General features: G+C 73.2%; 36 protein-coding genes, 1 tRNA gene and 1 pseudogene (1 of these 38 running past the window's edge). 22 read left to right on the top strand and 16 right to left on the bottom strand.

Annotated features, from left to right (window positions below):
- Positions 1-8 carry the 3' portion of an ABC transporter ATP-binding protein gene (locus ACSIH6_RS09895; protein WP_435108001.1) on the top strand. Its footprint begins 781 nt before the window's first position, so 8 of the gene's 789 nt are visible here — the last part of the coding sequence; its start codon lies off the left edge, out of view; the stop codon is at positions 6-8.
- Positions 5-1,024 carry an ABC transporter substrate-binding protein gene (locus tag ACSIH6_RS09890; RefSeq protein ID WP_435107933.1) on the top strand — a complete coding sequence of 340 codons (1,020 nt, stop codon included), beginning with the start codon at positions 5-7 and terminating at the stop codon, positions 1,022-1,024. Before ACSIH6_RS09895 ends, ACSIH6_RS09890 begins: the two co-directional genes overlap by 4 nt.
- A gap of 59 nt (positions 1,025-1,083) precedes the next feature.
- On the opposite strand, the gene ACSIH6_RS09885 is transcribed toward ACSIH6_RS09890, so the two are convergent.
- Both ACSIH6_RS09885 and betT read right to left on the bottom strand, forming a co-directional pair.
- The gene (locus tag ACSIH6_RS09885) at positions 1,084-3,297 is read right to left on the bottom strand and encodes an SMI1/KNR4 family protein (RefSeq protein ID WP_435107932.1); all 2,214 of its coding nucleotides are present in this window, start codon (positions 3,295-3,297) and stop codon (positions 1,084-1,086) included.
- 275 nt (positions 3,298-3,572) lie between these two features.
- On the bottom strand, positions 3,573-5,717 hold the full coding sequence (betT, locus tag ACSIH6_RS09880; protein WP_435107931.1) for a choline BCCT transporter BetT: 2,145 nt from the start codon (positions 5,715-5,717) through the stop codon (positions 3,573-3,575).
- A 771-nt stretch (positions 5,718-6,488) separates the two neighbouring features.
- Here betT and ACSIH6_RS09875 point away from each other — a divergent pair.
- Complete coding sequence (locus ACSIH6_RS09875) at positions 6,489-7,040, top strand: lytic polysaccharide monooxygenase auxiliary activity family 9 protein (protein WP_435107930.1); 552 nt, start codon at positions 6,489-6,491, stop codon at positions 7,038-7,040.
- A gap of 279 nt (positions 7,041-7,319) precedes the next feature.
- Here the strand turns inward: ACSIH6_RS09875 and ACSIH6_RS09870 are convergent, their stop codons facing one another.
- The gene (locus ACSIH6_RS09870) at positions 7,320-8,003 is read right to left on the bottom strand and encodes a TetR/AcrR family transcriptional regulator C-terminal domain-containing protein (RefSeq protein WP_435108000.1); all 684 of its coding nucleotides are present in this window, start codon (positions 8,001-8,003) and stop codon (positions 7,320-7,322) included.
- Between the two features lie 39 nt (positions 8,004-8,042).
- Here ACSIH6_RS09870 and ACSIH6_RS09865 point away from each other — a divergent pair, with 39 nt between their 5' ends.
- Both ACSIH6_RS09865 and ACSIH6_RS09860 read left to right on the top strand, forming a co-directional pair.
- Positions 8,043-8,924 carry a CPBP family intramembrane glutamic endopeptidase gene (locus ACSIH6_RS09865; protein WP_435107929.1) on the top strand — a complete coding sequence of 294 codons (882 nt, stop codon included), beginning with the start codon at positions 8,043-8,045 and terminating at the stop codon, positions 8,922-8,924.
- A 144-nt stretch (positions 8,925-9,068) separates the two neighbouring features.
- Positions 9,069-9,959, top strand: a complete 891-nt coding sequence (locus ACSIH6_RS09860) for an aminoglycoside phosphotransferase family protein (RefSeq protein ID WP_435107928.1) — start codon at positions 9,069-9,071, stop codon at positions 9,957-9,959.
- A gap of 227 nt (positions 9,960-10,186) precedes the next feature.
- Here the strand turns inward: ACSIH6_RS09860 and ACSIH6_RS09855 are convergent, their stop codons facing one another.
- Positions 10,187-10,819 carry an NAD(P)H-dependent oxidoreductase gene (locus ACSIH6_RS09855; protein WP_435107927.1) on the bottom strand — a complete coding sequence of 211 codons (633 nt, stop codon included), beginning with the start codon at positions 10,817-10,819 and terminating at the stop codon, positions 10,187-10,189.
- A 140-nt stretch (positions 10,820-10,959) separates the two neighbouring features.
- Between ACSIH6_RS09855 and ACSIH6_RS09850 the strand changes: the two genes are divergently transcribed.
- Positions 10,960-11,574 carry a TetR/AcrR family transcriptional regulator gene (locus ACSIH6_RS09850; protein WP_435107926.1) on the top strand — a complete coding sequence of 205 codons (615 nt, stop codon included), beginning with the start codon at positions 10,960-10,962 and terminating at the stop codon, positions 11,572-11,574.
- Between the two features lie 60 nt (positions 11,575-11,634).
- Here ACSIH6_RS09850 and ACSIH6_RS09845 read toward each other — a convergent pair whose 3' ends face one another.
- From ACSIH6_RS09845 to ACSIH6_RS09830, 4 genes are all read right to left on the bottom strand, one after another.
- Positions 11,635-12,618, bottom strand: coding sequence for a CPBP family intramembrane glutamic endopeptidase (locus tag ACSIH6_RS09845; RefSeq protein ID WP_435107925.1), 984 nt, complete (start codon positions 12,616-12,618; stop codon positions 11,635-11,637).
- 91 nt (positions 12,619-12,709) lie between these two features.
- The gene (locus ACSIH6_RS09840) at positions 12,710-13,243 is read right to left on the bottom strand and encodes an oxidoreductase (RefSeq protein WP_435107924.1); all 534 of its coding nucleotides are present in this window, start codon (positions 13,241-13,243) and stop codon (positions 12,710-12,712) included.
- Positions 13,244-13,274: 31 nt separating this feature from the next.
- Positions 13,275-13,697, bottom strand: coding sequence for a MarR family winged helix-turn-helix transcriptional regulator (locus ACSIH6_RS09835; RefSeq protein WP_435107923.1), 423 nt, complete (start codon positions 13,695-13,697; stop codon positions 13,275-13,277).
- A gap of 228 nt (positions 13,698-13,925) precedes the next feature.
- Complete coding sequence (locus ACSIH6_RS09830; protein WP_435107922.1) at positions 13,926-15,098, bottom strand: DUF418 domain-containing protein; 1,173 nt, start codon at positions 15,096-15,098, stop codon at positions 13,926-13,928.
- Between the two features lie 302 nt (positions 15,099-15,400).
- On the opposite strand from ACSIH6_RS09830, the gene ACSIH6_RS09825 reads away from it, so the two are divergent.
- The 5 genes and pseudogenes from ACSIH6_RS09825 (at position 15,401) to ACSIH6_RS09805 (ending at position 18,673) form a co-directional block, all read left to right on the top strand.
- A complete protein-coding gene (locus tag ACSIH6_RS09825; RefSeq protein WP_435107921.1) occupies positions 15,401-16,375 on the top strand; it encodes a GntR family transcriptional regulator in 975 nt (324 codons plus the stop codon).
- A 97-nt stretch (positions 16,376-16,472) separates the two neighbouring features.
- A pseudogene (locus tag ACSIH6_RS09820) lies at positions 16,473-16,684 on the top strand (IS481 family transposase); the annotation flags it as partial.
- 195 nt (positions 16,685-16,879) lie between these two features.
- A complete protein-coding gene (locus ACSIH6_RS09815) occupies positions 16,880-17,584 on the top strand; it encodes an AAA family ATPase (RefSeq protein WP_435107920.1) in 705 nt (234 codons plus the stop codon).
- A 222-nt stretch (positions 17,585-17,806) separates the two neighbouring features.
- Positions 17,807-18,154: a VOC family protein gene (locus tag ACSIH6_RS09810; RefSeq protein WP_435107919.1), complete on the top strand. Its 348-nt coding sequence runs from the start codon at positions 17,807-17,809 to the stop codon at positions 18,152-18,154.
- Positions 18,155-18,253: 99 nt separating this feature from the next.
- Positions 18,254-18,673 (top strand): hypothetical protein, encoded by a 420-nt coding sequence (locus ACSIH6_RS09805; RefSeq protein WP_435107918.1) that lies wholly within the window; start codon positions 18,254-18,256, stop codon positions 18,671-18,673.
- A gap of 326 nt (positions 18,674-18,999) precedes the next feature.
- On the opposite strand, the gene ACSIH6_RS09800 is transcribed toward ACSIH6_RS09805, so the two are convergent.
- On the bottom strand, positions 19,000-21,282 hold the full coding sequence (locus tag ACSIH6_RS09800) for a S9 family peptidase (RefSeq protein WP_435107917.1): 2,283 nt from the start codon (positions 21,280-21,282) through the stop codon (positions 19,000-19,002).
- Between the two features lie 1,045 nt (positions 21,283-22,327).
- Positions 22,328-22,400, bottom strand: a tRNA-Thr gene (locus ACSIH6_RS09795).
- Positions 22,401-22,676: 276 nt separating this feature from the next.
- Here ACSIH6_RS09795 and fdhA point away from each other — a divergent pair.
- On the top strand, positions 22,677-23,897 hold the full coding sequence (gene fdhA / locus ACSIH6_RS09790; RefSeq protein WP_435107916.1) for a formaldehyde dehydrogenase, glutathione-independent: 1,221 nt from the start codon (positions 22,677-22,679) through the stop codon (positions 23,895-23,897).
- A 50-nt stretch (positions 23,898-23,947) separates the two neighbouring features.
- On the opposite strand, the gene ACSIH6_RS09785 is transcribed toward fdhA, so the two are convergent.
- Positions 23,948-25,189 (bottom strand): MFS transporter, encoded by a 1,242-nt coding sequence (locus ACSIH6_RS09785; protein WP_435107915.1) that lies wholly within the window; start codon positions 25,187-25,189, stop codon positions 23,948-23,950.
- A gap of 487 nt (positions 25,190-25,676) precedes the next feature.
- Here ACSIH6_RS09785 and ACSIH6_RS09780 point away from each other — a divergent pair, with 487 nt between their 5' ends.
- The 6 genes from ACSIH6_RS09780 to ACSIH6_RS09755 all read left to right on the top strand — a co-directional run bounded on the left by ACSIH6_RS09780 (position 25,677) and on the right by ACSIH6_RS09755 (position 32,313).
- Complete coding sequence (locus ACSIH6_RS09780) at positions 25,677-27,263, top strand: hypothetical protein (RefSeq protein ID WP_435107914.1); 1,587 nt, start codon at positions 25,677-25,679, stop codon at positions 27,261-27,263.
- A 242-nt stretch (positions 27,264-27,505) separates the two neighbouring features.
- The gene (locus tag ACSIH6_RS09775; RefSeq protein WP_435107913.1) at positions 27,506-28,000 is read left to right on the top strand and encodes a peptidylprolyl isomerase; all 495 of its coding nucleotides are present in this window, start codon (positions 27,506-27,508) and stop codon (positions 27,998-28,000) included.
- 301 nt (positions 28,001-28,301) lie between these two features.
- Entirely contained in the window at positions 28,302-29,378 is a 1,077-nt protein-coding gene (locus ACSIH6_RS09770; protein ID WP_435107912.1) for a tyrosine-type recombinase/integrase, read from the top strand.
- Complete coding sequence (locus tag ACSIH6_RS09765) at positions 29,375-29,701, top strand: helix-turn-helix domain-containing protein (protein WP_435107911.1); 327 nt, start codon at positions 29,375-29,377, stop codon at positions 29,699-29,701. Before ACSIH6_RS09770 ends, ACSIH6_RS09765 begins: the two co-directional genes overlap by 4 nt.
- Positions 29,701-31,302, top strand: coding sequence for a hypothetical protein (locus ACSIH6_RS09760; RefSeq protein ID WP_435107910.1), 1,602 nt, complete (start codon positions 29,701-29,703; stop codon positions 31,300-31,302). The genes ACSIH6_RS09765 and ACSIH6_RS09760 overlap by 1 nt, the downstream gene beginning before the upstream one ends.
- A 447-nt stretch (positions 31,303-31,749) precedes the next feature.
- Entirely contained in the window at positions 31,750-32,313 is a 564-nt protein-coding gene (locus tag ACSIH6_RS09755) for a TetR/AcrR family transcriptional regulator (RefSeq protein ID WP_435107909.1), read from the top strand.
- Between the two features lie 117 nt (positions 32,314-32,430).
- Here the strand turns inward: ACSIH6_RS09755 and ACSIH6_RS09750 are convergent, their stop codons facing one another.
- Positions 32,431-42,177, bottom strand: a complete 9,747-nt coding sequence (locus ACSIH6_RS09750; RefSeq protein WP_435107908.1) for an amino acid adenylation domain-containing protein — start codon at positions 42,175-42,177, stop codon at positions 32,431-32,433.
- 1,151 nt (positions 42,178-43,328) lie between these two features.
- Here ACSIH6_RS09750 and ACSIH6_RS09745 point away from each other — a divergent pair.
- The 3 genes from ACSIH6_RS09745 to ACSIH6_RS09735 are packed head-to-tail and all read left to right on the top strand — an operon-like array spanning position 43,329 to position 52,775.
- A complete protein-coding gene (locus tag ACSIH6_RS09745; RefSeq protein ID WP_435107907.1) occupies positions 43,329-44,708 on the top strand; it encodes a serine hydrolase domain-containing protein in 1,380 nt (459 codons plus the stop codon).
- A 37-nt stretch (positions 44,709-44,745) separates the two neighbouring features.
- Entirely contained in the window at positions 44,746-52,512 is a 7,767-nt protein-coding gene (locus ACSIH6_RS09740) for an amino acid adenylation domain-containing protein (RefSeq protein ID WP_435107906.1), read from the top strand.
- Positions 52,513-52,565: 53 nt separating this feature from the next.
- Entirely contained in the window at positions 52,566-52,775 is a 210-nt protein-coding gene (locus ACSIH6_RS09735) for an MbtH family protein (RefSeq protein ID WP_017563712.1), read from the top strand.
- Between the two features lie 41 nt (positions 52,776-52,816).
- Here ACSIH6_RS09735 and ACSIH6_RS09730 read toward each other — a convergent pair whose 3' ends face one another.
- The 4 genes from ACSIH6_RS09730 to cysS all read right to left on the bottom strand — a co-directional run bounded on the left by ACSIH6_RS09730 (position 52,817) and on the right by cysS (position 56,863).
- Positions 52,817-53,839, bottom strand: a complete 1,023-nt coding sequence (locus ACSIH6_RS09730) for a DNA topoisomerase IB (protein WP_435107905.1) — start codon at positions 53,837-53,839, stop codon at positions 52,817-52,819.
- A gap of 52 nt (positions 53,840-53,891) precedes the next feature.
- Positions 53,892-54,188: a DUF8129 domain-containing protein gene (locus tag ACSIH6_RS09725; protein ID WP_435107904.1), complete on the bottom strand. Its 297-nt coding sequence runs from the start codon at positions 54,186-54,188 to the stop codon at positions 53,892-53,894.
- Positions 54,189-54,366: 178 nt separating this feature from the next.
- Positions 54,367-55,326, bottom strand: a complete 960-nt coding sequence (rlmB, locus tag ACSIH6_RS09720) for a 23S rRNA (guanosine(2251)-2'-O)-methyltransferase RlmB (protein ID WP_435107903.1) — start codon at positions 55,324-55,326, stop codon at positions 54,367-54,369.
- Positions 55,327-55,459: 133 nt separating this feature from the next.
- A complete protein-coding gene (gene cysS, locus ACSIH6_RS09715) occupies positions 55,460-56,863 on the bottom strand; it encodes a cysteine--tRNA ligase (RefSeq protein WP_435107902.1) in 1,404 nt (467 codons plus the stop codon).
- A gap of 292 nt (positions 56,864-57,155) precedes the next feature.
- On the opposite strand from cysS, the gene ACSIH6_RS09710 reads away from it, so the two are divergent.
- Positions 57,156-57,671: DUF2637 domain-containing protein (locus ACSIH6_RS09710; protein WP_435107901.1), on the top strand; the 516-nt coding region annotated here is incomplete at its 3' end.

The following is a 57,671-nucleotide window of genomic DNA, read 5'->3' as shown; positions in this document are numbered from 1 at the left end:
TCCAGTGAAACACCGGACATCCCTCGGGACCCGCGCGTCCCACCGTTCCCTGCTCCCCCTGACCGCCGTGGCCGTCCTGGTCACCGGGTGCGGAGCCCAGGTCGAGGAAGGGCAGGAGGCCTCGGCCGCGGGCACGGTCACCGTGCGGCGCTGCGGCGAGGAGGTGGAGTACACCACCCCGCAGCGCACCGTGGCCTACGAGGCCGGGAGCGCCGACAAGCTGTTCGCCCTCGGCCTCGCCGACCACGTGCACGGGTACGTCATGCCCCCCGCCAACCCGCCGGTGGAGGAGTCCCCCTGGGCCGAGGAGTACGCACAGGTGGAGTTCCTGAGCGACGACCTGCTCAACCGGGAGCTCGTCGTGGACGCCGGGGCCGACCTCGTCGTCGCCGGGTGGAACTCCGGGTTCAGCGAGGAGCGGGGGATCACCCCCGAGATCCTGGACGGGCTCGGGATCCAGAGCTTCATGCACACCGAGTCCTGCTTCAACTACCCGGGGCACCCCGAGGAGGCCACCCCGTTCGAGGGCCTGTACACCGACCTGGAGCGGCTGGGGCGGATCTTCGGGGTGCCGGAGCGCGCCGAGGAACTCGTCACCGACTACCGGGCGCGGGTGACCGCCGTGGAGGAACAGGTCCCCGAGGGCGACCCGGTCCCCGTGTTCCTCTACGACTCGGGCACCGACCAGCCCTTCACCGCGGGCAGCCAGGTCCCGCCCAACGACATCATCAGCCACGCGGGCGGGGAGAACATCTTCGCCGGCCTCGACGAGCGCTGGACCCAGGTCGGCTGGGAGGCGGTGGTGGAGGCCGAGCCGGAGGTCGTCATCATCCTCGACTACGGCGACCAGCCCGCCGAGGAGAAGATCGACTTCCTGAGCTCCTTCCCCGCGATGTCCGAGGTTCCGGCGGTGGTCGAGGAGAACTTCTTCGTCATGGACTACAACGAGGGCATCTCCGGTCCGCGCAACATCGACGGCCTGGAGAAGTTCGCCGACTACCTCCGGGACCTGGAGCGGGGCTGATCCACGTCCGCCCGCGCCGGCCCCCCTGACCCGGGACGGCGCGGGCGGGCACGGGTCGGTCAACGGGGGTCGCGGCGGGCCGAAGCCCGACCGGAGGCCCCGGGCCCCGCGGAGTCGTCCGCGCTCCCGGTCCGACGCGTCGCCTCCCCGGGAGCGGACGGGCGGCCCCGCCGCGGGGTGAACGCCGCCTCACGGGCACGGGCGGGGGTGACCACCTGGCGGAGCGCGGGATCGGTGAGCAGCACCACCGGGGCGATCCGGTTCGGCTCCAGGGGGTACCACTCGGGCAGGGCCCCCTCGATGGCGGCCCAGGCCTCGTCGGTGGCGCCGCGGGCGGCCAGCCCGCGGGCCGTGCCGAGGGCGCGCTCGAAGGCGGGCGGCTCCGGCAACCGGTGGGCGGCCAGCCACTCCCGCCGCTCGGCGTCGGACGAGGGCACGGTGAGACCGGGCACGGCCCCGGCCAGGGCCCGGTCCGCGTAGGCCGCTCCGCTGGGCGTGGCCAGACCGGCGCTGTGCAGGTAGAGCGGCACCGCCTCGGCCTCGATCTGCCCGGTGCCGACCTCGGCGACCACGTGGGGGCGGTGCAGCAGGCCGCGCAGCCTGTGGTGCGCCCCCCGGACGTCGAGGAAGGCCGCGAGGACCACCTCCAGGTAGGCGGCGGCGCCCGACCCCTTCTCCTTGGCCCGCCGGAGGGCGTTCAGCGCCTCCTCCACCCGGCCGTCCAGGGCGGCCCGGCGCCCCTGCGCCAGGAGTTCGCGCACGCCCTCCGGGCGCACCGGACGCCCCTCCGATCCGAGCAGGTCCTCGAACGAGGCGCGTTCGGCGGCCACGAGGTCGGCGAAGGAGCGGTGGCGCTCACCCAGGCCGGGGTACCAGCTCGCCCAGGCGTAGGCGGCCCACTCGCCGTCGGGGGAGACGTCGCCCGCGTCCAGCACCCAGTCCTGGGCGTCCCCCTCGACCGAGACCAGCAGCAGTGGTCCGACGAGCCCGCCCTCCCGCGTCACGAGGAACTCGTCCACACCGCACTCGTCCTCCAGGTCGGCCGCCCAGCCGACGGTCGCGGTGGAGCGCAGGCCGTACACGAACGTGCTCGCGGGTCCCCAGCCGTCGGACGCCTGGAGGAAGGCGCGGTAGCCGGGCGGAAGCCGTCTGCCGAGCCGCTCCTCCAGCTCCGCGACCTGCTCCTCGGAGGCGCCGTCGTGGCCCAGCCAGGAGGCGGCGCGCTGCTCCGCGGTGGTCCCGGGGAGTTCGTCCTCGGTCAGGACCCGCAGCATGTCCGCGCTGTACTCGGCCAGGTAGGCCCGCCACTGCTCGGCGGTGGCCGGGACCCGGGCCAGCAGGTCCCGCACGATCCCCCCGTACGGGGCGGGCGCGCCGCCCGCCGTGTAGCGGTGTCCGTCGAACGCCTCGTAGGTGCGGTCCTCGGAGAAGAAGCGCACCCGGTTGAGCTGGATCTCGGAGCCGCCGCAGTTGCGGGTGATCTCCAGCCGCAGGTGCCGGTAGGGGGTGTCCGCCGCCGGATCGGTGACGTGGAAGTCCCGGGCGTGGTGGCGGCCGGGGAAGAACTCGTCGGAGCGGGTGTCCAGCGTGACCCAGGTCCGCCCGTCCGCCGACCCCTTGAGCGTCCAGTCCCGGGGATCGCGGTCGGCGAAGTCCTCGGCGGAGACCAGGACGTAGTGCCGGACGCTGACGGGCTCGGCCATGGTGAACTCCAACCAGTCGGCGACGCGCCAGCTCAGCCACTTGGAGGAGGTGTCGTCGAGGAGGTTGACGGCGACCTGGCCCACCTTCGTGTACTCGTTGCCCGCCCGCACCTCGCGCACCCCGCCGGTGACCTCGTCCCCGCTCCCGGCCTCCTCCAGGGCGATGGTGCGCAGGGCGACCGCGCCGCCGCCGCCCTCACGGTCGGCCCAGGTGATCCGCGCGGCCGGGGAGCCGCCGTCCTCGATGAGCAGCCGCAGTTCCTCCCCGTCCTCCACGCCCTCGACCCCGAACCTGTGGACGGGGCGGTCGGTGAGCCGCTCCACCAACCGCCCCCGCCAGGCGTGGGACGTGCCGTCCGCGGTGCTCCGCGTGCCGGTGAACGTGGTCATGCCGGGGTCGAACCCGACCACCGCCTCCGCCCCGTCGAGGTCGCGCCAGCCGAGCTGGGCCAGCGGCACGGCCCCGCCGGGTTCGAACCCGACCACCAGCCGGTGGTCGGTCAGCCACTCCCCCGCCTCGGCCCGCTGCCGCTCGGTGCGGAAGACGAGGACGGTCGGGTGCTCTTGCATGGAAGCTCCTACGGTGAGGGGGTTCGGGGAGGGCGGCCGGGGGGGAGCCGCCCGCGGGTCCGCGAAGAGGCTACGCGCGCGGCCCGACATTTCCGGACGCCTCCCGGCACCGCCTCCAGCCGTGTGGCCCGCCCCATCCGCCGTGATCTTGTACCTACAGCGAGTTTCGACGCCCAGACTCGCTACAAGTACAAGATCACCGCAGGTCAGAACCCATGATTCACACCAGCAACGCTTCCGGCCAGACCAGATTCGGTACCTGCTGGCGGACGCTCTCAGCGCTCCTCGGTGTCCTGGACGTCGGCGGTGCCCGGCCCGTGGTCGGGCATGGCGGAGCGCGAGGTCGCCTCCCGGTGCAGCCGCAGGAACTCCAGGTGCCGCTCGTACTCGTCGAGGATGTTGCCGATGAGCTGCTCCTTGGTGTAGCCCATCACGTCGTAGCCCTGGCTGCCCTCGGTGAGGTAGACCTCGAAGCGCACGTAGGTGTCGTGCTCGGCGAGCGAGCGCATGGCGAACGCGGGGGTGGGCACCACCATCGGCCACACCCGGTAGCTGAACTCCTCCTCCTCGCCCATCGGCGCCCGCAGCTCCAGGTACGGGATCCGGGCCTCCTCGTCGATCCCCTCGGTCACCGTCGCCTCCGCGCCCTGTTCGCGCAGCTCCTCGGCGACGTCCCGGAACGCGGGGCGGCACACCTCGCGGACGAACCTGTCGGCCGCCCGCCTGCCGGGGAAGCTCACCGCCCGCGTGATCCGCTGCCGCCAGTTGCGTTCCGGGCCCCTGCGGTCGGCCGTGGTCCGGTCCGACAGCGACGAGGACAGGGTGGTCCGGAAGGCGTCCGCCCGGAACTTCTCGACCCGCAGCGCCTTGAACAGGCCCCACATGATCACGAACATCACGAACGAGAACGGCAGACCCATGATGATGGTCGCGCTGGTCAGCGTGTCCACCCCGCCGACCAGGAGCATGGCGAGGGTGAGCAGGCCGGTCGCCGCCGACCAGAAGACGCGCAGCCACGGGGCGGAGTCGGTGAGCGGCGTCGGCAGGTGGGAGCTGAGGTTGCCCATCACCAGCGCGCCGGAGTCGGCGGAGGTGACGTAGAAGAGCAGGCCGACGACGGTCGCGAGCCCGGCGCTGAACAGGACGCCCGGGTACTGCGCGAGCAGCCCGTAGAAGCCCTGTTCGGGCTGGTTCATGGTGGCCTCGCCGAACGCGGCGCCGCCCTCGCGCACGACGCTCAGCGCGCTGTTGCCGAAGAAGGACAGGAAGGTCAGCGTGAACAGGAGCGGCACCACCAGGGTCGCCGCCACGAACTGCCGGATGGTGCGGCCGCGCGAGATCCGGGCGAGGAACATCCCGACGAACGGCGCCCAGGCGATCCACCAGGCCCAGAAGAACAGCGTCCAGGCGTTGAGCCAGTCGGTCGGCGGGTCGTAGGCGAAGGTGTTCAGCGTCATGGAGGGGAAGCGGCTGAGGTAGTCGCCGATGTTGAGGACGAGGGCGTTGAGCAGGTAGACGGGGTCCTCGAAGACCAGCACGTACAGCATCAGGACGACGGCGAGCACGACGTTGATCTCGGACAGCCGTCGGATGCCCCGGTCGACGCCCGCCACGGCCGACATCGTGGCCACGAACACGGCGACGACGATCAGGCCGATCTGCGCCGCCATCCCCTCGGGGATGCCGAAGAGGAAGTTCAGCCCGTAGTTGAGCTGCACGACGCCGATGCCGAGCGACACCGAGACGCCGAAGATCGTGCCGATGACGGCCGCCAGGTCGACCGCGTCGCCGACCGGGCCGTGGACGCGCCTGCCGATCAGCGGGTACAGGGCCGAGCGGATGGCCAGGGGGAGGTGGTAGCGGAACGAGAAGTAGCCCAGGGCCATGCCCATCAGCGCGTACATCGCCCACCCGGTCACGCCGTAGTGGAAGAGCGTCCACACCACGGCCTGCCGGGCCGCCTCGACGGTCTGCGCGTCGCCCTCGGGCGGCGCCAGGTAGTGGCTGACCGGCCCGGAGACGGAGAAGAACAGCAGGTCGATGCCGATGCCCGCCGCGAACAGCATGGCCGCCCACGCGAACACCCCGTAGTCCGGCTTGGAGTGCTGGGGTCCGAGTTTGACCCTGCCGTAGCGGGAGAGCGCGACGAACACCACGAACCCCAGGTACAGGGTGGTGGCGAGGAAGTAGTACCAGCCGAACACCTCGGAGATCCACCCCACGACGGCGCCGATGGTGTTCCCTGCGCCCGTGGGCGCGACGATCGCCCAGACCGAGAGCGCGACGATCAGCGCGGACGATCCGAAGAACACGATCGGTTTGAGCCGGCTCCGCCCGCGCTCCGCCTCCTCGGGGGTCTCCGGTTCCGTTCCCGGCCGCGGCTCGCTGTCCGCGCGGTGCTGCCCTCCGTCGGTGGCCACCGATCTCACCTCTCGTTCGTGCGGTGCCGGAAACGGCTCCCCGGGGACGACGCCGACGGGGGGCGGTTCACCGGGTCACCGGATTCGGACAGTCCACGGCGCCATCTTCACGGAACGCCCGTCCACGGTCCGGTACCCCACGAACGGCGGCGTGGCGCGGCGGCGTTCGCGGGCGCGGCGGCGGGTGGACGGCTGACGGAAGGCTCCGGTGGCGGTCGGACGGCAGGCGGACGGCGGATGGCGGGCCCCGGCACCAGGTCGAACGCGGTGCCGGGATCTGTGGGAGGACTCGGCGCCGGGGGGAGGGAAAGGGAAGGAAACAGTGGCTTCCAGGTGAGGTCTAATACCGTCTCCCGGCCGCACCGGGATTGGTCCACCCGCGGCCGGTGCGGACCACACGCGACAGGGGGTCGGATCCTCCCAGTTCCCGTCCCCTCGCGTTCCGCGGCCCCTCCCGTACCGCCCGGCGGATGACCCCCACCGGTCCTGTGGGCGGTCCGGTCGGCCCCGCGCCTCGTCCCGGCCAGCGGATCCGACTCCTCGTCACGGCCCGCTTACCGGCCTCCCCGAACGGGAAACCCTCCTTCCAGAGGGACTCCGGGCACCGCGCCCTCACCGGCTCCGTGCCCGCGACCCCTCCGGATCCTCCGCAGTTCCGAGCGCTCGCCTTCGCCCCGGGCCGGTACCGGTCCGGGACTCCCCCGACGGATTCCCGCTACCGTCCCGGCCTCCACCGCGCCGGGGCGCGATCCATGACCGAAGGACCCGCACATGTCGATCCGCAAGTCCGACACCCCCCGACCCCGTAACAGGCACCGGCTCCGCACCGCGGCGGCGCTGGCCGCAGCCACCACCCTGTTCCTCGGCCTCATGCCCGCGGGCACGGCCAACGCCCACGGCTACATCTCCAACCCGATGAGCCGCCAGGCCCAGTGCGCCGCGGGCATCGTCCAGTGCGGCGGCATCCAGTGGGAGCCGCAGAGCGTCGAGGGCCCCAAGGGGCTCATGCGCTGCGACGGCGGCGTCGGCCGCTTCTCCGAGCTGAACGACGACAGCCGGGGCTGGCGGGTGACCGACGTCGGCCGCGTCCAGACGTTCGAGTGGACCATCACGGCCGCGCACTCCACCTCCACCTGGGAGTACTTCATCGGAAACCAGCGGGTGGCCGTGTTCGACGACCACGGCGCCCGTCCGCCGTGGTCGTTCAGCCACACCGTGGACCTGTCGGGGTACAGCGGACGGCACACGCTGCTGGCCCGGTGGAACGTCGCCGACACGGCCAACGCCTTCTACGCCTGCGTGGACATCAACATCCGCGCCTAGGAGCCGGACGCCCGAGAGCCCGTGCGCCCGCCCGGACCGGCGGCGGCGTCGCGAACGCCGTGGAACCGCCGGGCCCGGGCGGGCCGCGCCCGTACCGGTGGCCCCGCTCCGGGGCCGTCCCCGGGATCCCGCCGCACCGACGAGCGTGTCCGGTGCCGTGAACCGGAGTCGCCCCCTCCGCCGTGATCTCGTACTTAGAGTGCGTCTCGACCGTCCAGCCTCGCTAAGACGCAGGTCAGAACCCCTCACGTCACACCGGCAATGTTTCTGGCCGGTCCGCTACGCGTCGCGCCGCGCCCTGATACCGGCGAGGACCAGGTCCAGCGCCTGGTCGAAGTAGGTGTTCTCCACGGCCAGGGCGTCCACTTCCGACACCGTGACGGCGACGGCCTCCTCGTGCCCCTGCTCGCGGTCGGACTTCATCACGCTCATCGCGACGGCGGACGTGGCCGCGCCGAGGATCTGGTTCGACACCGCCCGGATCGCGACCGCCTGCGCCTCCCTGTCCCCGCCGTGCTCCCCCAGCGCCTCGATGATCCGCCTCGACAGGGCGACGGCGTTCGGGCCGATCAGCGGCCGGGAGCCCGCGAACTCGGCCGCCCAGGTGTGCGCGGTCAGGGCCGCGTAGAACCGGAGGGCGGTCTCCTTGAGCGCCTCGTCCCAGGGGGTGCCCGGAGGCGGCAGAGCCGAGGCGGCCTCGGCCAGGATCCCGTCCACGGCCAGGTCCACGAGGTCCTCCCGGCGTTCCACGTACCAGTACAGGCTGGTGGCGTGCACCCCGAGTTCGGCGGCGACCTTGCGCATGGTCAGCGCGGACGTCCCCTCGCGGTCGAGCAGGCCGATCGTCGCGGCGACGATGCGTTCGAGGCTGAGGGCGGGCTGGGACCGGCGTCGGCGCTGAGGGCGGTGGAAGACGCTGTCGAACTGCTGGTCGGATCCTGAAGTGGCCATGCCCGACAGCATACTAGGAATCATACGTTGTAGGTTTTCATCAAACAGTGTATGTTCCTCGGCATGGTTACCGACAGCTCCCTCACGAGCCCCCCGACCTTCGCCCCCTCCGAGGCCCCCGACCAGTCCCGCACGACGGCCACCGACCCCGGCGGCCTCACCGCCTTCCTCGTGATCGCCTTCGCCTTCTCCTGGACCGCCTGGTGGGTCGGCTCCCGGCTGCTCGCCGGGGGCGACCCGATGCCCGCCGTGATCGTCGGCAGTTTCGGGCCGATGGTGGCCGCGGCCGTCGTCACCGCGGCCACCCAGGGCCGCCGGGGCGTGGGCGCGCTCTTCCGGCGGCACTCGCTCCGGCGCAGGGGCGGCGTCAGGCCCTACGCGATCACCGTGCTGATGGTCCTGGCCCTCGCGGGCTCCGCAGCAATCCAGGTGTACCTGGGCCAGTCGACCCTGGACGAGGCCCAGCTGTGGGCGGCGCTGCCGACCCTGCCCGTCCAGTTCCTGGTCATCGCGCTGGTCGGCGGCGGCAACGAGGAACTGGGGTGGCGGGGGTTCGCGCTGCCCCGGCTCCAGGGCGTGCTCTCCCCGCTGGCCGCGAACGTGGTGCTCGGCGCGGTCTGGGCGATGTGGCACGCTCCCCTGTTCGCCATGGCTGGCACGCTCCAGTCGCAGATGTACTTCCCCGCCTACGCCCTGCTCTGCGTCGGGTTCACGGTGGTCCTCGGCCACGTCTTCAACTCCGCCCGCGGCGGCGTGCTCGCCGCGATCATCACCCACGCCGCGATCAACGTCGTCTCGGGCGTCAAGGCCGTGGCCGTGGGCGACCCGGCGAGCGCGCCCGAGGTCGCCATGGTCGCCCTGCTCGCGGTGATCCTCGCGGTCTGCACCCGTGGCCGCCTGGGACTGCGCCGTCCCGACGGAACCCGGGGCTAGCGCCGAGGGACGGGCGGTCGCCCACCGTGCGCCGCCGTCGCGGCCCCACCCGTCGCCGCGCCACCGGGGCTCTCCCCCGGCGGAGAGCGCAGACCGGCCGGAAAATCCCGGCGCACCGCCGTCGCCCTCTGCGAACATGACCGGATGAGCCGAACCAGGATGCACGCCGACGAGGTCCAGACAAGTCCGGACCTCGTGCGGCGGCTCCTGCGTTCGCGGTTCCCACAGTGGGCGGGCCTGCCGCTGACGCTGGTCCCCTCCTACGGCACGGACCACGACGTCTACCGGCTCGGCGAACGGCTCTGCGTCCGGATGCCGCGGATCGGATGGGCTTCCGGGCAGGCCGAGCGCGAGTCGACCTGGCTGCCCCGGCTGGCGCCCCACCTGCCGCTGGCCCTGCCCGTGCAGGTGGCGACGGGGCCGCCCGCCGAGGAGTACCCCTTCACGTGGTCCGTCTACGAGTGGCTGCCCGGCGACAACGCCAACGGCACCATCGACGACCACGAACAGGCCGCCGTCGACCTCGCGGGCTTCGTCGCCGCGATGCGACGCGTCGACACCGGCGACGCGCCGCCCCGGGCCAGGGGCGCACGGGGCGGCGCGTTGGCGGAGAACGACGAGCACGTCCGCCGCGCGGTCCACGGGCTCGGCGACCGGGTGGACGGCGCCGCCCTCATCCGCTCCTGGGAGGAGTCGCTCGCGGCGCCGCCGTGGGGTCGCGACGCGTGGGTGCACGGCGACCTGCTCCCCGGCAACCTGCTGGTCGACGCGGGCCGACTGTCCGCGGTCATCGACTGGGGCGGGCTCAACGTCGGTGACCCGGCCTGTGACCTGCAACCGGCGTGGAACGTCTTCACCGGCCGCAGCCGCGCGTTGTTCCTGTCCGAGCTCGGCACCGACGACGGCGCCTACCTGCGCGGACGGGGCTGGACCCTCTACCAGGCGGTCACCGGCCTGGACTACTACCGGGAGACCAACCCGGGAATGGTCAGGCAGGTCTCCCACGCGCTCGCGCAGGTCCTCGCCGGGAGCTGACCCCGACCGGTACCGGGTGACCGTGGCGGTGGGCGTCCCCGGTCTCCCCGCCGGGGCGCGGAGGCGTTCACCAGACGGCCCCGGGATCGGTGCCGGGCAGGTCGCCCGAACCCCCAGGACCCGTACGAACACCGCCCGGACCCACCGGGAACACGGATCACGTGGTCGACGGCGGCCCCGGGCGGGTTCGGCGTTCGGGCCGTTGACGGCGGCCGGGGGCGGTGCCGTCAGCGCGCGGCGAGCACCCGGCCGACCTCGCTGGCACTGGCCAGGGCCTGGTCGTGCTCCTGCTGGGCGAGGTCCTTGAGGGCCTCCATGCCCGGCGTGGTCGCGGCCAGGGTGAGCTCGCGCTTGATGAGGGTCAGGTCGGCCTGCCAGACGTCGCCGACGACGCGCTCCAGGTAGGGGGTGGAGTGGTCCCAGCCCTCGCGGGGGGTTCCGGGGCCGTAGCCGCCACCGAGGGTGGTGGCCAGCACGGTGGGGGTGCCCTTCAGCAGCGGGGTACCGGGGCCCGCACCCGCGATGACCAGGTCGGCCCAGGTCTTGAAGTGCTGGGAGACGCCGTAGTTGTACAGCGGCACGGCCAGAACCACCGCGTCGGCCTCCTGGAGCTCGGCGGCCAGTTCGGCCGCCAGGGCCAGGGCCCGGTCCTGTTCCGGGGTGCGGTCGGCCTCGTCCGTGGCCGCGCCGGTCGTGGCCAGGGCCCAGGCGTCGGCGGGCAGCGGGTCGGTGCCCAGGTGGCGGCGGGTGACGGCGCCCTGCGGGCGGGCGGCGGTCCATTCGGCCTCGACCCGGTCGGCGATCTCGGCGCTGCCGGAGACGGTCGGCAGGATGCTGGCGTCCAGACGGAACAGGTTCATCGGGCTCTTCCCCCAAGGGTGTTCGGGTCCGCGGCATGCGGAGCACGGCCACACAGCCGGACGGTTCCTCTGTCCGGGTGACCGCACACCACTATAAACGGACTTCCCCCCGCTTAGTGTTCCCGGGGTAGATTGGCCGTGTGACCTCCCCCCTGGTGCCCTTCGGGAAAGCGCGCGGCGAGCGCGCGGACGCCGCGCGCAACCGCGAACGCCTGCTGGAGACGGCCCGCGCGATGATCGCCGAACACGGAACACAGCAGGTGACCATGGACGGCCTCGCCGAGAGGGCGGGACTGGGCAAGGGCACCGTCTTCCGCCGCTTCGGCAGTCGCGCCGGCATCTTCGTGGCCCTGCTCGAAGACGACGAGCGCCGCTTCCAGGAGCGGGTGCTGTCCGGACCGCCGCCGCTGGGACCGGGCGCCGACCCCGTGCGACGCCTGGTCGCCTACGGGTGCGCCCGCATCCCCTTCCTGCTGGAACACCACACGCTCGCCCGGGCCGCCGTGGACCGCTCACTGCCGGTACCGGCGGGCGCGGCCGGCATGACCCAGCCCCACATCCGCATGCTCCTGGGCCTGGCCGGTGTGCCCCCGGCCCAGCTGGACGGCCTCGCCGTGCAGCTGACCGCCGCTCTGGAGGGGCCCCTGATGCTGTACCTGTCAGCGGAGGAGGTCCCCGGCCCCCCGGAGCGGTGCGCCCCCCACCCCCTGGTCGACGGCTGGCGGTTCCTCGTCGAACGCCTCCTCGGGGACTGACCGCTCCTCGGAGACCGGCGGCCCCGCGCCGCGCACCCCGGCCGGGTCAGCCGCTCCTCATCACACGGTCGGAACCCCTACGGGCCGTGCGTCCGGGTGGTCCTGGACTGCCGCGGGAGTCAGGGCCGGCCCTGTCCCACGCGTGCGCACCCACACCACGACCGCGACCACGGCGACGGTGACGCTGGGCACGAGCAGGACGGGTGACCCGGTGCCCGCCGACCGGTCCGCGATGGAGGCGCCGATGTCGGTGTGCAGAGCGGTGACGAGGAGGAAGGTGAGCGTGTTGAGCAGCCCATGGATGACGACCGCGCTCTCGACGCCGCCGGTGCGCCAGGTGATGACGGCCAGGCTGACGGCGAGCGTGAAGTACCAGAGGTTGATCCACGGATCTCCCGCGCCGTGGATGGTCGTGAACACCAGGCTGGAGACGAGGACGCCGACGACCAGCCCTGCCCGCGGCCCCCGGCTCCAGCTTCCGGCGACCCGGAAGACCAGTCCGCGCAGGCCGTACTCCTCGCCCGCCGTCTGGAGGGGCACCAGCAGGAGGGTGAGGACGAACATGCCGACCAGGTCGGCGACCGGCCAGTGGGTCTGCTCGGAGGGCGTCGAGACGTTCATGACGGTTACGGCGATCAGCCAGAGGGGGCCGATGAACAGGAGCGCCCGGCCGAACACGTCGAACCGGAAACCCGACACCACCGAGTGCAGCGAGGCGCCGCGCACGCCGTAGAGCCACCGCTGGATGAGCATGCTCCACGGGATGAGCAGCGCGAGCGAGAACATGGTCGCGCCGTGGTAGAGCGGCGTGTAGTCGGTGCCGCCCGCCGCCGGATTGGTCCTGTCCATCCGCGTGTCGACGAGGGCGGCGGCCTGGGAGAAGACGATGCTGAAGGCGAACATCCCCACCAGCAGGAGCACGATCGCGAGGACGCCGCGCCCGATGCAGCGCTTGTCCCCGGCGAGCACGCGGTGGTACTCCACGCCCGGCGGGACGGGCCGCGGGGCCGACGCGGCGGGGTGACGCTTGTCGTTGGGGTCCATGCTCCCGAACCTAGGCCGGAGCAGAGCCGTGACAGAGTGCCACCGGTCACGGGTTTCCTCCACGCCCCGCACGGGATGGGCATGACAGACGTCATGCGCCGACGGAGACCGTGGCACGGCCAGGTGGCCGGTGACGAACACGCGGGCCCGGCGGGCCGCCGTCGGCGGGAACCGCCCCGGCGGGCAGCACCGGGTTGCCGATCAGGGTGCGCGACCAGCGGCAGCGGATCCGCTTCCACACGGGGCCGTCGGGGTCGGCGAAGGCCACGTGCAGGTACACGGGCCCCAGGGCGTCCAGGCGGGTGGCCGGCTCCGGGTAGAGGGCGGCGAGGTCGTCGGCGGTCTCGGTGATGCCGTTGACGGTGTTGCCCGGGGAGACGCGCACGCCGACGCGGTCGGGGCCGATCTCGGCGATGACGGCCCCGGCCACCTCCAGGACGAAGCGCATCCGGTTCCCGAGGGTGCCGCCGTAGGCGTCCTGGCGCCGGTTGGTGTTGGGAGCGAGGAACTGGTGGAGGAGGTGGCCGTTGGCGGCGTGCACCTCCACGCCCAGGAACCCGGCGTCCACGGCCCGGCGGGCGGCGGCGTAGGGGCGCAGCGCTGTGGCGGCGCAGCGTCGTAGCACCGCAGCGAGCGGCCAGCCCTGCACGAAGCCCCTACGCGGACGGTTGGAGGGCCTTGCCCAACAGCGCCACGAGCTGGCGCAACTCGGCCTCGTCGAGCTGGGCCAGCGGGGTCGTGGCCACGGCCGCCTCGATGACCGCGGCGCGCACGCGACGGCCTTCGGCGGTCAGGATGAGCACACGCGAGCGGCGGTCGGCGGGGTCCACCTGCCGCTCCACCAGCCCCCTCTCGGCGAGCTGGTTGACCACGAAGCTCAGGTTGGGCGCCTGGCAGAACAGCCGCCTGGCCATCGTCTTCATCGACGGGGGCGTCTCGTCGGGGTCGATCTCCCACAGGGCCTGCGCGGTGGCGCGCGTGAGACGGTGCTCGGCCAGTGCCGTCTCCAGCTGGTCGTTCGCCTGCATCACGACGTTCTGGGTCGCCACCACCGCCAGCTCAAGCTCACTGTGCCCCATGCTCCGAGCATAGCGAATTTACTTCTCGCCTCGAAGCAAACATGTTCGAGGCCCGACGTGGACCGTGCGTGTCACCGGCGCCCCCAACCGCGCCGGGGACCCGGGGGCCGCGGCCGTCCGGCGCGGGTACACAGGCGGTCGCCCCCGCCCCCGGCGGGGCCACGGGCTCTGCCGTAGCCGCTCAGCAGCTGCCCGGCCCCCGCCACGGCTTCGGAAGGACCGGCCGGTTCAGCGAGGCGGCCCGTAGGTCAGGCGGCGTAGCGCCACCTCGGCTGGTCCGCGCACACCCCGGCGGCGCATGAGGTCGGCGAGCAGCACGGTGGTCAGCCACACGGCCACCGCGACGCCCACACCAACGGCCGGTGACGTCATGTGCAGGTCGAGCGTGTAGGAGGAGAACAGCACCGCCCACACGATCGACTGGGCCAGGTAGAAGGTCATGGAACGCTGTCCGAGCGCGGCCAGGGCGTCGGTCACCGGCCCCTCCCTGCCCGTGAGGCGAACGGCGACCAGGGCGATGAGCGCAGCGTAACCCAGAGCGCCCGCGTAGCCGCTCACCTGGTGCAGGGCGGTGGTGACCACGACGTCCCCGGGGGTGGCGTCAGTCCACACCCCCGCCTTGTCCAGGGCCAGGGGGAGACCGCCCAACGCGGCCAGGGGAATGCCCGCGAACGCGGTCGCGCGCAACAGCCGCAGGTGCTCGTGGGGCCGTTCCAGGAGTCGGTGCCGGGCCGCCAGGACGCCGATCAGGAACGGCACGAGGGTGCTGGCGAACATCACCACCGCAAGGACCGAGAACAGGGTCACACGGAAGAGGAGTTCGTCCACGAACCCGTCGGGCATCAGCGGCATGCCCTGACCCGTCACGGTGTCCTCGGCGGCGATCAGGGCGTGGACGGCCGTGGCCACGGGAAGCCAGGCCACCGCCAGGAGCACCAGGGTCCGGTCGCGCAGCCGCAGAACGCCCGCCAGGAGCAGCGTCACCAGGCCGTAGACGGCCAGGATGTCCGCGGGGAAGAGCAGCACCGTGTGCGCCAGCCCGAAGACGATCAGCCACAGGCCGCGTCGGCGCAGCAGGTCGCGGGTCCAGGGCCAGGCGTGTCCCTGCTCGCTGCGGCGGCGGTGGATCTGGGCCAGGCCGTAACCGAACAGGGCCGCGAACATGGGGTAGCTGCGCAGGTCGACGAACATGACCGTGCCCGCGGTGGTGATCTGATCCGCGGTGGTGGGAACGCCCTCGAGGCCGCCGATGAACACGGTGAACAGGTGCGTGTGGGCGAGCGCGATGAACAGCAGCATGACGCCGCGGGCCAGGTCCGGGGCCAGGGAGCGGCGGTCGAGCGGGAGCGGGTGGTCCGAGGCCGGGGCGGTGCGGGCCTCGGGTGTGGGCGTGTGGGACATGGTGGCCTCCGAAAGGGCCGTGGGCTCAGATGGACGGCGTACGCACCGAGGCACGCACCGGGGCGCACGTCGGAGCGACGCACTGCGCGTACATCGTACACACAGCACTCCCCCCGCTGTAAACCCTTGCCAGATAGCCCAGAAGCTCACTGTCGCCAGCGAACCGAACTAGTGCACTGATCTAGTGCACCAGGCATCGAAAGAGGCTCTTCGGGACGCCCCGGCGCCTTCGACGAGCCAACCCAAGCCTCCATCGTGCACTAGTACACTCGGGGGCAGCGAAACAGGGCCGAAGGGGGTCAGTGGTGTCCACGAGCGGGAAACGGGAGCTGCCGCCCTACGCGCGGGTCGTCGCCGACATCCGCGCGCGCATCGACGCCGGGGAGCTGCGGCCGGGAGAGCGGGTGCCCTCGACGAGGGAGATCATGCGCGAGTGGGGGGTGGCCATGGCCACCGCCACCAAGGCGCTCGTGGCCCTGCGCCAGGAGGGTCTGGTCGAAGCGGTGCGCGGGGTGGGGACCCTCGTGCGGAACGCGCCCGCCCCCGCGCCGGAGCCGCGAGGACCACAGCGGCAGCGGGAACGCCCGCGCCCGGCGGAGGCGGGAGAGCGCCACCCGGCCGCAGAGCCCGGTCTCACCAAAGAGGCCATCGTCCGGGCCGCGATCACCATCGCCGACGCGGAGGGCACCGACGGTCTGTCCATGCGCAGGGTCGCCACCCATCTGGGGGTGAGCACCATGGCCCTGTACCGCCACGTCACGAACAAGGACGCGTTGGTGACCGCGATGATCGACCAGGTCTACACGGAGCACGCCCTGCCCGAACCGCCGCCCGCCGACTGGCGCGGAGCACTCGAACTGGCGCTCCGGACAGAGTGGGGCATCTACCGGATGCACCCCTGGACCATCCGGTTGACCCCGATCGCCGGGGCGGTCCAGTCCCCCGGGCTGGTGCAGAACGCCGAGTGGATGATGAAGGTGATCACCGCTCAGGGGCGCTCACCGGACGAGGCCATGGCGATCCTCACCTTCCTGTCCGCCTACACCTCCGGCATGGCCCTCCAGGGCACACGGGCGGTGGTGGAGGGGTACGAGTTCGGGATGGACGCCGAGCACTGGTGGAGGTCCAGGGGCGAGGAGTTCCTGCGGATCGCCGAGCAGGGCCGGTTTCCCCTGACGTTCAGCATCTCGGGGCTACCCGACGTGCACGCGATCTTCGACCTCGGCATGCGACACCTGCTCGACGGGCTCGCGCCCCTGATCGAATCGGGAGGCTGATCTGCGAACGGGCGGCCTCCAGGCCCGACAGGCACACCTCGGCGAGCCCGCGAAGGGGTCTCGACGAGCGTCCCGCGAGCGCGCGGTGCGTGGCGGTGAGCGTGAGCGCCCCGGCGAGCTGGCGCACGTGGACATCAGGAAACTCGGCGACATCCCCGACGGCGGCGGCCACAAGGGGCTCGGACGCGTCCAGGGGCGCGAGAACCCCTCCGGTACGGGGTACACCTGAACACGGGGGACGCCTACCCGCACGACGCCGTGGACGACCACTCCCGCCTGGCCTACGGCGGGATCCCGGCCGACGAGAGGAACGGGAGGCGTTCCGAGGCGGCGGCATCACTACAATCACCACCGGTTCCACACCGCGATCGGCGGCCCTCCCGCCTTCCGCGGCACCAACCTCTCAGGTCAGTACACACCCAGTAGCGCCATGACGTTGGTGACGCGGCCGCTGTAGAGCCGCACCCCACCGGCGCGAAGGTCGGCTTTGAGGAGCTACCGAAGATGTCCCAGGGTCTGGTGCGGTACGCACCCGCGGTGAAAGACGCGAGGGTGCGCGGGGCGGTCTACCCTCGGCGGTCCCTGGTTCTGGTCGCCGGGGTACCCGGGGCCGGGAAGAGCACCCTGCTGCGGCGGCTGTTCGGTCTGCGCGGGGACGAGGACCGGACCGTGCTCACCGCGGACGGTGTGCGGGTGATCGACTCGCTACAGTCGCGGTACCGGCTGGGACCGCTGCTCGGCCGAATCCCCTACCCGCTGTGGCGCTGGGTGGTGCACGTACTGCACCTGGCCCGGGTGGCCGAGGCGTTACGCGGCGGCCCGGTGGTGGTGCACGAGTGCGGGACCCGGCGCTCGGTCCGCGTGCTGCTCGCCCTGCTCTGCCGACTCCGCCGGTACGAGGTGCACGTGCTGATGATCGACGCCACCCCGCAGGAGGCCCGGAGCGGGCAGGACGCCCGGGGGCGGCGGGTGACCGAGCGCAGCCACCGGGTGCATTCGCGGCGCTGGCGGCGGCTGCGCACGGCCACCCGGCACAGGCCGACGGCGTTCGCGCCGGGCGCGCGCAGTCTGCTCGCACTCGACCGGCGCCGGGCCCGGGAGCTGGCCTGGATCCGGTTCGGATCCCGCCCGGACGCCCGCGGTCCCCTGCACACTGCGGCGGAGCCGCCCCCTGCTCAGCTCGGACTCGTGATGTCCAGTACCTCGTGACACCGGCCGGTCGGCGCCGTCCGCCTGTACGCACGCCCGGCCGGACACCCTCAACGAAGAACAGCCGGTCCTCATACGGACGGTCCCGCCTCCGTGTGCGCGGAGTGCGGACGAGCGTTTCCCTCGACCCGGCTGTCGCGGAAAAGTGTTTGCGGCGGTGGTTGTGCCGTAGTACCTGTGAGAGCGTTCCGGAGGCAGGTTCGTTCCCACCTGGAGTCGTCGATGGCCGTTCGCCGCGTGGTGCCCAATATTCGGTCGGAGGCCGCGCGGGAGAGCCGGGAGTTCTACGGCCTACTGGGCTTCGAGGAGGTCATGAACCACGGTTGGCTCATGACGCTCGCCTCCCCCTCTGCTCCGGCCGCACAGGTCAGCTTCATGACCGCTGACAAGACCGGCCCCGTCATCCCCGACATGAGTGTCGAGGTGGACGACGTGGACGCGGCCTACGCGGCCGTGCGGGACAGCGGCGCGGAGATCGTCCACCCTTTGCAGGACGAGGAGTGGGGCGTGCGGCGGTTCTTCGTCCGCGACCCCAACGGCCGGGTGGTCAACGTACTGGGCCATCGCTGACAGCACCCCACACGCCCGACCAGGCCGGGGCCTCCTGTCCCTGACCGCTTTCACAGCCTCACGTGACCGTTCGGCCTTCTCTTCCGTGGAGGGGCGGGGATGACCCAGCAGCCTGTGTACGCATCCATCGAATACCCGGCCGTGTGTCAGGGGTGCGGCGGACGACTGGAGTGCCAGGGCGTCCAGGCCCTGGTGGACGGTTCCCTGCGATGGGATGTCGAATGCGTGTGCCGGACCTGTGGGTCCTCGATGGCGTCCTGTGGCAGTGCTCTCCCCGACGAGCTGCGGGACCGGATTCTCGACGAGCACGGCCCGGTGACGCTTCTCGTGGACGCGCCCGCCAGGAACGTCGCGATCATGCGTGTGCTGCGGGCCGAGCTCGGCATCGACCTCACCGACGCCAGAGCCGTGCTCGACCGGGTAGTGGCCGGTGACTACTCGGGAACCCTTCCGGAGGTGGAGCTCCTGGTCCGGAGGTTACGTGCGGCGGGGATCGAGGCCACGTCCGCCCAGTGCTAGAGATGTCGCGTGCGCGGAGTCCGGAGCCGGACGGGCGACGGTCAGCAGGTGTTCTGTGGTGCACCGGCGCAGGGAGTTGGTGTACGACTCCGCCGTCGGATCCGCGCATCCCGTAGACGCTTCCCCGGACACGACGCGGCGCGGGTCTTCGTTCCGGTGTTCCGCAACCCCGGGCCTCAGGTCCTCCACCTCGGGACCGGTCAGCCCGGAGAGGGTGTCGACGCGGTGGTCGGCATCGCCGTCCAGCCCGCCCCCGAGCAACAGTCCGTTGCCCGGGGGCGGTTCTGAATCCGCTGTGAGCCGAGGTGGACCCTACCGCCGCATCCTCAGGACGGGATGAGGGCCCATTCGGGCATCGGCGGGAGCGGAGCGATGCGGTAGCGCGGGGGTTCGGTGCCGTGCAGGTGGCGCACCAGGTAGTCCCAGGTCCGCCGCGTGATGTAGTGGTAGCGGCCCATGAGACTGTGGTCGACGCCTGGCACGAGGAGCATGTCGACATCGGCGTCGGCGTCGATGAGCGCGTCGACGAGGCGCATGCTCTGGTAGTGCAGCACGTTGTCGTCGAGCTCCCCGTCGATCAACAGGAGCTTGCCGCGCAGGTTGTCGGCAAGGTGCGTGTTGACCATGGCCCGGCGGTTCTCGGCGCTCGGCTCGCCGCAGAACTGTTCGGTCCAGAACGGCAGGTAGATCGAGAAGTCGTGGGCGCCGGTCCGCGCGACACCCACGGTGTAGAACTCCGGGTGGGTGAGCAGGGCACGGGCCGTGGCGAAACCGCCCCCTGAATCGCCGGTCATGGCCACTCGATCGGTATCCAACCAGGAGTGGCGGCGCCCCAGCTCGCGGATCGCGGCGACGTGGTCGGCCAACGCCGCCGACATGCCCAGGTCCCCCGTGTAGGAGTGATCCAGGAAGGCCTTGCTGCGCAGCGGGGTGCCTCGGCCGTCGATCGCGACCACGGCGAACCCGAGCGCGGCCAGTGCCTCGGGCTCGCCGGTGAACAGGTTCCCGAACGCCGGCGACGCCCGGTGCGTGTTGGGTCCGGGGTAGCAGTGGTCGATGACGGGGTAGCGCCTGGCCGGGTCGAAGCCGTGCGGTCGCCACAGCACTCCGTGGATCGGAGTGCTCCCGTCGGCGGCGAGGGTGTGGAACCGCTCGGGCGGACTCCAGCCCGCCGCTTCGAGCGAAGTGGTGTCCGGGGCCTCGAGTTCGACCAGGAGCAGCCCGTCGCCGTCGAGCACCCGAGCCTGCGGCGGCGTGGCCACGTCCGAGGCCCGGTCGAGGAGATAGCCGCCCTGCGGAGGACTGACCGCGTCGTGGTCGAGGTCGTCGTCGGTGAGCCGCACGAACCCGCTGCCGTCGAGGCCCACCCGGCAGATCTGTCGCACGTAGGGGTCGTCGGCGTGGAGTCCACATGCGACGAACCACACCTGGCGGCGGTCCTCATCGACCCACAGCACCTGGTGGACCAGCCACGGCCCCTCGGTGACCCGCTCGACCCGACCACCGTCGGCGGAGTAAAGGTAGAGGTGGCCCCAACCGTCGCGCTGGGACCACCACAGGATCTCCCCGGAGTCCAGTACACGCGTCACCGGAGAAAGGTGGAGGTAGGGCGAGGGGTCGACCCGGGTGCGGTCGGTCTCGGTGACCAGCGTCGTCCGCTCCCCGGTGAGCGGGTCGAGACGGCGCAGTTCCACGGTGCGCCCGTCCCTCGCCTGGTGCAGGACGTGGATCGCGCTGCCCCGCTGCCCCGTCCACCACCGCCGCGACAGGTTGTGGACCGAGAGGACCTCCGGGTCGCCCTGTTCGCTGACGACCTCTCGGGTACCGACGTCGAGCACGCGCCACGACACCGTCGCCTGGGCCTCGTCGTCGGGCATGGGGTAGCGGACGCGGTGTGCCACCGGCCGCCCTCCCCCGGGCGGAGCCGACTCCACCAGCACCTGTTCGGGCAGTCCCCGCTGGTCGATCCGGTGGGTGAGCAACCGGGTGGAGTCCGGTGACCACTCGGCCACGAGCGGCGAACCCAGGCCCTGCAAGGGCAGCGATACCTTCGAGGCGGCGTCGGGCAGGCCACCGTAGTCCCAGTCCGGCTCCGCGTCCTCGGTGAGCGCGAACTCCTGCTGACCGTCGCGGCTGCGCACCCACACGTCGCCCCCACGGCGGAACGCCACCCACGCCTTGTCCGGTGAGGCGAGCTCGCCCGGCCCTGCGGGGTGGTCGTCGTCGATCCGGGTACAGGACGAGGCGCGGTCCGACCACTCCCACCGGGTGTCGAACGCCGAGAAGCGGATCACGTCGGCGTCGCTGCCCGGGGGCTCGAAGTCAAGGGACGCCAGCGGCAGAGCGTCGGCCTCGACCGCGTGTCCGGAGCCCTGTGACAGCGCTGCCGCCAGACGTTCGTGGTCGAACGCGTCGCGTCTGGTGCCCGCCGCCGGATCGACCAGGACGTGTCGTGTCCCTGAGCGGTACCAGAACCGGGTGCCGTCGCTGGACCACTGCGGTGCGACGGCGGCCTGTGGTATGAGGCGGGCTCTGTACGGCGCGAGCATCTGCTCCGCGCGGGCGTAGTCGGCGGCGTCGAGGCGTGTTCGTTCAGCCGGATCGTTCACGGGGAAGCCTTCCGCTCGTGGTGCTTGGCGCCGCCCATGCAACAGGGTGACGTCGCGTCGGAGTCAAGGGACCGGTGAACGACATCACATGGAGGCCCGATTCTCCCGGGCCATGGCGAGGGACCGAGTAATCCGTGAGTAGCTTCGTGGGCGTTCCGAGGTCACGGATCAGGCGGACCCCGAGACACGTCGAACGGCCCCGGAACGCACCAGGGCCGCCCTGAGACCGGGTCAGCTCACACCCTCCGCCTGGATCCGCCCAACGGGACCGCCGCGGCCAGTTCGCCCTTCCTCGCGTGCGCGGGGCTCACTCGGCGTAGCCCTCCAGGGCCCGCGTGCCGCGCGGTCCATCCCCGCGTGCGCGGGGCTCACCTTAACGACCTGCGGAAACGCAGCCCGTTATCTCGCCGCAATCTAAGTTAAGGCGCGCCAACCACTCGGTTTCTGCTCAGCCGAGGTTCATCCTCACACAACGGACACACGGAATCCGCACTGGCATCTGACTCCTCAAGAGCTTCAAAGAGCGCTAACGGAAGCGTTGACAGCGGCACCAGCCCACCACTGTCAGCGCCCCGCTCACTGACCTCAGGCACAGCGCTCCATGACCTGGTCGTAGTGGCGCAGCATCTGCCGCGAGTCCCACCCGTTCAGCTCCATCAGGTCGCTCTCGGCCCCGCCGTTGTCCAATTAGCGGTGCGAGAAGTCGTGCCGGAAGCGATCCGGGCGCACGTGCGTCACGCCCGCCCTCGCAGCCCTGCGCTCGAAGAACTGCTGTAAGCACCGGTAGTGGTTGTTGACCCTTGTGCTGGCGATGGCGCAGCCGCACCAGCCAGGACCGCAGGTGCACCCGTCCGACGAGCTCCCAACCGCACAGGCTCGAAGCGCGGAATGTCAGCACTCTTGTCAGCGCCGGTGTACGACGCGGCGGCACCGTCGCGCCCGTCCTCGGGCGGACGGAGGTCAGCGTAGGCGATTGCTCTCGGGGCGGTCCGGCCGCCCCGGCGACGCGACTAGCCGAGCATCTTCCCAGGTCAGACCACATGAGAGCCAGCGAGGGGACTTGAACCCCTAACCTATCGCTTACAAGGCGATTGCTCTGCCAATTGAGCTACGCTGGCGGGCTGCCGCGACCGTGGTCCCGGCTGCGTCCCTCGGAAATGGTACCGGTTCAGATACCGCCCGGCCTACTCGGATACGCCGGGGCGGACGATTCGCCGCCCCGGCCGCCGCCTCCTCGGCTGACAGGCCCCTCCTCCCGCGTCGGCCGCACCACCCCCGCGCACCCGGATCCGGCAAAGAATCCGGAGAGACCCGCGGTGTCCGGTTGCCCCTCGCCCCCACCGGAAACCACAGGGGAAAGTGCCCCCACCCGGGGGCGGAGAGGTGGGAAGGACATGGCTGGCAACAGGGGTGTGGTGTACAAGGGCGCGGGCCGGGTCGAGGTCGAGGACGTCGACTACCCCGAGTTCGTCATCAAGGACGGTCCCGGGGTCAACCCCGCGAACGTCGGACGCAAGGTTCCGCACGGGGCGATCCTGAAGGTGGTCGCCACCAACATCTGCGGCAGCGACCAGCACATGGTGCGGGGGCGCACCACCGCGCCGGAAGGGTTGGTCCTGGGCCACGAGATCACCGGCGAGGTCATCGAGACCGGCCCCGACGTGGAGTTCGTCCAGGTCGGCGACCTCGTCTCGGTCCCGTTCAACATCTCCTGCGGGCGCTGCCGCAACTGCAAGGCGCGGCACACGGAGATCTGCCTGAACGTCAACCCCGACCGGCCGGGCTCGGCCTACGGCTACGTCGACATGGGCGGCTGGGTCGGCGGACAGGCCAGGTACGCGCTCGTGCCCTACGCGGACTGGAACCTCCTCGCCTTCCCCGACCGCGACCAGGCGATGGAGAAGATCCTGGACCTGACGATGCTCTCGGACATCTTCCCGACCGGCTACCACGGCTGCGTCACCGCGGGTGTGGGCGTGGGTTCGAGCGTCTACGTCGCGGGAGCCGGACCCGTCGGGCTGGCCGCCGCCGCGTCGGCCCGCCTGCTCGGCGCGGCGGTGGTGATCGTCGCGGACATGAAGGAGGAGCGGCTGGCCCAGGCCCGCAGCTTCGGGTGCGAGACGGTCAACGTGGCCGAGGGGGACCTGGCCGGGCAGATCGAGCGGATCCTGGGCGTCACCGAGGTGGACTGCGCGGTGGACGCGGTCGGCTTCGAGGCGCACGGGACGGGTGAGGGCGCCTCGCGGGAGGCTCCCGCCAGCGTGCTCAACACCGCGATGGACGTGACCAGGGCCGGAGGGTCCATCGGGATCCCGGGCCTGTACGTGACCGGCGACCCCGGAGCGTCCGACGAGGCCGCCAAGAAGGGTTCCCTGTCGGTCCGGTTCGGGCTGGGGTGGTCGAAGTCGCACGCCTTCTTCACCGGCCAGTGCCCGGTCATGAAGTACCACCGCGAGCTGATGGAGGCGATCCTCAACGACCGGGTGCGGATCGCCGAGGCCGTCAACGCCGTGGCGATCCCGCTGGAGGAGGCACCCGAGGGGTACCGGGCCTTCGACGAGGGCGCGGCCAGCAAGTACGTGCTCGACCCGAACAACTACCTCGGCACGCGCTGACGCTCGGGGAGGTCCAGGGCGCGCGGGCGACGACCAGGGCGTGGACGGACTCAGGTGCGTTCGGCGTCCGCACCGTCCCGGCTGGAGTCAGCACCGTCCCGCCCGGCGGCCCTCGCGTCCGCCGCCTGGCGCGGACGGGCGGCCGGGCTGAGGCACCCGGCGAGCACGACGAAGACCAGGGGCACGACCAGTGCCCCGCGCAGCCCGTACGCCTCGCCCAGCAGACCCAGCACGGGCGGCCCGACCAGGAAGGCGACGTAGCCGAGCGTCGCCACCAGGGAGACCCGGGCCGCGGAGTCGGGCCCGGAGTCCCCGGCCGCGGACAGGACCACGGGAAAGCCCAGGGAGGCGCCCAGCCCCCACAGGACCACGGCCGCCGTCGCCAGGACCGGGCTGTCGGCGGCCGCCACCAGCCCCATTCCCGCCGCCCCGGCCAGCGCGCTCGCCGCGAGCACGCGGGACCTGCCGAAGCGCGCCAGGAAGTATCCCCCGGCGAAGCGCCCGACCGTCATCGACACGGCGAAGACGGCGTAGACCATCGACCCCATGGCCTGGTCGAAGCCGTGGCCGTCGACCATGATCAGCGGAAGCCAGTCGTTGGCGGTGCCCTCGGCCAGGGCCATCGCGAGCACGATGACGCCGATCAGCATCAGGCGCGTGTCCTTCCACAACGCGCGTCCACCCTGTGTGGCCTGCTGGTCGGAGGCGCGCGGGAGCGCCCGGCCGGTGTCGGGGGGCAGGGCGCCGAGGGTCGCCGTCGCGGCTACCAGTGCCAGGACCCCGATCGCCACCAGGTGCCACGCCACGGGGAACCCGATCGCGGTGAACGCCATGCCGGTGAGGGCGCCGATCACGGTTCCCAGGCTGAAGAAGCCGTGCAGGCGCGGCAGCAGCGGTTCGGAGAGGGTCTGTTCGATGTCGGCACCCTCGACGTTCATGGCGACCTCGCCGCCGCCCATGCCCAGCCCGAAGAGGAACAGGCCCAGCGCGACGATGAGGGGGACCGACAGGGCCGCGCCCAGGCCGATGACGGGCATGCTCGCGATCACGGCGACGGTGCCGGCGACGATGACCGGTCGGGCGCCCAGGCGGGAGACGAGTGCGCCCGAACTGAGGATGCCGAGCATGGACCCGGCCGAGAGGCCGAACAGGACGAGTCCCATCTCGGCGGTGGAGGCCCCCAGCGCGTCGCGGATGGCGGGGGTGCGCGTGACCCAGGAGGAGATCCCCAACCCGGGCAGGAGGAAGAGGACGCACAGCGCGAGGCGCCGACGACCCATGGCGGTTCCCATGAGGAGCTCCCAGCGGGGCGAAGGTCAACAATGTGTACAAAAGTACACACTTTTGGGCGCGGACACCATGTCCCCGGTCGGGGGAGGCCGCGTACCAGAACGGAAGGCGGAGCGGCCGAGGCATCGGTGGGCGGGTCGACGCCGACCGGGGCGGCATCCTCCAGCCAGACCAGGAAGGACCGTACCCGCGAGGTGTGGGCACGGTGGGTGCGGGCATCCATCGGCGGGTGCGGGCATCCAGCAGCGCCCACTGGAGGACGGCGGCGCAGCCGTCGAACACCTCCGGGCAGACGGCCAGGGCTTCCTGGTGCGGTGGCGGCTGCGGTCCGCCCCCGGCACTCACCGAATTCCAGGTCCGGTGACGTGGAGCGACCGCGCACCGGGGGAGGGGACGTCCGGTACGGCCGGGTGAAAGGTGTCCGGATCGGCTCCCGATCTGTTTGTCTGGTAACCCGCGATCACCCCCTCGTCACGGCCGGAGACCCCCATGACGGAATCCGAACACCGCCCTCCCACGCCTCACACCGCTTCCGAACCCGAACCCGAAATCGAACCCGAGATCGAACCCGAGATCGGACCACACCCGCGCCAGGGACCCGACCCGCTCTCCACGGTCCTCGGCAACGCCACCCTGCTCGGTCTCGGCTACCTCCTGGCGCGCCGCCCCCGCCTGATGCTGGCCGCCTCGTCCACGGCCCTGGCTCTGGTCACGCTCTCCGTCCTGTTCCCGCATGTCACGGCATGGAGGGTCCTCCTCGCGCTCGCGTGGGCGGGTCCGGTCCTCCACGCGTGGCGGCTCACGCGCCACCCCGGCGGTGCCCCGGTCCCGCGCGGCGAAGCCGACCCTCCGCCGTGGCGCGCACGGGTGTTCATGGCCGTCTGCGTGCTCCTGGTCGTGATCGTGTGGCTGCGGCTGGACACCTGGGCGATCACCCGCGACGCCGAGGCCGCGCACGCCGAGGGCGACTGTGACCGCGCTCTGGCCTCCCTGCGATGGCTTGTCCCGGCGCACGAGCTCGCCTACAACTCGGTCGCCTCCCGCGGCGTCGAGCAGCGGCAGGCCTGCGAGCTGCTCTCCGTCGCCCTGACCGAACAGGACCCGTCGGCCGCGGCCGAGATGTTGGAGAAGTACCTGGCCGGACCCGGCGCGCTCTGGGACGGCGCCGGACCCGAACACGCCGAACGCCTGCTCGACGGGGTCGTGACGCACGCCCGGGAGCAGGAGGGAAGCGACGAGGCGCTGGACGGCCACGTGGCCTCAATGGCCGCGGTGGAGGACGCCTTCGCGCAACTGTCGACGACACTGCGCTCCACTCCCGGCCAGAGCGAACGCGCGAGCGCCGTCACGGAGTCGTTCCTCACTTCCCTCGACAGCGTTCCCCCCTGCCGGGCCAAGGAGATCGACGACTGGCTGCTCGCACAGACCTGGGAGGAACCCGAGCTGGCCCGGGCGACAGCGTCCCAGGCCGAGCAGGCGCCGGCCCGGATGTTCCACTGCGCGGACGCCCTCGGCGCGGCCCGGCCCGAAGCGGGGGCGTCGGCCCACCAGGAGTTCCTGACGGCCCACCCCGAGCATCCGCTGGCGGTGCGCTCGGCCGAGAGTCTGCTCGCCAGCGAGGAGTACTGTGCGCATCCGGCCGCCTTCCCGGGCGCGCCCGCGTACGAGGGGCGGGGACCACACGCGATGCGCCTGTCGGGGTTGGACCCCGACGAGTACGACTTTCCCGACTCCTGGCGCGCCGACACCGCCGAGGAGACGGTCCTGGCGGTCTGTGTGGAGGGCCCCGAACGGGGCGGATACCAGCAGACCTGCACCTACGAGCCGGGCGCGGACCAACTGCTGCTTCCGTTCACGGATGTGGCCAGCGTCGACTTCTACGCCACCGCGTTCACCATCCAGGCTTACGAGCTGCACAGCGGCGAGCTGGTGGAGGAGTACACCGAGGAGATCGGCGACCCCTGCCCCGACGAACTGGAGTACGAGACCTCCTTCCTCGACATCGTGCCCGGGGAGTACGACTCGGACTACTCCGCGGCGGACGTGCGGGGGATCTTCGATCGCCTCATGGACTGACTGCGCCGACGTCCGTCCCGCTCGTCCCATGGTGAGCGGGACCGACGTCGTCCGAGGCTGAAGGAAGAACCCGGATCCGACCACGGGGATCGGGTTCTACTGGCGCGTCACGGTGCCCAGGTGCGCGCCGTTGAGGTGGCTGACCCGGTCGCGGAGCCGCCGATCTTCTGACCGTCCCCCTCCGTGTCAGGCTCAGGACCGCACCGGACAAACACCACACCTCAAGTGCCAAAATGGTTCCCATGAGTAACGTCTACTTCGACATCACCATCGACGGCGCGCCCGCAGGCCGCATCGTCTTCACCCTCTTCGACAAGGTCGTCCCGAAGACCGCCCAGAACTTCCGCGAGCTGGCCACCGGACAGAACGGCTTCGGCTACGCGGGCTCCGGCTTCCACCGCGTCATCCCGCAGTTCATGCTGCAGGGCGGCGACTTCACCAACCACGACGGCACGGGTGGCAAGAGCATCTACGGCGCGAAGTTCGCCGACGAGAACTTCGACCTGAGGCATGACCGTCCGTACCTGCTGTCGATGGCCAACTCCGGCCGCAACACCAACGGCTCTCAGTTCTTCGTCACCACCGTCGTCACCCCGTGGCTCGACGGCAAGCACGTCGTCTTCGGCGAGGTGGTGGAGGGCCAGGAGCTCGTTGACAGGATCGAGTCCCTGGGCTCACCGTCGGGTGCCACCAAGGCCAAGATCGAGATCACCGCCTCCGGCACCGTCGAGGGTTGAACCGGACCCGTCATGCTGATGGGCCCCGGGCCGGCCGTGGACAGCCTTCGGCAAACAACCAGCGGGCTCGCCCGCAGATGACGACGAGCTGCCGCGATCCGCTACCGCACCTGGTGAGAGATAACCCTGGAGTTCGTCCGGCTGTCCGCTGCTTGTGACGATCGCCTGCTCACCTGCGGACCTGCCCTGATCCCCTCCCGACAGGGCCTGCGGTAACAATCTGACCGAACTTCAGGAATCCCGAAGCCTCCTCGTCTAGAGTGATCAACCTCTTGATCCAGTGAAGGCGAGGAGGCGCGGGTTGGCCCTGGGAGTCGTCCGAGACCTGCGCGAGGCACGAGCCCCGGTCGGCCCCGAGGAGATCGCGGAGTTCGAGACCGACGTGCTGGCCGGGTTCGTTCTCGCCCGTGCCGCAGCCGGACTGGCCGACTCCACGATCAGCTCCGATGTGGTCCATCTCGAACAGGCCCGCACCTGGCTCGGGCGCCCGCTCTGGGAGATGGAGCCCCGCGAGGCCGACGTCTACTTCGGCAAGGTGCTGCGTGATGCGGCCAAGGGCACCCGCCTGGCCAGAGCCCAGGCGTTGAAGACGTTCTTCGCGTTCCTGGAGCTGCGCCACAAGGTCGAGATCCATCAGATGACCGGCCGCATCGTCGAATGCCCGATCGACGAGATGAACCGCCCTCGCGGCCAGCGCGAGGCCCGGCTGCGCATCCCGCCCTCGGCCGAGCAGGTGGAGCAGCTGTTCGCCGGATGGCGGGGTGAGCTCGCGATCTGTCGCAAGTTCGCACCTACGGCCCGCAACTACGCGGCCTGCCGCCTGATGGCCGAGGTCGGTCTGCGGGTGAACGAGGCCCGCAGCCTGGACCTGGACGACGTGAAGTGGGAGCTGGGCCGGTTCGGCAAGCTCCACGTCCGCCAGGGCAAAGGCGCCCGCGGATCAGGGCCGCGCGAGCGCATGGTCCCGCTGATCAACGACGCAGGGCGCACCCTGCGCTGGTTCATCGAGGACGTGTGGGGACACTTCGACGACGACCACACCCGTCCCGGTGCCCCGCTGTTCCCCTCCGAGCGCACCAACGCCGACGGCACCAGCAGGAGGATCGGCGACGAGGCCCTGCGCTCATCACTGGTCGAGGCGGCCGAACGCCACCTGCCCGACTGGGGCGGAAGGATGACGCCGCACGTCCTGCGGCACTTCTGCGCCTCCCAGCTCTACCTCGGCGGCATGGACCTCATCGCGATCCAGCAGGTCCTGGGCCATTCCTGGATCGCCACGACGATGAAGTACGTCCACGTCCACCGCACCCACGTCGAAGACGCCTGGATCGCTGCCCAACAGCGAGCCGCCGAACGTTTGAAGGGACTCATGCCGTGAAGTGGAACCTGCGGCTGGCCGCCGCCAACCGCGGCATCTGGAAGGCCAGCCAGATGCAGCGCCTGCTCGCCGAGCACGGCCTGGTGATCAGCGCCGGAAAGATGTCGGGCCTGTGGTCCGGAGATCCGGCCAGCATCAAGCTCGACGACCTCGACGTCATCTGCGCGGTGCTCGACTGCGGACCCCAGGACCTGCTCATTCCGGAACCGGAGAAGGTCCGGCGCCCCCAGGAAGAATCCCCGCAGAAGGCGGCCGCCGCCACCGGATCGCCGCCGGCGGTGGTCCCCAAACGCAAGGACGGACGCTCTCTTCCGCCGCTCTGATGGGCCGCATCTCCCCGAACAAACCGGCCGCGAGCTGCGCGGGCTGCTTCGCCTGGGGGCAGCTTCCGGGACGCTACTGCCGGGCCTGCTACACCTTCGGTCAACTCCACGGACTCGGACGCTGCACCGCCTGCGACCGTCAGGTTCCGGTGCACGACGGCCACTGCCGCCTATGCCGCCTTCAGGCGAGCTGGGAAGCCAAGACCGAGGACACCGTGTTCCGGGCACGGCTACCGCAAGTCGCCCACCAGCAACTGTTCCTCGCGGGCATGCACCGCATCCGCCAACCCGGCCCCCTCCTGGGTAAACGGGGCCGCCGAAAGCCCAGCCCGCCGCCAGCCCTCGCTCCGTCCCATGAGCGGGAGGAGTGGCAGCAGCTCCGCCTGGAAGTAACGGTGCCACGCGACTACTCCGCCTTCGACCGACAACAGCACGCGGACCTGACCAACCCGACGCTGGCCCATGCCCGCCAGATCGCCCAGGTGTTCGGCGAAACCCGCGGCTGGAGCCGGTGGGTGGCCAAGGACGTGGACCGGGCACTGGTCATCCTGCTCTCACTCCACCGGCCAGGGGATCGGATCTGCTTCTCCGAACTCTCACCGGTCCTGCTCGCTCACGGTCTCAGCGCCGAGCGCACCATCGAGGTCCTGGAACACCAGGGCCTGTTCGAGGATGACCGAACCCCCGCCCTGGACGCGTGGTTGCAGCGACGTCTTGCCGACCTCACCCCCGGGATCCGCACCGACGTGGAGAACTGGCTGCGCACCCTCCACGACGGCGGACCGCGCACCCAGGCACGCTCCCTCTCCACGGTTCACGGCTACCTGAACTACATCGACGGCACACTGCGGGAATGGTCGCAGCGGTTCGACCACCTTCGCGAGATCACACGGGACGACGTTCTCGCCGTGGCCGAGGGCCTGCACGGCAACGACCGCCACCACACCCTCGGAGCACTGCGCTCTCTGTTCCGGCACTGCAAGAGGACCCGCAGCATCTTCCGCGACCCCACCGCCCGCATCCGAGCCGGTCGCCAGGACTACCAGGTTCTCCAGCCGCTCCAGCCCAACGAGATCAAGGACGCGGTCGCCAGGGCGACAAAGCCCGATGCCCGCCTCGCACTCGCCCTGGCAGCGATCCACGCCGCCCGACCCACGACCATCCGCCACATGCTCCTCGACGACGTGGACCTCGGCAACCGCCGCCTGACCATCGCGGGCCGCACCGACCCTCTCGATGACCTCACCCACCGGGCACTGCTGGAGTGGCTCGACTACCGGCGCACCCGCTGGCCCCACACAGCCAACCCGCACCTGATCATTAGCCAGCAGACGGCCGTGGAGGCCGGCCCGGTCGGCAAGGTCTGGATGACCAGGGCGTTTCGCGGGCTCACCGCGACACTCGAACGCCTGCGGATGGACCGGCAGCTCGATGAGGCGCTGGCTCACGGCCCGGATCCGCTGCACCTGGCGACTGTGTTCGGCCTCGACGACAAGACCGCCATCCGCTACGCCACCGCTGCTCAACAGCTCCTGGAAGGGCCCGCCGAACAGCGCATCTCGCAGGTTGGCCCCAAACCCAAGGGTCGGAATCGTTCATAAATCCCGAAGGTTCTCGGGTTCAGGATGATGATCCTTCAGTTCCCACGAACTCTGGGGAATCTCGGCCCGCTTCCCCCGAAGCCACGTCGAGGGGCGAAGTAGCTCTCGGTTCAGGGCGAGCACTCCGTGCCGGCCCCTCGCAAGCAGCGGTTGCACGGGGCCGGTTCGTTGTGCCCTGGTGGCGAGACGATACGTCCCGCTTCCGGGAAGTCCATTTGTCGGAGGCCGGATTCAGGAGAAACGCGCCCCCGACGACGGGTGTCAGAGGCGCGGAAGCCCGCACCGGGTCCCGAACCGCCTCGACGGCACCTCCAGAAACCTCCGTCCGGTTCCCTGTCGGGCGAAGGTCCGCGTCGTACTACCGGGCTCCGGAAGCACGGACCTGTCCGTTGGCCCTTTCCGGCTTACCTTGTCCGTACCCAGAATGGACGTGGACGGAAGGGGAACATGGCCGGAACCAGGCGGGTGGCCAACGACCCGCGACGCAAGGAGCGCATCCTCGCCGCGGCCCTGGAGGTGATCGCCGAGCGCGGTGTGCACAAGACCACGCACCGCGCGATCGCCGATCGCGCCTCGGTGCCCCTGGGCTCGCTCACCTACCACTTCGACGGCCTGCCCGCGATCCTGGAGCAGGCGTTCGCGCAGTTGGCGCGGACCATGTCGGCGTACTACGCGGACCGGCTCTCGGCCGCGCGGGACCGGACCGAGGCGTGCGAGGCCGTGGCCGACCTCATCTGCGGACCGGAGTACGCCACCCCGCGCCAGTTCGTGCTGCTCTTCGAGATGTACTCCTACGCCAACCACAACGAGGCGACCCGAAGGGCCGCGCGCGCGTGGATGGACGTCAGCCGCGCCTCCCTGTCCGCGCACTTTCCCTCCGAGACGTGCCGCGCTCTGGACGCCCTGATCGAGGGGTGGTCGATGCACCGCCACTTCGAGCGCGACGAGGGCGGCCCGGACCGCGCGGTGGTCCTGGCGGCGGTGACCGCCGTCGCCGACCGGCTCGGCTGACCGGCGCTGACCACACCGCCGGGATACCGCCGCCCCGGATCGTCTTCCACGCACTGAGGCCCCCGCGCACCGAGGCCCCACGCGGACACCGCCGACCGGCGGCGCCCGCGACCCGCGTCACATCTGTTCCAGCAGCACGTCCTCCACCGCCTCGGCGTAGGCGCGCACCGTCTGGTGGTCGAACAGCAGCCGGGTGGGCACCGTGACGTCCAGCAGCCGTTCGACCTCGCGCACCACCTGGAGGCTGCGCACCGAGTCCCCGCCGATGTCGAAGAAGTTGTCGTCGCGCCCGATGCGCTCCAGCCCCAGGGTGCGCCCCCACACCTCGGCCACGGCCTCCTCGGTGGGGGTGCTCGGCTCGACGTGTACGGGCACGGCGGCGCGCGCCCAGGCGGGTTCGGGCAGGCGGGCGCGGTCCACCTTGCCGTTGGCGTTGAGCGGCAGCGCCTCCAGCACGGTGACGGCCGCGGGCACCATGTAGGCGGGCAGCTCGCGGGACAGGCGCTCGCGCACCGAGTCGGCGTCCACCTCCCGTCCGGTGACGTAGGCGACGAGCTGGCGGCCTCCGGTGGGTGCCTCGGCCACCAGCACCGCGGCCTGGGCCACCTCGGGCCCGCGCAGCAGGGCGGCCCCCACCTCGCCCGTCTCGATGCGGAATCCGCGCAGCTTCACCTGGCCGTCCGCGCGGCCCACGAAGACCAGGCGCCCCTCGGCGGACCAGCGCACCAGGTCGCCGGTGCGGTAGAGCCGTCCGCCGTCGCCGAAGGGGTCGGCCACGAAGCGCTCGGCGGTCAGGCCGGGCTGGCCGTCGTAGCCGCGCGCCGTCCCCGGCCCGGACAGGTACAGCTCGCCCACCGCGCCGGGCGGAACCGGGCGCAGGGCGTTGTCCAGGACGTGGGCGCCGGTGGCGTCCATGGGACGGCCGATCGGGCAGTGCCCGGCGCGGGCCTCCTCCTCGCTCAGCGGGGTGCACGTGGCGAAGGTGGTGGCCTCGGTGGGCCCGTACACGTGCACCAGGGCGGTGTCGGGGCACGCCCGGCGCACGCGGGCGAGGGAGGCCGGGTCGGCGGCCTCCCCACCGGTCCACAGCTCGCGCAGTCCCGCGAAGCACTCCGGGTCCTGCTGGGCGAAGATGTTGAACAGGGCGGTGGTGAGGAAGACCGCGCTGACCCCGTGCCGGGCGGTGTGCCCGCGCAGGGCGTCGGCGGAGACCGGCCCGTCGGCCACCACCGCGGTCCCGCCGTTGAGCAGCGGCACCCAGACCTCGTAGGTGGCGGCGTCGAAGGCGTGCGGGGAGTGGAACAGCACCCTGTCGTGGCCCTCGCGCCAGCGGGAGTCGGCGCTGAGGGCGACCACGGCCCGGTGGTCGACCACCACACCCTTGGGCGTGCCCGTGGAGCCGGAGGTGAACATGACGTAGGCGGCGGTGTTCCCGTGCACCGGCCCCCGCCGGGCCGTGGCCTCCGCACGCGCGCCCGTGTCCCCGGTCCCGGTCCCGGTCCCGGCGGTCGTACTCGCCCCGGTGACAGCACCGATCCCGGCATCAACACCTTGATCCGAGCCCACACCGACATCCGCAGCCGCACCGATTCCAGCACCAGCACCAGCACCAGCACCAGCACCAGCACCAGCACCAGCACCAGCACCAGAGAGTGTGCCGTCCACGGCGTAGCCGACCACCGCCGCCACGTCCGCGCAGCGGTCGGCCATGTCGGGACCGGCCACGGCCACGCGCGCGCCCAGGGCGCGCGCCAGGGAGGCGACCCGCTCCGCCGGAACCGTCTCGTGCAGCGGCGCGTAGGCGGCCCCCGTGCGCAGGACGCCGAGCATGGCGGCCACCACCCGCGGCGAACGCGGCATGAGCAACAGCACCCGGGACTCCGTGCCCACGCCCAGCGCGGCCAGGCGGTCGGCGACCCGGTCGGCCTCGGCGTCCAGCTCGGCGTAGGTCCACTCGCCGTCCGCGCCGACCAGGGCGGTCGCCTCGGGGTGGCGGGCGACGCGCTCGGCGAACAGGGCGGTGACGGTGGCGGCGGGCGGCTCCTCGCCGCCGCCGTCGGCCAGGGCCAGCGACCGGGCCGGGTCGGCCCCGGCCACCCGCCCCAGGGGGCGTTCGGGGTCCTCGGTGAGCGAGACCAGGATGCGCTCCAGGTCGCCCAGGAGGCGGTCCGCGGTCGCGGCGTCGAAGCACGCCGGATCGTGCCCCAAGATCAGGCGCAGCCCGTCGGAGGCGTAGGCGCTCAGCGCGAGCGGGTAGTTGGTGGCCTCCACCGCGTTGACGAACCGGACCCGCAGCCCGTGCTCGGCGGCGGCCGCCTCGTCCACGGGGTAGTTCTCGAACACCACGACGCTGTCGAAGAGCGGGGTGTCGCCGGGCAGGCCCGCCTCGGCCTGCACGCGCGCCAGCGACAGGTGGTCCTGGGCCCGCGAGCGCGCCTGGTCCTCCTGGAGGCGGCGCAGCCACCGCGCCACGGGCTCGGCGGGGTCGACGGCCACGCGCACCGGCAGGGTGTTGATGAACAGGCCCACCGCGGCCTCCACCCCGGGCATGTCGTCGGGGCGCCCGGAGGTGGTGGCGCCGAAGACCACGTCGGCCCGCCCCGAGTACGCGGACAGGAGCAGCGCCCACGCGCCCTGGACCACGGCGTTGACGGTCAGGCCGTGGGCGCGCGCGAAGGCGTGCACGGCCTCGGCCCGCGCCGGTGCGAGGACGGCCTGGCTCCGGGCGCTGGAGCGCGCGGAACGCAGGGAGGCGGGCGGCCGGTCGTAGGGCAGCGGCGTGGGCTCGGCCACGCCCTCCAGCACGCCCCGCCAGAAGGCGAGCCCCTCCCCGGCGTCGCGTCCGGCCAGGCGGCGCAGGTACTCCCGGAAGTCGGGACGCGCGGCCGGGACGCCGCCCCGGTAGGCGGCCAGGACGTCCTCCAGCACCAGGGGCAGGCTCCACCCGTCCAGGACCAGGTGGTGGAAGGTCCACACCAGGCGCACGGAGGCGTCGCCGGTGCGCAGCAGGGCCACGCGCAGGAGCGGGTCGCGGACGGGGTCCACGCCGCGGGCGGCGTCCTCGGCCAGGTGGTCGGCCAGGGCCCGCCCGCGCTCCTCCTCCGTCGCGCCGCGCAGGTCGAGGTGGCGCACCTCGACGGGGACGGCGCGGTGCACGAGCAGGACCGGTTCGGACAGTCCCTCCCAGGCCACGCGGGCGCGCAGGACGGGGGTGGCCGCGACCACCCGCCGCCAGGCGCGGCCCAGGGCCCCGGGGTCGCCCACGCCGTCCAGGTCGACGACGACCTGCTCCAGGTAGGAGCCGGAGTCGGGTTCCAGGGCGGAGTGGAAGAACATGCCCTGCTGCATGGGGGTGAGCGGCCACACGTCCTGGACGTCGCGGCCGTCGCCGACGAGGCGGTCGACCTCGGCCTGCTCCAGGCACACGAGCGGGAAGTCGGAGGGGGTGGCCCCGCCGTGGGCGGGGTCCAGGCAGTGGTCGACCAGGGCGGCGAGTTCGGCGGACATCGCCTCGGCGAGGCGGCGCACGGTGGACGTGTCGTGGACGGTGGCGGCGTGGTACCAGTCGAAGACCAGGCGCTCGCCCTCGAAGCGGCCCACCACCTCGACCAGGTGGGCGCGCTCCTCGTCCGGGGAGTGCTCGCCGCCGGGGTTGAGCCGCAGCGCGGTGTGCAGGGCGCCCCGGCCGGGGTCGGTGTCGAAGCGGCCCAGGTAGTTGAAGCTCACGCCGGGCGCGGGGTCGCGGTCCAGGCGAGCCCGCTGCTCCGGGGTGCCCAGGTGGCGCAGGGCGCCGTAGCCCAGGCCGTTGCCGGGGACCGCGCGCAGCATCTCCTTGGTGGCGCGGATCCGGTCGGACCGGTCGGGTTCGCCGGTGAGCACGACGGGGAACACGGTGGTGAACCAGCCCACGGTGCGCGAGGTGTCCAGATCCTCGAACAGGTCCTCGCGGCCGTGGCCCTCCAGGTCCACGGGCACGCGCGCGGAGCCGGTCCACTCGCACAGCACCCGGCCCAGGGCGGACAGCAGCAGGTCGTTGACGCGGGTGCGGAAGGCCGCGGGCGCCTCGCCCAGCAGGCGGCGGGTGTCCTCCTCGGACAGCCCGGCGGTGACCACCCGCTGGTCGCGCACCAGACCGTTGCCCCGGCCCGGAAGGTCGCGGGGCAGCTCGGTGCGGGTGGCGGCGACGTCGGCCCAGGTGTCGAGTTCGGCGTCGAAGGCCCCCCGCGCGGTGTGCCGGGCCAGGCGGTCGGCCCACACGGGGAAGGGCGTGGTGCGCGGCCCCGGGTCCACGGGCGCCCCCTCGGCGGCCTGGCGATAGGCGGTGGCCAGGTCCTCCAGCAGCACCCGCCAGGACACCCCGTCCACGACGAGGTGGTGGGCGGTCAGCAGCAGCCGGGAGCCCTCGGGGCCGGAGTCGAGCAGGACGGCGGCGAAGACGGGTCCGCGGGCCAGGTCGAGGCCGGTGTGGGCGGCCCGGACGCTCTCCTCGGCCAGGTCGCGCGCCCGCCCGGGTCCGTGCCCGGACAGGTCGACCACGCTCAGGGGCGGGGCGGCCGTGCCGGGTCCGGCCACACGCGGGCCGTCGCCGTCGCGCCGCAGCCGCAGCATGTCGTGGTGGTCGGCGAGGGCGGCCAGGGCGGTGCGCAGGGCGCGCGGTTCCAGGGGCTGGGCCAGGTCGAGCAGCACGGACATGGCGAAGTGGTCGGGCGCCACCGGGTGGGTGCGGTCGAACCAGCCCATGACGGGCGTGGCGGTGAGCGGGCCGCTCACCGGTCCGACACCGAGCGCGCCGGGCCGCCGCACGCGCGCCACCTCGGCCAGGGCGGCGACGCTGGGGTGGGAGAAGACGTCGCGGCTGCTCAGCTCCACACCGGCCCTGCGGGCGCGGGAGACCATCTGGATGCTGAGGATGGAGTCGCCGCCCAGGGCGAAGAAGTCGTCGTGGACACCGACGCGCTCCACGGCCAGGACGGAGGCGAACACCTCGGCCAGGACCCGCTCGGTGTCGGTGCGGGGGACTGCGTGCTCCCCGCCGTGCCCGGGGTCGGGCAGGGCGCGGTGGTCGGCCTTGCCGTTGGCGGTCAGGGGCAGCGCGTCCAGGACCACGACGGCGGCGGGCACCATGTAGCCGGGCAGGGTGCGGGCGAGGGCGCGGCGCCACTCCTCCGCGACCTCCTCCCCCGGGTCCTCCGCCGAGGGCACGGCGTAGGCGAGGAGCCTGCGCCCGCCGCCGGGTGCGGCGCGCACGAGGGCGACGGCCTCGGCGACGCCCTCCAGCGCGAGCAGGGCGGCCTCGACCTCGCCGGGTTCGATGCGAAAGCCCCGGATCTTGACCTGGGAGTCGGCGCGGCCGACGTACTCCAGCTCTCCGGAGCCGTTCCACAGCACGAGGTCGCCGGTGCGGTAGAGCCGCTCACCGCTGCCGCGGGGATCGGCCACGAAGCGCTCGGCGGTCAGCCCCGGACGCCCCAGGTAGCCGCGGGCGACACCAGCACCGCCCACGTAGAGCTCTCCGACCGCGCCAGGGGGCACCGGTCGCAGGAGGGTGTCGAGCACCCGAACGCGCATGCCGTCCAGGGGCGTGCCGATGGGCACGGTGCGCACCGGTTCGGCGGTGCGCGCGGCGGTGTGGTGGGCGGCGAAGGTGGTGGTCTCGGTGGGCCCGTAACCGTTGGCGACCGCCGTGCCGGGGCAGGCCCGCAGCACCCGGTGCACGCTCGCCGGGCTGGCGGCCTCGCCCCCCGTGATGACCTCGCGCAGCGGGGCGAAGCAGGAGGGGTCCTGGGCGGCGTAGAGGTTGAACAGCGCGGCGGTGACGAAGGTGGAGGTCACCCGGTGGCGGCGGGCCAGCGCGCCGAACTCCTCGGCGCTCATGCGTCCGGGCGGCGCGACGACCACGGCGCCGCCGCGCAGCAGCGGCGTCCAGATCTCGTAGGTGGCCGCGTCGAAGGCGTGCGAGGAGTGCAGCAGCACGCGCTCGTCACGGCCGCCGCCCCAACGAGAGTCGCGCGCCAGGGCCACCACGTCTGCGTGCGTGACCGCCACGCCCTTGGGCTCCCCGGTGGAACCGGACGTGTGCATGACGTAGGCCAGCGCACGCGGATCGGCCTCGGGCAGGGGGTCCTCGGTCCGCACGGTCGGGTAGGGGCCGGGCCCGTCCAGGACCAGCACGCGCGCGTCGGTGCCCTCGGGCAGGCGGGAGCGCGAGGCGGTGTCGGTGACGATGACGCGCGCGCCGGTGCGGGCGGCCGTCCAGGCCACGCGTTCGGCCGGATCGTCGGGGTGGACCGGGACGTAGGCGCCCCCGGCGCGCAGCACCGCGAGCATCGCGGTGACCACGTGCGGCCCCCGCTCCAGCAGCAGGGGCACGGCGTCCTCCGTGCCGACCCCCCACGCCCGCAGCAGGCGTGCCAGGTCGGCGGAGCGGGTGTCCAGTTCGGCGTAGGTCAGCGCCGGGAAGTCGCCGACCAGGGCCGGAGCGCGGGGGGTGCGGGCGACCTGCTCGGCGAACGCGGCGGTCACGGACGCGGGCGCGCCCTGGGCGGGGGCGTGCTCCCAGGATTCCAGGAGGGCGCGTTCGGCCTCGGGACGCAGGTCCAGGGCGGCCAGGTCCAGGCCCGGGTCGGCGACGACGGCGTCGGCCAGCCGGGACAGGGCGTCGGCCAGGGCCGCCACGCGCCCGGCGTCGTACAGGTCGGTGTTGTACTCGACGGACAGGCGCAGGGCCCCGTCGCGTTCGGCGTACTCGAAGACCAGGTCGGCCAGGGCCGCGGTGCGCGGCAGGTCGACCTCCTCGGCGCGCAGGCCCTCCAGCTCCAGTCCGCCGGTGTGGGCGTTCTGGAGGACCATCAGCGCCTGGAACAGGGGGCCGCGGGCGGGGTCGCGCTCGGTGACCAGGGCGTCGACGACGCGGTCGAAGGGCATCTCCTGGGCGAGGGCGGCGTCGGCCTCGGCGCGCACCTGCCCGACGAACGCGGCCGCGGTGGTGCCCGGGCGCAGGCGCGAGCGGAGCACGACCGGGTTGACGAAGAAGCCGACCATGTCCTCCAGCTGGGGGTGGTCGCGTCCGGCTGAGGCCGCGCCCAGGGCGACGTCGGCGGAGCCGGACGCGGCCGAGAGCACCGCCTGGGTCAGTGCCGCCAGGGTCGCGAAGAGCGTGGCGCCGCACTCGCCGCCCAGGGCGCGCAGGCCCCGGAGCTGGTCGGGGGTCAGGCGGGTGCGGTGGACGGCTCCGGCGGTGGTGCGCCGGGCGGGCCGGGGCCGGTCGGTGGGCACGGCCAGCGGGGGCACGTCCTCCAGGGCGCGCGCCCAGTACTCCAGGCGGCGCCGGGCCTCGGGCCCCTCCCAGCGGCCCTGTTCCCAGACGGCGAAGTCGGCGTAGTCGGTCTCCGCGCGGGTGTCGGCCTCCTCGCCGCGCACGGCGGCCCGGTAGTACGCGGCGAGGTCGCGGTGGAGCAGGTCGACCGACCAGCCGTCGCAGGCGATGTGGTGGGTGCTCAGGACCAGGACGTGGTCCCGGTCGTCCAGGCGCAGCAGCAGGGCGCGGGTGGGCGGCCCCGCCACGAGGTCGAAGGGGGTGTCCACCTCGCGCAGCAGGTGCCGGTGCAGCTCCTCCTCGCGGTCGGCCGGGTCGGTCAAGGAGACCTCGCGCACGGTCAGCAGGTCGGCGCGGGGAGCGCGCACGTACTGGACGGGTTCGCCGTCGACGGTGTCGTAGGTGGTGCGCAGGGCCTCGTGGCGCTCCTGGAGCAGTTCCACGGCGCGGCCGAGCGCGGGCACGTCGAGCGGTCCGCGCAGGCGGAAGGCGCTGCCGGTGTGGTACTCGGCGCTGTCGCCGTCGAGCTGGTGCAGGAACCACAGGCGGCGCTGGGCCGCCGACAGCGGCAGCGGGCGGCCGCGCCCGGCCGGGGTGAGGGGCTCCTCGCGGCGCCCCGCGTCCTCCGCCGCGGCGACGCCCTCGGGGGTGGGGTGGCGGAACAGCGCGCGCGGGTCGAGGCCGGTGCCCAGGCGCTCGCCCAGGCGCCAGGCCACGCGGGCGGCGAGGATGGAGTCGCCGCCCAGGGCGAAGAAGTCGTCGCGGGCGCCGACGCGCTCCAGGCCCAGGGCCGCGGCGAACTCCTCGGCGGCGGCGCGCTCGGCGCCCTCGCGCGGTTCGACGTGGTCGGCGGCGGAGCGGACGGCGGGCGCGGGCAGGGCGCGGTGGTCGACCTTGCCGTTGGCGGTCAGGGGCAGCGCCTCCAGGGCCACGACGGCGGCGGGCACCATGTAGCCGGGCAGGCGGTCGGCGAGCCGCTCGCGCAGGGCCGCGGTGTCAGCGGTCCCGACGACGTAGCCGACCAGGACGCGCGCGCCCGGGGCGTCCTCGCGGACCGTGACCAGGGCCTGGGTGACGCCCTCCTGGTCGAGCAGGGCGGCCTCGATCTCGCCGGGTTCGATGCGAAAGCCCCGGATCTTGACCTGGGAGTCGGCGCGGCCGACGTACTCCAGCAGGCCGTCGGCGTTCCAGCGCACCAGGTCGCCGGTGCGGTAGAGCCGCTCACCGCTGCCGAGGGGATCGGCCACGAAGCGCTCCGCGGTCAGCCCCGGACGGCCCAGGTAGCCGCGGGCGACCCCGGCCCCGCCGACGTAGAGCTCCCCCACCCGCCCCGGTGCGGCCGGGTTCAGCCGGTCGTCGAGCACCCGGGCGCGCACGCCGTCCAGGGGCGTGCCGACGGGCACCGACAGCAGCGGGGGCCGGTCTCGGTCCACGGCGAAGTGCGTGGCGAAGGTGGTGGTCTCGGTGGGCCCGTAGCCGTTGGCGACCGCCGTGCCGGGGCAGGCGTCCAGCACGGCGCGGACCGCTCCGGGCGGGACGGCCTCGCCTCCGGCGATGACCTCGCGCAGCGGGGCGAAGCAGGAGGGGTCCTGGGCGGCGAACAGGTCGAACAGCGCGGCGGTGACGAAGGTGGAGGTCACCCGGTGGCGGCGGGCCAGCGCGCCGAACTCCCCGGCCGTGAGCCGCTGCGGGGGTGCGACGACCACGGCGCCGCCGCGCAGCAGCGGCGTCCAGATCTCGTAGGTGGCCGCGTCGAAGGCGTGCGAGGAGTGCAGCAGCACGCGCTCGTCACGGCCACCGCCCCAACGAGAGTCGCGCGCCAGGGCCACCACGTCGGCGTGCGTGACCGCCACGCCCTTGGGCTCCCCGGTGGAACCGGACGTGTGCATGACGTAGGCCAGCGCGCCGGGGTGGGGCGCGGGCAGCTCCGGGCCGGAGGGGGCGTCCCCGGCGACGCCGCCCGTGGTGGCGCCGTCCCTTGCGGTACCGCCCCCGGCTGCTCCGTCCCTGGTGACAGTGTTCCTGGAGGAACCGTCTCCGGTGGCACCGCCCCTGGCTGCTCCGTCCCGTCCGTCCCGTCCGTCCCCTCCGGCCTCCGCATCGCCCTCCGCGTCCAGGTCGAGGATCCGGGCCAGGTCGGCGAGGCGTGCTGGCAGGCGGGGGCCGATCACCCGGTCGGTGAGCACCAGGCGCGCGCCGGTGCGCTCGGCGGCGGCCAGCAGCCGGTCGGCGGGGTCGTCGGGGTGGACGGGGACGTAGGCGCCTCCGGCGCGCAGCACCGCGAGCATCGCGGTGACCACGTGCGGCCCCCGCTCCAGGGCGAGCAGGACGGTGCCCTCGGAACCGAGCCCGTGGGCCAGCAGCAGGCGCGCCAGGTCGGCGGAGCGGGCGTCGAGCTCGGCGTAGGTCACCGCCGGAAAGCCGCCGAGCAGGGCCGGGGCGTCGGGGGTGCGGGCCGCCTGCCCGGCGAAGGCCTCCGGGACCGAGGAGGGCGAGACCGTGTCCGCGGGGTCGAGGGCGAAGCGGGTGGACTCCTGGGAGGACAGCACGTGACGGCTCCTGGCGCGTGTTCGAAAGGGAGGGCGGCGGAAGGGCGGGCGTGGGGACGGAGTGAGGGCCGGGTGCTCCGCCGCCGCGGTGGCGCGGCCGTCCGGCGGAGGGGTGCGGAGGCGAATCGGACCGCCATTCCCGACGGGCCGCCGTACGAGGACAGAGCCTGCCACATCGCCTTATCCAACCGGGCACTTTACCAAAAAGCTCGTCATTTCGAAATTCCCTTCGGTGACAGATAATCCCACACCGAACACCTTGCGCCACACGGAATACTTCGACCCCAAATCAGACAAAATACAACAAAAGTTATATTCAACAGATCACGCCAACACAAAGTCAGACAAAGCGAACAAAAGCCGCACGACGGTGGAAGGTTTAGATACCTTGCGGAGTGGTTACATTACTCACAGTAAATAAATGTCCAATACCTGTCCACATGCGGCCATCCGGGAACTTCGCATCCGGTCGCAGACCGGTCTTCGCGCACTGACCCTCCGACACCTGACACCGCCGGAACCGCACCCCGCCACAGGCCCCCGCCCCGCGCCTCCGCACCACCCCGCGGAGGGGTGCGCCAGCCGGGTGAGCACGTCACCGCTGTTCAGAGCCCTCATGCGGCTCATACCACATCCTGGAACCCAGCACATGAGGTTCTCCGCAAAAGACCGAACCGCGTTCAACCGACGATCTCTTCGTCCCCCGTCCAGCAGGAAATCCGCCGTTTCAACGATCAAAGCAACGCCCGCGCTAACAGGAGCACTATTGGCCGCAATCCCCCCTCCATCAGCACGAACGGGTGAGAAGGAACACATACACACGGGTAAACCGGGGCCGTTGTCGACCGACGCCACAACGAGACACGGACCCTCCGTCGAAGCCTTCACCATCCCGACCGGAAGGCGAACTCCCTGCTAACGGCAGGGGGACACAGCGAAAAACACGGAGGCCCCCGCCCGGGGTGAATGTCTTCACACCCCGGAAATCTCCCGGAACGCCCGGACCGTATTCCCCGTCACCTGGTTCCCGACATATCCGAAACCCTTGCCAAGATTCGAAGCGATATGTGAGTATCCGTGGCACGTGCGGTGTACCGCCCCGTCCCCGCCGAAGCGACCGGCCGCTCCCGTCCCGAGCGCCGGCCTTTCGGGTGCCCTCCGACTCCCACGAGGAGAACGTCGTGCGCGACGCCCTGTCCGACCTGCTCCGCCGGACCTCTCACCAGGCCGGCGTCCCCGGAGCCCAACTGGCGGTCTACCACCGCGGTGAGCTGCACACCTGCGCCACCGGGGTGGAGAACACCCAGACGGAGCGCCCCGTGGCGCCCGACTCGCTCTTCCCGATGGGTTCGGTGACCAAGACCGTCACCGCGGCCCTGGTCATGCAACTGGTGGAGGACGGCGACGTCGACCTCGACGCCCCGGTGCTACAGCACCTGGGCGGGGCCGCTCCCGGCCACCCCCTGCGGGGTGTCACCCCCCGCCACCTGCTCAGCCACACCGCCGGGCTGGTCTCGGAACGTTCCGAGGCCGCCCCCGCGCCCTCCCTGCGCCGCTACGTCTCCTCGCTCGCGCCCGAGGACCGCATCGCCGAGCCGGGCACGCTGTTCTCCTACTCCAACACCGGCTACGCCGTGGCGGGCCGACTCGTGGAGACCGTCACCGGACAGAGCTGGTGGGAGACCGTGGAGTCGCACCTGTGCGGCTCCACCGGCATGGAGCTGGCTCCGGTCCTGGCGCCGCGGTCCCTCCCCGCCGCCGACCTGGTCACCGGGCACGCCGTCGACGGCGCGGGCCGGGCCCACCCGGTGGGCTTCCACATCGAGCCCGCGCTGGCCCCGGCCGGGGGCCTGGCCGCCAGCGCCACCGCCCTGGCGGCCTTCGGCCGCGCCTTCCTCGACCCCGAGCACGCCGCCCTGGACGGCGAGGTCGCCGCCCCGGACGTGCTGCGCGAGATGGGCCGCTCGGTGAGCGTGGCCGACCCCTTCGGCCTGGCCGACGGCTGGGGCGCCGGGTGGTCGCTGCACCTGGCCGGGGACCGCCTGTGGTACGGCCACGACGGAACCCTGGACGGCGCCACCTGCAACCTGCGCGTGGACCCCGAGGGCGGCTCGGTGGTGGCGCTGACCACCAACGCCACCACCGGTGTGACCGCCTGGGAGCACGTGGTCCGGGGCCTGCGCGAGCTGGGGGTGGACGTGGGCCACTACCGCCAGCCCGACGCCGCGGCCGAGGGCACCGCCACCGGGCCGGGCCCGGACCGCGTCACGGGGCGCTACGGCAACGGCGGCCTGGCCGCCGAGGTCATCCCGGGCCGGGACGGGTACCGGCTGGTCATGTCCAACGGCTTCGAGGGCGCGCTGTCCACCGGGCCGGGCGGCGCCTTCCGCGTCGTCTCCGAGCGCCACGGCGGGATCGCGCTCAGCGGGCGCTTCCTCCCCGACCCCGCCGAGCCCCGGCGCGCCACGGCGCTCCAGTACAACGGGCGCACCCTGCGCCTGAGCGGGCTCGCCGTGGGCCCCAACGCCTGACCCACTCCCTGCGCAGACGAGGACCGGCACAGCCACCATGAGCAGCGAAGCCACCGCCGACCCCACCCCCGACTCCGCCCGGGCCAGGGCCCGCGAGGAGGTCCTGCGCCGCCTGCGCTCGCGCGGCGGGACCGGCCAGGACATCCCCCGCGTCCCCCGCGACCGCCCGGCCGCGCTGTCCTTCGCCCAGCAGCGGCTGTGGGTCCTGGAGCAGATGGCTCCCGGCCGCACCGACTACAACTCCGCCCTGGTGCTGCGGCTGACCGGGGACCTGGACGCCGGGGCGCTGCGGCGCTCCCTGACCGCCCTGGTGCACCGGCACGAGTCCCTGCGCACGACCTTCACCGAGGTGGACGGCGAGGGGCGCCAGGTCATCGGCGCCCCCCACGAGGTGGAGCTGCCGGTGACCGCGGCCGGGAGCCGCGAGGAGGCCGCCGAACTGGCGGCCCGCGAGTACGCCCTGCCCTTCGACCTGGAGCGCGGCCCCCTGCTGCGGGCCCGGCTGCTGGCCGAGGGGCCCCGCGCCCACGTGCTGGTGCTGTGCCTGCACCACATCGTCACCGACGGCTGGTCCCTGGACCTGCTGCGCACCGAACTGGACACCCTCTACCGCGCCGCCACCGCCGACCCCGGGCGCGCGCCCGGCTCCCTGGCCTCGGACCTGGGCGCGCTGCCCGCCCAGTACGCCGACTACGCCGCGTGGCAGCGCGCCCGCCTGGACGGCCCCGCCCTGGCCCGCTCCCTGGACCACTGGCGCCGCAGGCTCGCCGACCCGCCCGTTCTCGAACTGCCCACCGACCGCCCGCGCCCGGCCGTGCGCGAGGGGGCGGGCGACACCCTGCCCTTCGCCCTGCCCGCGCCGCTGGTGGAGCGCCTCGAACGCCTGGCCGCCGACCACGGCACCCACCTGTCCACGGTGCTGCTGGCCGCGGCCCAGGTGACCATGGCCCGGTGGAGCCGCAACCCCGACGTGGTGCTGGGCACCGTCACCTCCGGCCGCGAGGACCGGCGGCTGCACGCGATGACGGGCTTCTTCGTCAACACCCTGGCCGTGCGCCAGCACGTGGACGAGGAGCTGTCCTTCGGCGCGCTGCTGGACCGGACGCGCGCCGGGTTCCTCGCCGACCTCGACCACGGCGAGGTTCCCTTCGACACGGTCGTGGACGCCGTCCTGACCGAACGCGACCCCGCCGTGCCGCCGCTGGTCCAGGCCGCCGTGGTCTTCCAGAGCGCCCAGGAGCCCGCGGCGGCGGGCCTGGGCGGCCTGGAGGCCGAACCGGTGCCGGTGCGGCGCGGCCAGTCGGTCTTCGACCTGACCCTGGAGTTCCGTCCCGGGCCCGGCGGCGTCGCCGGTTCGGCCGAGTTCGACACCGCCCTGTTCGACCGCGCCACCGTGCAGCGCCTGGTCGAGGACCTGGTGCGGGTGCTGGAGAACGCCGACGACCCCCGGCCGCTGCGCGCCGTGGCGCTGGTCGGCCCCGAGCGGGCACGGGAGCTGGAGCGCTCCTGGACCGGGGCGCCCGGCCCCCGGCCGCGGAGCCTGCCCGACCTGTTCGCCGAGCGGGCGCGCCTGCGCCCCGACGACCCCGCCCTGGTCGGCGCGGACCGCACCGTCTCCTTCGCCGAGGCCGACGACCGGGCCGCGCGCCTGGCCCGGCGGCTGCGGGAACTGGGCGTGGCGCGGGGCGACCGCGTCGGCGTGTGCGTGGAGCGCGGACCGGCCCTGGCCGAGGCCCTGCTGGGGGTGGTGTACGCGGGGGCGGTCTACGTGCCCCTGGACCCGGAGTACCCGAAGGAGCGGCTGGCCGCGATCCTCGACGACGCCGCGCCGCGCGCGGTGGTCGCCGATCCCGCGGGCGCCCGGCGCCTGCCCGGGGGTGGTCCGCTGGTGGACGCGGCCGACCCCGGCGTGGCCCGGGCGGAGCCGCTGCGCGAGCACATCCGTCCCGAGGACCCCGCCTACCTCATCTACACCTCCGGCTCCACCGGCAGGCCCAAGGGCGTCCTGGTGGCGCACCGCGGCCTGGCGGCCCTGGCCGCGTTCCAGGGCGAGCGCATGCGCGTGGGCTCCGGCTCGCGGATGCTCCAGTTCGCCTCCCCCAGCTTCGACGCGGCCATCGCCGAACTGGTGGTGGCGCTGCTCAACGGCGCGGCCGCCGTGCTGCTGCCGCGGCCGTCCCTGGCGGGCGAGGGGCTGCCCCGCGCCCTGCGCGAGCACCGCGTCAGCCACGTGACGCTGCCTCCCGCGCTGCTGCCCGGCCTGTCACCGGAGGAGCTGGGCCCGGTGGAGCACCTGCTCGTGGCGGGCGAGGCCTGCCCCGGCGAGCAGGTCGCCCGCTTCTGCGGCGACCGGGCCGTGTACAACGGCTACGGCCCCACCGAGTCCACCGTGTGCACCACCCTCAGCACGCCGCTGTCGGGCGGCGGCGGCCCTCCCCTGGGCGATCCGGCGACGGGCACCCGCGTACGGGTCCTGGACCGCTGGCTGCGCCCGGTGCCCGACGGCGTCCCCGGCGAGCTCTACATCAGCGGCGACGGGCTGGCGCACGGATACCTCAACCTGCCCGGCACCACCGCCGCGCGCTTCGTCGCCGACCCGGACGCCGAGGGCGGGCGCATGTACCGCTCCGGCGACCTGGTCCGCCGCGTCGGCGGGCGGCTGGAGTTCCTCGGCCGCACCGACGACCAGGTCAAGATCCGCGGCCACCGCGTCGAGCCGGGCGAGGTCGAGCACGCCCTCACCCGCCTGCCCGGGGTCGAACGGGCCGTGGTGGTGGTCGACGGCACCGGTTCCTCGCGCCGCCTGGTCGCCTACGCCGTCCCCTCCCCCGGGCACGCCCCGAGCCCCGCCGACCTGGAGCGGGCCGCCCGCGTGCTCCCCGCCTACATGGTCCCGGCGGCCTTCGTCGTGCTGGACCGCGTCCCGGTCACCGCCAACGGCAAGACCGACCGGCGCGCCCTGCCCGCGGTGGACTGGGCAGCGCGCTCCGGCGCCGAACACGCGGCCCCGCGCACCCGCGCGGAGCGGGAGCTGGCGCGGGTGTGGTGCTCCCTGCTGGGCCTGGAGCGCGTCGGCGTGCACGACGACTTCTTCCGCGTGGGCGGCGACTCCGTCACCGGCGTGCGCGTGCTCGCCCGCGCCGCCGAGCGGTTGGGCTCCCGGCCCCCGCTGCGCGCTCTGTTCGAGCGGCCGACCATCGCGGCGCTGGCCGAGCTCTACGACGGCTCCGGCGACCGCCGCGACGCGCCCGCGCGGGTGGAGCACGAGGGCCCGGCGCCCCTGTCCGCCGCCCAGCGCCGGATGTGGTTCCTGGACCAGTACTCGCCCGGAGGGGCCGGGTACAATTCCGGCGGCGCGCTGCGCCTGTCCGGCGAGCTGGACACCGCGGCGCTGGAGCGGGCCCTGGACTCTCTGTCCGCGCGCCACGAGGCGCTGCGTACGGTCTTCCCGTCACGGGACGGCACGCCGCACCAGGTCGTGCTCGCCGATTCCGGCCTGCCCGTGGAGAAGACCGCGCTGGACGGCCCGCCCGTGGAGGAGGCCGAGTCGGACGGCCCGCCCGACGCCGAGCGCGGGGAGCGGCTGGACGCGCTGCTGGAGGAGTTTGCCGCGCGGCCCTTCGACCTGGCCCGGGGACCCCTGATCCGGGTGCTGCTGGTGCGCGTGGACGAGGGCGACCACGTCCTCTCGATCGCCATGCACCACATCGTGACCGACGCCTGGTCGATGTCGGTGCTGGTCGGGGAGCTGGGCGCGCTCTACGAGGCCGCCCGCGAGCGGCCCGGAGCCCCGGCCGACGCGCTGCCCGGCGCCGCGGGCCTGGAGCCGGTGGGCCTGCGCTCCACCGACGTGGCCGTGTGGCAGGAGGAGCGGGCCCGCTCGGGCGCCTTCGAGGAGCACCTGCGGTACTGGCGCGACCAGCTCGCCGGGGTGGAGCCCCTGGCGCTGCCGACCGACCGGCCCCGGCCCGCCCGGCGGCGCGGCCTCGGCGCCGCGCGCGCCTTCGAGGTCCCCGCGCGGGTGCGCGAGGGCGTCCGCGCGCTGGAGTCCGGGCACGGCCTGACCCTGTTCATGGTGCTGGCGGCCGCCACCGCGGTGACGCTCGCGCGCCACAGCGGCCAGCGCGACCTCGTGCTGGGCACGGTGACCTCCGGGCGCGACAGCGCGGCCCTGGAGAACACGGTCGGGTTCTTCGTCGACACCGTGGCCCTGCGGCTCCGGGTGGACCCCGACGCGACGGCGGCCTCGCTGCTCGCCGACGTGCGCGAGACCGTCCTCGCCGCGTTCGAGCACGGCGAGGTGCCCTTCGACAGCGTCGTGGACGCGACCGGGCAGGAGCGCGACCCCTCCCGCCCCACCCTGGTCCAGGCGCTGGTGACCCTGCGCAACACGCCGGACGCCCCCTGGCGGGCGAGCGGACTCGACGCGCGCCCGCACGACGTCGCCCACCGGCACACCCAGTTCGACCTGACGGTGGAGTTCGCGGAGGAGGACGGGCGGCTGCTGGGCGCGGTGGAGTACGACACCGACCTGTTCGACGCCCGCACGGCCGACCGGATCGCCCACCACCTGACCGCCGTCCTCGACCTGCTCTCCCGAGCGCCCGGGGCGCCCGTGCGCTCCCTGGCCCCCGCTCCCGCGCCGGAGGAGGCTAAGGCCCTGCGCTCCTGGGGCACGGGCGCGCCCGGCCACCCCCCGGCCTCGGTGCCCGGCGTGTTCCGCGAGCGGGCGCGCGCGCTCCCCGACGCCCCGGCCCTGGCGGGCCCCGGGGGGATGATGACCTACGCCGAGCTGGACCGGGCCTCGGCCGCGCTGGCGGTGCGGCTGCGCTCGCTGGGGGTGGGGCCCGAGACGCCCGTGCCCCTGCTGCTGGAGCGGGGGCCGCACGTGGTCACCGCGATGCTCGCGGTGCTGCGCGCCGGAGGCGCCTACGTCCCCGTCCACGCCGACGACCCCGCCGAACGCGTCCGCCTCCTGGTCGCCGAGACGGGGGCGCCCTGTGTGCTCACCGACGCCGCCTCCGCCGACCGGGTGCCGCCGACCCGCACGGCGGTGCTGGTCGACGCCGCCGACGCCGTACCGGGCGCGGACGCCGGGGCGGAGGGGCTGGACGGCGCCCGTCCCGACCAGCTCGCCTACGTCATGTACACCTCCGGCTCCAGCGGCGTCCCCAAGGGCGTGGCGGTGACCCACACCGACGTGGTGCGCCTGGCCGCGGACCGGCGCTGGTCCGGCGGGCACGCCCGGCGCACGCTCTTCCACTCCTCGCACGCCTTCGACGCCGCCACCTACGAGATCTGGGCGGCGCTGCTGACCGGCGGCACCGTGGTGGTGGCTCCGCCGGGGCGGCTGGACGCGGACGGCTTCGCCGCCCTGGTGTCCGAGCACCGGGTCAGCGCCACCTTCGTCACCGCGGCGCTGTTCAACCTCTACGCCGCGCAGGACCCCTCCTGCTTCGCCGGGATGGAGCAGGTCATCACCGGGGGCGAGGCGGCCAGCCCGCACGCGGTGGAACGGGTGCGCCGCGCCTGCCCGGACACGACCGTGGCCAACGGCTACGGGCCCACCGAGACCACCACCTTCGCCGCCCACCACGCGCTGCCCCGGGAGGGCGCCACCCCCGAACCGGTGCCGATCGGCCGCCCCCTGGACGGCACCCGGCTGCACGTGCTGGACGAGCGGCTGCGACCGGTGCCGGTGGGCGCGGTCGGCGAGCTGTACGTGGGCGGCCGGGTCACCCGCGGCTACCACGGCCGCCCGGGGCTGACCGCCGAGCGCTACGTCGCCGATCCCTTCGGCGGGGGCGGACGGCTCTACCGCACCGGCGACCTGGTGCGCTGGAACAACTCCGGCGAACTGGAGTACACCGGCCGCGCCGACGCACAGGTCAAGCTGCGGGGCTTTCGCATCGAACCCGGGGAGGTGGAGGCGGCCCTGCTGCGCCTGCCCGACGTGGAGCAGGCCACCGTCCAGGTCCACCGCGGCGCCTCGGGCGCTCGCGGCCTGGTCGCCTACGCGGTTCCCCTCCCGGGGGAGCACGCGGACCTGCCGGACGTGCGCGAGCGGCTGCGCCGGACCCTGCCCGACTACATGGTCCCGGGCACCGTGGTGTTCCTGGACGCCATCCCCCTCAACGCCAACGGCAAGGTGGACCGGGCGGCCCTGCCCGAACCCGCCGGGCCCGGGGAGCGCGCGGCCCCGGACGCGGCCCCGCGCGGCGCCGCCGAGCAGGCGCTCGCGGACATCTGGGCGGAGCTGCTGCGGGTCGGGGAGGTGGGCCGCCACGACAACTTCTTCACCCTGGGCGGCGACTCGATCCTGAGCATCCAGATGGTCTCGCGGGTGCGCGAGGCCGGGTGGAACATCACCACGCGCGACGCCTTCCTGCACCAGACGGTCGCCGACCTGGCCGCCGCGGCCGACCGGGGCGGGGCCGCGGACGGCCCGGCCGTGCGGGTTCCGGTCACCGGGACGGTTCCGCCCACGCCCGTGGACCGCTGGTTCCTGCGCACCCGCACGCGCCGCCCCGAGCACTTCGACATGTCGTTGCTGTTCGAGGCCGCCGAGGGCACCGACCCGCGTCTGTGGGCGCGGGCCGCCGACAGCCTGCCCGCACACCACGACATGCTGCGGCTGCGGGTCACCGACACCGCGGACGGTCCGCGCGGGCACCTGGACGCCGACGCGCCCCGCGGTGCCAGGGTGGTGCGCGTGGACGGCGGCGACGGGGAGCTGGAGCGGGCGGTGGAGCGCGAGGCCCTGCGCGAGCGCCCCGCCAAGCGGCTCGCGGAGGGACCCCTGTTCGAGGCGGTGGTGTTCGACCCGGGCGGGCGCCGGGCCCCGCGGGTGCTGCTGTCGGCGCACCACCTGGTGGTCGACGCCGTGTCCTGGCGGGTGCTGCTGGAGGACCTGGCCACCGCCTACGGGCAGCTGGAGCGCGGGAGCGCGGTGGACCTGGGCGCGCCCACCACCCCCTTCCCCGAGTGGGCGCGCCGCCTCGGACACCACACCGCCCAAGGTGCCTTCGACGGGGACGCCGGGTACTGGGCCGACCTCGCCTCCCGGGCCGCGGACGCCCGCCTCCCGGTGGAGCTGGACTCGGGCCCCAACGACGTCGCCTCCCAGCGGATCGTCACGGCGTCCCTGTCGGCGGAGGAGACCGACGCGCTGCTGCGCCGGGTGCCCGGCACGCTGCGCAGCAGCATCGACGACGTGCTGCTCGGCGCGCTGGGCCGGGTGCTGACCGACTGGAGCGGCGACCCGCGCCTGCTGGTGGCCAAGGAGGGCCACGGCCGCGAGGACCTGTTCGACGACGTGGACCTGTCCCGCACGGTGGGCTGGTTCACCGCCATCCACCCGGTGCTGCTGGTGGTCCCCCCGGGCACCGGCACGGCGAAGGCGGTCGCCGCCGCCCGGGCCCAGCGGCGGGCGGCGCCGGACGGGATCGGGTTCGGGGCGCTGCGCGAGCTGGGCGGCGACGGGGCTCCGGCCCCGCTGGCCGCGATGCCCGAACCCCAGGTGGCCTTCAACTACCTGGGGCGGTTCGGCGACCAGGACGGCGGACCGGTGGGGCGCCTGCTGTCCCTGCCCCCGTGCGACCACGCCCCGCAGGAGGAGCGCACCGGCCTGTTCGACGTGACCGGCGGCGTCACCGGGGAGCGGCTGGAGTTCTCCTGGACCTACTCGGCCCACCGGCACAGGGCCGCGACGGTGCGGGCCCTGGCCGACGAGTACGCCGAACGGCTGCGCGGCCTCGTGCGCGACGCCGGGCGCGGGCGCGCGCGGAACCGCCGGGCGCGCTGACCGTGCCGCGCGGACGGCGCGCGGCACCCACGACGACAAGGAGAGAGACCGACGTGAGCAACCCCTTCGACGACGAGGACGCCCGCTTCCTGGTGCTGGTCAACGACGAGGGCCAGCACTCCCTGTGGCCCGCGTTCGCCGAGGTGCCCCGGGGATGGCGGGTGGCGCAGGGCGAGTCCTCCCGGGCCGAGGCCCTGGAGTACGTGGAACGCGAGTGGACCGACCTGCGCCCGGCGAGCCTGATCGCCGCGCAGGAGGGCTGAGCGCGCCGGGGGCGCGCGGGTCCGGCGCGTCCCCAGCGCTGTCAGGCGTCGCTGTCGTCACGCAGCATGCGCAGCACCGCCTCCTCCACCCCGCCCTGGGTGGCGAGTTCGCCTGCGGGCACCTCGCTGCCCAGGGCGGGCAGCGCTTCGGCGACCGTCACGCCCCGCTCGTGCAGCCGGAAGACGCGGGGGTCGATGTAGGAGTCCCGGGCCACCGCCTCGGTGTTGCCCAGGTAGTCGGCCACCTCGCGGACCACGTGCGTCCTCAGCCGGGCCAGGGCTTCGTCGTCCTCGGGGGGCACGGCCACCGCGACCCCGACCGCGGCCAGGACCGTCGCGTGCCAGGTGCGGAACTCCTTGACCGTGTGCTCCTCCCCGGCGACCCCGCGCAGGTAGGAGTTGAGGTCGTCGGTGTTCACGTCGTGCCAGTCGTCGCCGACGCGGTAGGCGAACAGGTCCTGCCCCGGCGAGCGGACGCGCTGGAGGCCGGAGACCACCCGGCGGATCTCGGGCTCGGCGCACTCGACGCGCTGGCCCTGGCCGGACTTGCCGGGGAACTCGAACACCACCGTGCCGCGACTGCGGTGAACGTGCTCGCGCAGCAGGCTCGCGACCCCGTAGGAGTCGTTGCGGGCGGCGTAGGCGTCGCCCCCCGCCCGCAGGAAGCCGAGGTCGACCAGGCGGACGGCCGCCGCCAGGACGCGCTCGCGTCCCAGCCCGCGGCGGCCCAGATGCTCGGTCAGCGTGCTCCGGATCCCGGGGAGCAGCGCGGCGAAGTCGAGCATCCGGTCGTACTTGGCCTCCTCGCTCCGGCGCCGCCACTCCCGGTGGTAGAGGTACTGGCGGCGGCCCGCGTCGTCGGTGCCGCACGCCTGGATGTGCCCCTCGGGCGAGGGGCAGATCCACACGTCGTGCCAGCCCGGGGGCACGACGAGTTCCTTGACGCGACGGATCTCGTCGGGGTCGGTGACCGGCTTCCCGTCCGGACCGTGGTAGCGGTAGCCGCGCCCGCGCCGGATCCGGGTGATCCCCGGCGAGGCGGGATCGCTGCGCCGCAGCCTCATACCGCGGCCTCCTCACGGACGACCATGCGCACTCCCTGGACCGTTCGCCCGGTCAGGACTGGTCGCGGCCGGGCGGGCGCTCCGGGCTCCGGGGCACCGCCCGCGCGTCGGCCGCGTCGGCGGCGACATCATGGCGGCCCTCGGGTCCGGCGCCCCGGTGCGCCTCGTCCCTCCCCTCGACCGAGTGCAGGCGGTCCTCCAGGAGCTCCAGCACCTCCATCCGGCCGGAGTGGCTCTCCTCGTAGGCGATCAGCTCGCGCACCCGCTCCGCGGGGAGGGAGCGGACGCGCTCGTCCAGGGCCCGGATCGAGAGGTCCTCGTAGTCGGGGATAGGGGGAGTCGCCGCCATGCCGCCCACCTGCTTCCTCTGCGATGGTCAGGTGCAGCAGCACAGCTACCCGCGGGGCCCGACCGGAAAACGGGAGGTCGCACGCTGCGTCCGGCTCCGCGGCGGCGGAGCCGGACGGGACCGGGCCCGGAGGTTCGGTGGGCCCCCGGCCCGGTCCCCGCGGACTGCGGCGGGGGTGCTACTTCGCCGCGGCGCGGCGGCGGGCCACCTCGTAGAGGGAGACCCCGGCGGCCACGGAGGCGTTCAGCGACTCCGCGTTGCCGATCGGGATGCTCGCGACCACGTCGCAGGTCTCGCGCACCAGGCGGGACAGGCCCTTGCCCTCGGAGCCGATCACGATGACCAGCGGGCCGGTGGCCAGCTCCAGGTCCGGGATCGGGGTGTCGCCACCGGCGTCGAGGCCGACGACGAACAGGCCCTCCTTCTTGAAGCCCTCCAGCGCGCGGGTCAGGTTGGTGGCCTGGGCCACGGGCAGCCGGGCGAGGGTTCCCGCGGAGGTCTTCCAGGCGGTGAGGTTGACCCCGGCCGAGCGACGCTCGGGGATGAGCAGGCCGTGCGCGTCGAACGCGGCGGCCGAACGCGCGATGGCGCCGAGGTTGTGCGGGTCGGTCACCCCGTCCAGGGCCACGATCAGCGCCGGGGAGTCGGACTCCAGCGCCGCGTCCAGCAGGGCCTCGGGTGCGCGGTACTGGTAGGGGCGCACCTGGAGCGCGAGCCCCTGGTGGGCCGCACCGGGCTGGCCGTTGCTCTCACAGCGGCGGTCGAGCTCGGTCCGGGTGACCTCCAGCACGTCCAGGCCGCGTTCGCCCGCGATCCGTGCCGCCTCGTTGACCCGGTCGTCCGGGTCGAGGCTGTTGGCCAGGAACAGGCGGGTGGCGGGCATACCGGCGCGCAGCGCCTCCACCACCGGGTTGCGCCCCACCAGCAGGTCGGAGGCGTCCGGACGGCGGCGCTCCCCCTGCTGCGTTCCCCGGGCCTGGCCGCCGGAGTCGGAGCGGCGGGCGGCCCTGGCCCGTTGCTTGCCCTCGTACCAGTGCCGCTGCTCGGCGGGCAGGGTACCGCTCTTGGCCTCCAGGGAGCGGCGGTTCTTGCCTCCGCTGCCCTTGGTCGGGCCCTTCTTGCTCTTCTTCGCCGGCATGGTCGCCGCCTCCCCGTCAGTGTTGCGGGCATACCGGAGGCGCGGGGCATCCGGCTGGTGGAATGTGGCCTGCCGGCGTGAACGCGGCGGCAAACTCCCAGACTAACGCCGCCGCGCCACCGCACGGGCCGCCTCAGTCGCGGCGCAGGTCCCAGCGCGGGCCCTCCGGGGTGTCCTCGACCACGACGCCCGCCCCGGCGAGCTGGTCGCGGATCGCGTCGGCCGCAGCGTAGTCCTTGCGGCCGCGGGCGGCCTGGCGCTGCTCCAGGGCGACCGCCACCAGGGCGTCCACGACCTCGCGCAGCCCCTGGGCGCCGCCGGTGGCCCACTGCTCCCCGAGCGGGTCCAGGCCCAGGACGCCGAGCATGGTGCGCAGCTCACCGGCGATCTCGGCGGCCTGCTCCTTGCCGCCCGCAGCCAGCGCCGTGTTGCCCTCGCGGACGTGGCCGTGCACGACGGCGAGGGCCTGGGAGACCCCGAGGTCGTCGTTGAGCGCGGACGCGAACTCCGCGGGCACGTCCGCGGCCGGGACGACCTCGCCCAGCACCTCGACGGCGCGGGTGAGGAAGCCCTCGATGCGCTGGTAGGCGGTGGCCGCCTCCTGGAGGGCGGCGTCGGAGTAGTCGATGACCGAGCGGTAGTGCACCTGGCCCAGGTAGTACCGCAGCTCGACCGGGCGCACCTTGCGCACCATCTGCGGGATGAGCAGGGAGTTGCCCAGCGACTTGCTCATCTTCTCGCCGCCGACGACGAGGAGCCCGTTGTGCAGCCAGTACTGGGCGAAGCCGTCCCCGGCCGCGCGGGACTGGGCGAGTTCGTTCTCGTGGTGCGGGAAGACCAGGTCCAGGCCACCGCCGTGGATGTCGAAGCTGGGGCCGAGGTACTTGGTGGCCATGGCCGAGCACTCCAGGTGCCAGCCGGGGCGGCCGCGCCCCCACGGGGTGGGCCAGCTGGGCTCGCCCGGCTTGGCGCCCTTCCACAGGGCGAAGTCGCGGGGGTCGCGCTTGTCCCGGCCCGGATCGCAGTCGGCCGACTCCACGACCTGGTCCAGGCGCTGGTTGGACAGGCCGCCGTAGGGCGGGTAGGAGCGCACGTCGAAGTAGACGTCACCGGAGCCGTCGGAGGTGGCGTAGGCGTGGCCCGCGTCGATGAGGCGGTCCATGAGGTCGACCATCTCGGGCACGTGCCCGGTGGCCCGCGGCTCGACGGTGGGCGGCAGGCAGCCCAGGATCTCGTACGCCCGGGTGAACGCGCGCTGGTTGCGCTCGCTGACCTGCCACCAGGGCACGCCCTCGTCCGACGCGACCCGGATGATCTTGTCGTCGATGTCGGTGACGTTGCGGCAGAAGGTGACGTCGTATCCCAGGTGCGTCAGCCAGCGGCGCAGGATGTCGAAGTTCACTCCGGAGCGTATGTGCCCGATGTGCGGGGGTGCCTGCACCGTGGCACCACACAGGTACAGGGAGGCGGCCCCCTCGCGCAGCGGGACGAACTCGCGGACCTGTCGGGCACTGGTGTCATAGAAGCGCAGACTCACGTTGTCAAGCGTATCCCCTTTCCCCTCACAGCGACGTCACAAACCAGGGACTCCCAGGTGGGAGAAGCTCTCCCGGACATCCCCAAGTGCGTATATGTGATTGGCCGTATTCGGGCAGAAGAGGTGTGAGATAACCCTGACCGGAAGCCCGGTCCGGCGGTTCTCCCTGCCACTACTCCCTGCATATTCCGACAGAACGACACAGAACGCCTGGGGATGGCTCGCCTGGAAGCAACCATAATCAGCCGGAATCTCGTGTTCGCGGCACCGCCTCGACTACGCTGCGAAGGCGATGGCCCCTTACAACAACGCCCCCGAGTCAGGGACACGGAACGGTAGGCCCGCGGCAGGTCGCGGCGCGGGAGCCGGTGCTCTCGTCGGTGGCGGCCTGTTCGTCGGCCTCATCGCCCTGTGCGCCCTCGTCATCTCCTACAACGGCATCTTCCAGTTCGCCGAGTACGGCGGCCACGAGGGCAGCCTCCTCGCCCACGTGTTCCCGGTGACCTACACCCTGCTGCTGATGATGGCGTGCTGGGTGAGCTACCTGCTGCGCGGAGCGCCCCCGCGCGAGCGGCTCTGGGTCGACCTGGTGCTGATCCCGGTGCTGGTCCTGTTCGCCGCGGCGGCGATGCTGATGAGCAGCCTGGAACTCGTCGAGCGGGTGCACCAGGGGGTCGCCAACGTGATCGTGGCGGTGGCGCCGCTCGCGGCGCTGCTGGTCGCCTTCCTGCTGTGGATGACCCTGCGCGCGCACACGCGCAGGCGCCGCCGTGCCCGGGTGGCGAGGCCGCGTCCGGCGGACGACCCC

The sequence above is a fragment of the Nocardiopsis synnemataformans genome, from assembly GCF_965343085.1.
Classification (GTDB): domain Bacteria; phylum Actinomycetota; class Actinomycetes; order Streptosporangiales; family Streptosporangiaceae; genus Nocardiopsis; species Nocardiopsis alborubida.
The sequence above is the reverse complement of the archived record's forward strand: the minus strand, read 5'-3'. Positions and strand labels throughout refer to the sequence as shown.

What these genes read in the sequence shown, in the direction of transcription:
- ACSIH6_RS09885 (WP_435107932.1), bottom strand. Translation starts at nt 3,297, where the DNA reads ATGCAAGAGCACCCGACCGTCCTCGTCTTCCGCACCGAGCGGCAGCGG.
- ACSIH6_RS09875 (WP_435107930.1), top strand. Translation starts at nt 6,489, where the DNA reads ATGTCGATCCGCAAGTCCGACACCCCCCGACCCCGTAACAGGCACCGG.
- ACSIH6_RS09870 (WP_435108000.1), bottom strand. Translation starts at nt 8,003, where the DNA reads ATGCTGTCGGGCATGGCCACTTCAGGATCCGACCAGCAGTTCGACAGC.
- ACSIH6_RS09865 (WP_435107929.1), top strand. Translation starts at nt 8,043, where the DNA reads ATGTTCCTCGGCATGGTTACCGACAGCTCCCTCACGAGCCCCCCGACC.
- ACSIH6_RS09860 (WP_435107928.1), top strand. Translation starts at nt 9,069, where the DNA reads ATGAGCCGAACCAGGATGCACGCCGACGAGGTCCAGACAAGTCCGGAC.
- ACSIH6_RS09855 (WP_435107927.1), bottom strand. Translation starts at nt 10,819, where the DNA reads ATGAACCTGTTCCGTCTGGACGCCAGCATCCTGCCGACCGTCTCCGGC.
- ACSIH6_RS09845 (WP_435107925.1), bottom strand. Translation starts at nt 12,618, where the DNA reads ATGGACCCCAACGACAAGCGTCACCCCGCCGCGTCGGCCCCGCGGCCC.
- ACSIH6_RS09835 (WP_435107923.1), bottom strand. Translation starts at nt 13,697, where the DNA reads ATGGGGCACAGTGAGCTTGAGCTGGCGGTGGTGGCGACCCAGAACGTC.
- ACSIH6_RS09830 (WP_435107922.1), bottom strand. Translation starts at nt 15,098, where the DNA reads ATGTCCCACACGCCCACACCCGAGGCCCGCACCGCCCCGGCCTCGGAC.
- ACSIH6_RS09815 (WP_435107920.1), top strand. Translation starts at nt 16,880, where the DNA reads ATGTCCCAGGGTCTGGTGCGGTACGCACCCGCGGTGAAAGACGCGAGG.
- ACSIH6_RS09810 (WP_435107919.1), top strand. Translation starts at nt 17,807, where the DNA reads ATGGCCGTTCGCCGCGTGGTGCCCAATATTCGGTCGGAGGCCGCGCGG.
- ACSIH6_RS09805 (WP_435107918.1), top strand. Translation starts at nt 18,254, where the DNA reads ATGACCCAGCAGCCTGTGTACGCATCCATCGAATACCCGGCCGTGTGT.
- fdhA (WP_435107916.1), top strand. Translation starts at nt 22,677, where the DNA reads ATGGCTGGCAACAGGGGTGTGGTGTACAAGGGCGCGGGCCGGGTCGAG.
- ACSIH6_RS09785 (WP_435107915.1), bottom strand. Translation starts at nt 25,189, where the DNA reads ATGGGAACCGCCATGGGTCGTCGGCGCCTCGCGCTGTGCGTCCTCTTC.
- ACSIH6_RS09780 (WP_435107914.1), top strand. Translation starts at nt 25,677, where the DNA reads ATGACGGAATCCGAACACCGCCCTCCCACGCCTCACACCGCTTCCGAA.
- ACSIH6_RS09775 (WP_435107913.1), top strand. Translation starts at nt 27,506, where the DNA reads ATGAGTAACGTCTACTTCGACATCACCATCGACGGCGCGCCCGCAGGC.
- ACSIH6_RS09760 (WP_435107910.1), top strand. Translation starts at nt 29,701, where the DNA reads ATGGGCCGCATCTCCCCGAACAAACCGGCCGCGAGCTGCGCGGGCTGC.
- ACSIH6_RS09755 (WP_435107909.1), top strand. Translation starts at nt 31,750, where the DNA reads ATGGCCGGAACCAGGCGGGTGGCCAACGACCCGCGACGCAAGGAGCGC.
- ACSIH6_RS09740 (WP_435107906.1), top strand. Translation starts at nt 44,746, where the DNA reads ATGAGCAGCGAAGCCACCGCCGACCCCACCCCCGACTCCGCCCGGGCC.
- ACSIH6_RS09730 (WP_435107905.1), bottom strand. Translation starts at nt 53,839, where the DNA reads ATGAGGCTGCGGCGCAGCGATCCCGCCTCGCCGGGGATCACCCGGATC.
- ACSIH6_RS09725 (WP_435107904.1), bottom strand. Translation starts at nt 54,188, where the DNA reads ATGGCGGCGACTCCCCCTATCCCCGACTACGAGGACCTCTCGATCCGG.
- rlmB (WP_435107903.1), bottom strand. Translation starts at nt 55,326, where the DNA reads ATGCCGGCGAAGAAGAGCAAGAAGGGCCCGACCAAGGGCAGCGGAGGC.